36 protein-coding genes are annotated in these 41,234 nt (G+C 70.5%); 20 read left to right on the top strand and 16 right to left on the bottom strand.

Annotated features, from left to right (window positions below):
* Nucleotides 1-630 precede the first annotated feature (630 nt).
* From rpmH to ACQPWW_RS34390, 9 genes are all read left to right on the top strand, one after another.
* Complete coding sequence (rpmH, locus tag ACQPWW_RS34430; RefSeq protein ID WP_007453904.1) at nt 631-768, top strand: 50S ribosomal protein L34; 138 nt, start codon at nt 631-633, stop codon at nt 766-768.
* Nucleotides 769-801: 33 nt separating this feature from the next.
* Nucleotides 802-1,218 carry a ribonuclease P protein component gene (rnpA, locus tag ACQPWW_RS34425; RefSeq protein WP_433127940.1) on the top strand — a complete coding sequence of 139 codons (417 nt, stop codon included), beginning with the start codon at nt 802-804 and terminating at the stop codon, nt 1,216-1,218.
* Nucleotides 1,219-1,265: 47 nt separating this feature from the next.
* On the top strand, nt 1,266-1,511 hold the full coding sequence (gene yidD, locus ACQPWW_RS34420; RefSeq protein WP_433134764.1) for a membrane protein insertion efficiency factor YidD: 246 nt from the start codon (nt 1,266-1,268) through the stop codon (nt 1,509-1,511).
* Nucleotides 1,512-1,513: 2 nt separating this feature from the next.
* Nucleotides 1,514-2,503: a membrane protein insertase YidC gene (yidC, locus tag ACQPWW_RS34415; RefSeq protein WP_433134762.1), complete on the top strand. Its 990-nt coding sequence runs from the start codon at nt 1,514-1,516 to the stop codon at nt 2,501-2,503.
* A gap of 211 nt (nt 2,504-2,714) precedes the next feature.
* Nucleotides 2,715-3,350: a protein jag gene (locus ACQPWW_RS34410; RefSeq protein WP_433127939.1), complete on the top strand. Its 636-nt coding sequence runs from the start codon at nt 2,715-2,717 to the stop codon at nt 3,348-3,350.
* A gap of 142 nt (nt 3,351-3,492) precedes the next feature.
* On the top strand, nt 3,493-4,203 hold the full coding sequence (rsmG, locus tag ACQPWW_RS34405) for a 16S rRNA (guanine(527)-N(7))-methyltransferase RsmG (RefSeq protein WP_433134760.1): 711 nt from the start codon (nt 3,493-3,495) through the stop codon (nt 4,201-4,203).
* A gap of 256 nt (nt 4,204-4,459) precedes the next feature.
* Nucleotides 4,460-5,779 (top strand): AAA family ATPase, encoded by a 1,320-nt coding sequence (locus ACQPWW_RS34400; RefSeq protein ID WP_433127938.1) that lies wholly within the window; start codon nt 4,460-4,462, stop codon nt 5,777-5,779.
* Nucleotides 5,780-5,806: 27 nt separating this feature from the next.
* Nucleotides 5,807-6,820, top strand: coding sequence for a ParB/RepB/Spo0J family partition protein (locus ACQPWW_RS34395; protein WP_433127937.1), 1,014 nt, complete (start codon nt 5,807-5,809; stop codon nt 6,818-6,820).
* Between the two features lie 1,839 nt (nt 6,821-8,659).
* Nucleotides 8,660-9,616 (top strand): hypothetical protein, encoded by a 957-nt coding sequence (locus ACQPWW_RS34390; RefSeq protein WP_433134758.1) that lies wholly within the window; start codon nt 8,660-8,662, stop codon nt 9,614-9,616.
* 199 nt (nt 9,617-9,815) lie between these two features.
* Here ACQPWW_RS34390 and ACQPWW_RS34385 read toward each other — a convergent pair whose 3' ends face one another.
* Both ACQPWW_RS34385 and ACQPWW_RS34380 read right to left on the bottom strand, forming a co-directional pair.
* Nucleotides 9,816-10,820 carry a D-alanine--D-alanine ligase family protein gene (locus tag ACQPWW_RS34385; RefSeq protein WP_433127936.1) on the bottom strand — a complete coding sequence of 335 codons (1,005 nt, stop codon included), beginning with the start codon at nt 10,818-10,820 and terminating at the stop codon, nt 9,816-9,818.
* Nucleotides 10,821-10,827: 7 nt separating this feature from the next.
* Entirely contained in the window at nt 10,828-12,141 is a 1,314-nt protein-coding gene (locus tag ACQPWW_RS34380; protein ID WP_433127935.1) for a PLP-dependent aminotransferase family protein, read from the bottom strand.
* Nucleotides 12,142-12,434: 293 nt separating this feature from the next.
* On the opposite strand from ACQPWW_RS34380, the gene ACQPWW_RS34375 reads away from it, so the two are divergent.
* A complete protein-coding gene (locus ACQPWW_RS34375; RefSeq protein WP_433127934.1) occupies nt 12,435-13,100 on the top strand; it encodes a GNAT family N-acetyltransferase in 666 nt (221 codons plus the stop codon).
* Between the two features lie 16 nt (nt 13,101-13,116).
* Here ACQPWW_RS34375 and ACQPWW_RS34370 read toward each other — a convergent pair whose 3' ends face one another.
* The 7 genes from ACQPWW_RS34370 to murJ all read right to left on the bottom strand — a co-directional run bounded on the left by ACQPWW_RS34370 (nt 13,117) and on the right by murJ (nt 21,500).
* The gene (locus tag ACQPWW_RS34370; protein ID WP_433127933.1) at nt 13,117-14,280 is read right to left on the bottom strand and encodes an N-acetylmuramoyl-L-alanine amidase; all 1,164 of its coding nucleotides are present in this window, start codon (nt 14,278-14,280) and stop codon (nt 13,117-13,119) included.
* Nucleotides 14,281-14,452: 172 nt separating this feature from the next.
* Nucleotides 14,453-14,776 (bottom strand): thioredoxin, encoded by a 324-nt coding sequence (gene trxA / locus ACQPWW_RS34365; RefSeq protein WP_053651673.1) that lies wholly within the window; start codon nt 14,774-14,776, stop codon nt 14,453-14,455.
* Nucleotides 14,777-14,807: 31 nt separating this feature from the next.
* On the bottom strand, nt 14,808-15,758 hold the full coding sequence (trxB, locus tag ACQPWW_RS34360) for a thioredoxin-disulfide reductase (protein ID WP_357411291.1): 951 nt from the start codon (nt 15,756-15,758) through the stop codon (nt 14,808-14,810).
* Between the two features lie 182 nt (nt 15,759-15,940).
* Complete coding sequence (locus ACQPWW_RS34355; RefSeq protein ID WP_433127932.1) at nt 15,941-16,951, bottom strand: hypothetical protein; 1,011 nt, start codon at nt 16,949-16,951, stop codon at nt 15,941-15,943.
* A complete protein-coding gene (sigM, locus tag ACQPWW_RS34350) occupies nt 16,948-17,664 on the bottom strand; it encodes an RNA polymerase sigma factor SigM (protein WP_433134756.1) in 717 nt (238 codons plus the stop codon). Before sigM ends, ACQPWW_RS34355 begins: the two co-directional genes overlap by 4 nt.
* Nucleotides 17,665-17,707: 43 nt before the next feature.
* The gene (locus ACQPWW_RS34345; RefSeq protein ID WP_433127931.1) at nt 17,708-19,315 is read right to left on the bottom strand and encodes a protein kinase family protein; all 1,608 of its coding nucleotides are present in this window, start codon (nt 19,313-19,315) and stop codon (nt 17,708-17,710) included.
* Between the two features lie 445 nt (nt 19,316-19,760).
* Nucleotides 19,761-21,500, bottom strand: coding sequence for a murein biosynthesis integral membrane protein MurJ (gene murJ / locus ACQPWW_RS34340; RefSeq protein WP_433134754.1), 1,740 nt, complete (start codon nt 21,498-21,500; stop codon nt 19,761-19,763).
* 128 nt (nt 21,501-21,628) lie between these two features.
* Here murJ and ACQPWW_RS34335 point away from each other — a divergent pair, with 128 nt between their 5' ends.
* Nucleotides 21,629-23,089 carry a CCA tRNA nucleotidyltransferase gene (locus tag ACQPWW_RS34335; protein ID WP_433127930.1) on the top strand — a complete coding sequence of 487 codons (1,461 nt, stop codon included), beginning with the start codon at nt 21,629-21,631 and terminating at the stop codon, nt 23,087-23,089.
* A 147-nt stretch (nt 23,090-23,236) separates the two neighbouring features.
* Here ACQPWW_RS34335 and ACQPWW_RS34330 read toward each other — a convergent pair whose 3' ends face one another.
* Nucleotides 23,237-24,769, bottom strand: a complete 1,533-nt coding sequence (locus tag ACQPWW_RS34330) for a flotillin family protein (protein WP_433127929.1) — start codon at nt 24,767-24,769, stop codon at nt 23,237-23,239.
* 29 nt (nt 24,770-24,798) lie between these two features.
* Entirely contained in the window at nt 24,799-25,320 is a 522-nt protein-coding gene (locus ACQPWW_RS34325) for a hypothetical protein (protein ID WP_433134752.1), read from the bottom strand.
* Between the two features lie 80 nt (nt 25,321-25,400).
* On the opposite strand from ACQPWW_RS34325, the gene ACQPWW_RS34320 reads away from it, so the two are divergent.
* Together ACQPWW_RS34320 and ACQPWW_RS34315 are read left to right on the top strand one after the other, a co-directional pair.
* Nucleotides 25,401-25,880: a methylated-DNA--[protein]-cysteine S-methyltransferase gene (locus ACQPWW_RS34320; protein ID WP_433127928.1), complete on the top strand. Its 480-nt coding sequence runs from the start codon at nt 25,401-25,403 to the stop codon at nt 25,878-25,880.
* Nucleotides 25,881-25,999: 119 nt separating this feature from the next.
* Nucleotides 26,000-26,941 (top strand): hypothetical protein, encoded by a 942-nt coding sequence (locus tag ACQPWW_RS34315; protein ID WP_433127927.1) that lies wholly within the window; start codon nt 26,000-26,002, stop codon nt 26,939-26,941.
* 93 nt (nt 26,942-27,034) lie between these two features.
* Here ACQPWW_RS34315 and ACQPWW_RS34310 read toward each other — a convergent pair whose 3' ends face one another.
* Together ACQPWW_RS34310 and ACQPWW_RS34305 are read right to left on the bottom strand one after the other, a co-directional pair.
* Nucleotides 27,035-28,114 (bottom strand): inositol-3-phosphate synthase, encoded by a 1,080-nt coding sequence (locus ACQPWW_RS34310; protein WP_433127926.1) that lies wholly within the window; start codon nt 28,112-28,114, stop codon nt 27,035-27,037.
* 23 nt (nt 28,115-28,137) lie between these two features.
* Complete coding sequence (locus tag ACQPWW_RS34305) at nt 28,138-28,776, bottom strand: PadR family transcriptional regulator (protein WP_433127925.1); 639 nt, start codon at nt 28,774-28,776, stop codon at nt 28,138-28,140.
* Between the two features lie 175 nt (nt 28,777-28,951).
* Between ACQPWW_RS34305 and ACQPWW_RS34300 the strand changes: the two genes are divergently transcribed.
* From ACQPWW_RS34300 to ACQPWW_RS34290, 3 genes are all read left to right on the top strand, one after another.
* Entirely contained in the window at nt 28,952-29,401 is a 450-nt protein-coding gene (locus tag ACQPWW_RS34300) for a DUF5318 domain-containing protein (RefSeq protein WP_433127924.1), read from the top strand.
* Between the two features lie 197 nt (nt 29,402-29,598).
* A complete protein-coding gene (locus ACQPWW_RS34295; RefSeq protein WP_433127923.1) occupies nt 29,599-32,469 on the top strand; it encodes a transglycosylase domain-containing protein in 2,871 nt (956 codons plus the stop codon).
* Between the two features lie 127 nt (nt 32,470-32,596).
* Nucleotides 32,597-34,105, top strand: a complete 1,509-nt coding sequence (locus ACQPWW_RS34290; protein ID WP_433127922.1) for a glycosyltransferase family 87 protein — start codon at nt 32,597-32,599, stop codon at nt 34,103-34,105.
* A gap of 15 nt (nt 34,106-34,120) precedes the next feature.
* Here ACQPWW_RS34290 and ACQPWW_RS34285 read toward each other — a convergent pair whose 3' ends face one another.
* Together ACQPWW_RS34285 and ACQPWW_RS34280 are read right to left on the bottom strand one after the other, a co-directional pair.
* Nucleotides 34,121-36,481: a hypothetical protein gene (locus tag ACQPWW_RS34285; protein ID WP_433127921.1), complete on the bottom strand. Its 2,361-nt coding sequence runs from the start codon at nt 36,479-36,481 to the stop codon at nt 34,121-34,123.
* The gene (locus tag ACQPWW_RS34280; RefSeq protein ID WP_433127920.1) at nt 36,478-37,269 is read right to left on the bottom strand and encodes a deoxyribonuclease IV; all 792 of its coding nucleotides are present in this window, start codon (nt 37,267-37,269) and stop codon (nt 36,478-36,480) included. The genes ACQPWW_RS34285 and ACQPWW_RS34280 overlap by 4 nt, the downstream gene beginning before the upstream one ends.
* A 638-nt stretch (nt 37,270-37,907) precedes the next feature.
* Here ACQPWW_RS34280 and rpsF point away from each other — a divergent pair.
* The 4 genes from rpsF (at nt 37,908) to rplI (ending at nt 39,558) form a co-directional block, all read left to right on the top strand.
* On the top strand, nt 37,908-38,198 hold the full coding sequence (rpsF, locus tag ACQPWW_RS34275; protein WP_036411437.1) for a 30S ribosomal protein S6: 291 nt from the start codon (nt 37,908-37,910) through the stop codon (nt 38,196-38,198).
* 81 nt (nt 38,199-38,279) lie between these two features.
* Nucleotides 38,280-38,816 carry a single-stranded DNA-binding protein gene (locus ACQPWW_RS34270; protein ID WP_433127919.1) on the top strand — a complete coding sequence of 179 codons (537 nt, stop codon included), beginning with the start codon at nt 38,280-38,282 and terminating at the stop codon, nt 38,814-38,816.
* Nucleotides 38,816-39,097: a 30S ribosomal protein S18 gene (gene rpsR, locus ACQPWW_RS34265; RefSeq protein ID WP_051723758.1), complete on the top strand. Its 282-nt coding sequence runs from the start codon at nt 38,816-38,818 to the stop codon at nt 39,095-39,097. Before ACQPWW_RS34270 ends, rpsR begins: the two co-directional genes overlap by 1 nt.
* 14 nt (nt 39,098-39,111) lie before the next feature.
* On the top strand, nt 39,112-39,558 hold the full coding sequence (gene rplI / locus ACQPWW_RS34260) for a 50S ribosomal protein L9 (protein WP_357411252.1): 447 nt from the start codon (nt 39,112-39,114) through the stop codon (nt 39,556-39,558).
* A 120-nt stretch (nt 39,559-39,678) separates the two neighbouring features.
* On the opposite strand, the gene ACQPWW_RS34255 is transcribed toward rplI, so the two are convergent.
* A complete protein-coding gene (locus ACQPWW_RS34255) occupies nt 39,679-41,223 on the bottom strand; it encodes a hypothetical protein (RefSeq protein ID WP_433127918.1) in 1,545 nt (514 codons plus the stop codon).
* Nucleotides 41,224-41,234 lie beyond the last annotated feature (11 nt).

The following is a 41,234-nucleotide window of genomic DNA, read 5'->3' as shown; positions in this document are numbered from 1 at the left end:
CGTCGTGCCACCCCCTCGCCTCTGCTCCCGGCCGCCGCTGTCTGCCAGCCGGCCATCCCGGGCCCGCCGCGTTCGCGGGTGGAACAACACCCCACCCGGACGGTCGACCGGTGGTCATCCACAAGTTATCCACAGCCTGTGTACCGACCGATTGTGGCCGCTGCCGGACGCGGGTGGGACCTGCCCCCTGCCTGACCGGGCGCTGAAGCGGGTTCACCGTGCCGAACGATTCACTACCTTGTCCGGTCTTGCCTGCGCGACGACCGGAGCTTCCGACGCTCACCGCAATCGGGCACGGTAACAGCGTTGTCCCTGCGCCATCAACCGGCGACGCGGCGACACCCTTGTCGGCATCAGCGAAAACCGCCCTTCGGCCTCGGGCGCGTCCCGTTGGCCGCTCCTCGGGGTGTTTGACGGTCATTGCCCCCCTGCGTAGGCTGGAACGGCTGCTTTCTCGCCCTCTGCTAGGGTGATGGGTGCTTGCTGTCCGCGGTCGCATCCCCCGCATCGTCGAGGTCCCGCACCGCCGGACAGCACCGATCGGGGGCCACCGTCGAGGTGGCCTGGACACCACCACACGACCCCGGCGATCCCGTCGCGCGGGGCGCGTACGAAAACGGAGAGCCTGACGTGAGCAAGCGCACCTACCAGCCGAACAACCGCCGGCGCGCGAAGACCCACGGCTTCCGGCTGCGCATGCGCACCCGTGCCGGCCGTGCCATCCTCTCGAGCCGTCGCGCCAAGGGTCGCACCACCCTGTCGGCCTGAGCCGACCGGGCCGGTCAGGGGACGTGGGCAGTCGTGCTGGCCGCCGCGCAGCGACTGCGGCGCAGCACTGACTTCGCCGCAGCGGTTCGCGGTGGCCGACGCGTCGGACGAGGCGCCGTCGTGGTCCACCTGACCGTGCCGGTGATCGCCGACCCCAGCATCTCGACAGTGTCGGAGCCGGTGCGGGACAACAGTGCGGAGCAGTCATCCGTGCCGTCCCGCGCCGGCTTCGTCGTGTCGAAAGCTGTCGGCAACGCGGTGACCCGCAACCGGGTCAAGCGTCGACTGCGGGCGCTGGTCCGGGACCGGTTGACCGCCCTGCCCGCCGGCAGCACCCTGGTCGTCCGGGCGCTGCCCGCGGCGGCGGACGCGTCGTATCCGCGCCTCGCCACCGACCTGGATGCCGCCATCGCGGTCGCCCGGTCGCCCCGCGAACGGCGGTCCCGGTGACCGACGCCGAGAAGACCAGTCCACGCACGCCGACAACCGGTGCCAAGGTGCTGATCGCGCCCATCATCGCGTACCGTCGGTGGATAAGTCCGGCGCTGCCGGCCCGCTGTCGGTTCTACCCGTCATGCAGTGCGTACGCCCAGGAGGCGGTCGCTCGGCACGGCGCGCTCCGGGGAGCCGCGCTGGCGGTCCGGCGGCTGTTGCGCTGCCACCCCTTTCACCCTGGTGGATATGACCCGGTGCCGGAGCCGGGCGGCCGCCGCCGTGCTGATGTGACTGGAGCCCCGAATTGAGTCTGAGTCTCGACTGGATCTACTACGCGATTTCGTGGATCCTGCTGACCTGGCACTCTGCCTGGGACGCCATCGGGGTGCCCGTCGGCGCGGTGATCGGCACCAACTTCGCCTGGATCCTGTCCATCATCTTCCTGGTGGTCACCGTCCGGGTGATCCTGTTCCCGGTCTTCGTCAAGCAGATCAAGTCGCAGCGCGCCATGCAGGCGCTGCAGCCCAAGGTCAAGGAGCTTCAGGAGAAGCACAAGGGTGACCGGGAGACGCTCCAGAAAGAAATGATGGAGCTGTACAAGAAGGAGAAGGCCAACCCGCTCATGGGCTGCCTTCCGATGTTCCTTCAGATCCCGGTCTTCCTGGGTCTCTTCCACGTGCTGCGCCGGCTCGACCCGGACAAGCAGAACAAGACCCTGTACGGCTGGACCGTCGACCAGTTCCAGAGCGCCTCGCAGGCGAAGCTCTTCACCGCCCCGATCGCCGGCAAGTTCGGCTCCACCGCCGACGAGCTGGCCAGCCTCGGCGCCAACGGCAGCACCGTGAAGATCATTGCTGGTGTCCTGGTCCTGGTGATGATCGCGACCACCTACCTGACCAGCCGTCAGATGATCCTCAAGACCGGCTGGGCGGAGGACCCGCAGCAGCGGATGATCCAGCGACTGATGCTCTACGGCATCCCGGCGTCGCTGCTGATCTCCGGCGCGATCTTCCCGATCGGCGTCATCATCTACTGGGTCACCAACAACCTCTTCACCCTCGGCCAGCAGCAGTGGGTGCTGCGGAAGTTCCCGCCGCCGGTGACCGCCAAGAAGGCCGTCGCCCCCGCCGCCACCCGCAGCCCGGTGCAGCCCGCCAAGTCCGGTGGCCTGTTCGGTCGTGGCAAGGCGGCCCCGCCGGCACCGGTCAAGGCGACCGCGCCCAAGGTGGCCGGGCCGAAGCCGGGGGCCAAGCCGGTGAACAACCCGAAGAAGAGCCGTCCCGCCAAGCGGCAGGGCTGACCTCTGAGGGCCGTCGCCGGGTGACCGGCGGCGGCCCGTTCCGCACCGTGCAGCCGCCGTCCGGTGGCGCCGAGCGGAACTGACCGCGCACCGAGCGGCCACGGGCGACACTGCCCGTACAGACGTGCCCGCGGGCACCGGCGACCTCCCGCCGGCCCCGGGAAACCAGTCGGACCCGACGGTCCGGCCGAGCGAGTACGGAGATGAGACCGTGACCGAGACCAGCATCCCCCGCGCCGAGCAGTCCCTGGACGAGGAGGAGACCGCAACGCTCGCGGTGGACGGCGACGACACCGAGACCGACGACGACGGCGCGGTCGACGACGACACCGAGGCCGACGACACCGACACCGCCGCTGGCGGTCGGGTGAAGAAGGCGGTGAGCGAGGGCGACCTGTTCCGGCAGAGCGAGATCGCGGCCGACTACGTCGAAGGGCTCCTCGACATCCTCGACTACGACGGCGACATCGACGAGTTGGTCGCCGCCGGGCGCCCGATGGTCGAGGTCGTCGGCGAGCGGTTGCAGAACCTGGTCGGCCAGCGTGGAGCCACCCTGGAGGCGCTTCAGGAGCTGACCCGCCTCGCCGTCTTCCGGCAGACCGGGACGCCGAGCCGCCTGCTGCTCGACGTCGGCGGCTACCGGGCGAACCGCCGCAAGGAACTCGCCGCGGTCGCCAAGAACGCCGTCGAGAAGGTCAAGGAGTACGGCGAGCCGGTCCGCCTGGAGGCGATGTCCGCGTTCGAGCGCAAGTGTGTGCACGACGTGGTCAACGCCATGTCCGGCGTGGCGAGCGAGTCCGAGGGTGTCGAGCCGAACCGGCGCATCGTCGTACGGCCGGCGGACTGACCGGGTGACCCACGACGACAACACGGCGGACGCCGTGACCGGCCCGGGCGGCACGCCGCTCGGGCCGTCCGCTGTCCAGCCCGCTGGGGTTGGTGCCGAATCGAACCAACCCAGCACCGCCCCGTCACCCGCGGACGCGGCACTGCCGCCCGAGTTGGCTCCGGCCGCACTCACCCTGTTCGGTGATCGTCTCGACCTGGCCGCCGCGTACGCCGAGCTGTTGGTCACCGACGGGGTGGTCCGCGGCCTGATCGGTCCCCGAGAGGCGCCTCGCATCTGGGATCGGCACCTCCTCAACTGCGCGGCCGTCGCCGAGCGGATCCCGTCCGACGCGACAGTTCTCGACGTCGGTTCCGGTGCCGGTCTGCCAGGTCTGGTCCTGGCCATCGCGCGGCCCGACCTCACTGTCACCCTGATCGAGCCGCTGGCTCGACGCACGTCGTTCCTGATCGAGGTCGTCGAACGACTCGGTCTGGCCAAGTCGGTGCGGGTGTTCCGTGGCCGGGCGGACGAGGCGGCTACCGGGTCGAGCGGTCGGGAGCCGATCAGCGGCGACGTGGTGACTGCCCGCGCGGTCGCGCCGCTGGATCGTCTGGCCGGTTGGAGTCTCCCGCTGGCGGTCCGTGGCGGCCGGCTGCTGGCGCTGAAGGGTTCGTCCGCGGCGGCGGAGATCGAGGAGCACGCCGAGGTGGTGGCGCGACTCGGTGGCGGGGAGCCGGCGGTGCACCTCTGTGGGACCGGGGTTATCGATCCGCCCACCACCGTCGTGGAGATCGTGCGGGAGCGGATGGTCGGTCCGGCCCGCGCGGCGGCCAGCAAGCGTTCCCGGAACGGCCGATCCCGCCGACGCTGACGCTTCGGGTCATCGGGCTTCCGGCGGGCGGGTTGCCTCGTTGTACCGGTACGGATGGACAAGGGGATGAGAACCCGACGTGGACCGGCCGCGCCCGTCCGCCGTAGGCTGACCGCGCGTCGATAGTGTGGAGCGGGCGACGGACGTCGCGGGTCTCCGACCGCTCCCGAGGGCCGTACGCTCCGGGTTGCGAGCGTGGGTGTGGCCAAGTTGACCGGGGCGCGGACCGACCATCCGAAGCGGGCAGGGATGACAGGTGCATGACGACGGCAGGTACGACGATCCACACGTGACCGGGTCGACAGGCGATCCCGTTTCACGTGAAACCGACTACCCGAGCTGGTCGCCCGGCACGACCGGGCCAGCGACCCGACCCGCCGACGGCGATCCGCCGGTGTTCGGCGGAGATCCAGCGGTTCATCAGACCGGGCCCGAAGTCGTGGACCCGGCGGCGACACGACGGACGTCGGAGGGGTCGACCCGACCGGCCAACGTCGTTGAGGTGCGGCAGACGTTAGGACGACGCAACACCGCGAGAGCGGTTCGCTTCGAGCCGGCGGTTCCGCACCAACCTGGGGCGGCGGCTGTTCGGGACGCCGTGCCGGTGATCGCCGACCCACCGGTCGCTTCGACCGAGTCGTTGGCTGCCGTCGCGACCGACCCCACGTACGTTTCACGTGAAACCCCGACGCGCGAAGAGGATGACCCACCGTTGGCTATGGAGGCGATGCGCGCCGTGCAGATCCTGAATCCCAGTGGCGAGGTGACAATGCCTCGGCCCGACCGGACCCGGGTCATGTGCGTCGCCAACCAGAAGGGCGGCGTGGGAAAGACCACGACCACCGTCAACCTTGCAGTGGCGCTCGCCCTGCACGGCAACCGGGTGCTCGTGGTGGACCTCGATCCGCAGGGCAACGCCTCCACCGGGCTCAACGTCCCGCACCACACCGGGATCCCGGACGTCTACGACTGTCTGATCAACAGCGTGCCCCTGGCGGAGGTCGCGCAGGCGGTCGAGGGCATCCCCAACCTGTGGTGCGTACCGGCGACCATCGACCTGGCCGGCGCCGAGATCGAGCTGGTGTCGGTGGTGGCGCGGGAGTCGCGCCTGGACCGGGCGATCGCCGCCTACCCGGGCGAGTTCGACTACGTCTTCATCGACTGCCCGCCGTCGCTCGGTCTGCTCACTGTCAACGCCCTGGTTGCCGCGCAGGAGGTGCTGATCCCGATCCAGTGTGAGTACTACGCGCTGGAAGGGCTCAACCAGCTGATCAACAACATCAACCTGGTGCGCCAACACCTCAACCCCAAGCTTGATGTCTCCACCATCCTCCTGACGATGTACGACCGGCGTACCCGGTTGGCCGACGCCGTCGAGCAGGACGTCCGGAACCACTTCGGCGACAAGGTTCTCCAGGCGGTCATCCCCCGCAACGTCCGGGTCTCCGAGGCACCCAGCTACGGCCAGTCGGTGATGACCTACGATCCCGGATCGCGGGGCGCCACGAGTTACTTCGAGGCCGCCCAGGAGATTGCCGAGCGAGGCGTCAAGGAGCCGGTGGGCCGGAATGCGTAGTGCGGATGAGTCGCTGGGAGGCGAGGCATGAAGAACCGTCCTCGGGGCGGTCTGGGTAGGGGCCTGGGAGCGCTGATCCCGACCGGGCCGGTGCCCGGTGCCGCCGACGCCGTAACGGCGGATCCGGAGAACGAGTACGCGGACGACACCGGCGCCGCCGCCGTCCCGGCGGTGTCTGTCGAGGCACAGGTTCACGAACCGGAGTCCACGCTCAGCCCGGTACCCGGAGCGCGATTCGCCGAGATCTCGGTCGACGCGATCCTGCCGAACCCGAAGCAGCCCCGCCAGGTCTTCGACGAGGAGGCGCTGGAGGAACTCAAGACCTCCATTCAGGAGGTCGGTTTCCTCCAGCCCATCGTCGTACGGCAGCTCGACGACGAGAAGTACGAGCTGGTGATGGGCGAGCGGCGTTGGCGGGCCGCCCAGGCGGTGGGGCGGGACAGCATCCCGGCGATCATCCGGGACACCCGTGATGACGCCATGCTCCGCGACGCCCTGCTGGAGAACATCCACCGAGCCAACCTGAACCCTCTCGAAGAGGCAGCCGCCTACCAGCAGCTGCTTGAAGAGTTCGGGGCCACCCACGAAGAGTTGGCCCGCAGGATTGGTCGGAGTCGCCCGCAGATCTCCAACACGATCCGGCTGCTGAACCTGCCGGCCCAGGTGCAGCGCCGGGTCGCCGCAGGGATCCTGTCGGCGGGCCACGCCCGCGCTCTGCTGAGCCTCGACGACACCGAGGCGCAGGAGCAGTTGGCGTTGCGGATCGTGGCGGAGGGCCTGTCGGTACGGGCGACCGAGGAGATCGTCGCCCTGACACTGAACGACGGGCCGGCGAAGGGGCAGGCCGCGAAGCGCCGGCCGAAGGCGCACGCGCCCGCCCTCACCGATCTGGCGGATCGACTGTCCGACCGGTTCGACACTCGGGTGAAGGTCGACATCGGCCGGAGCAAGGGGAAGATCACCATCGAGTTCGCGACGGTGGACGACCTTGAGCGCATCGTCGGAATCATCGGAGTGCAGCAGGAGGAGAGCGAGGGCTGAGCCCGATCCTCTTCGTCGACGGCCGCGCACCCCTCCGGGTAGCGCGGTCGTTCCGCATCCGGCTCGCCGCGTTTCACGTGAAACGGCCGCCGTTGCCGCTCCTCCGGCGAGGATCCTCGAACGCACGAGACGTCGTCGGCGGCTCCTGCGGGCCGGCCGTGAATCAGCAGTTCGACAGTCGACGGCCTCGCGCGGGACCGGCCGGCAACGACTCGCTCGGGCGCGTTTCACGTGAAACGGAGATCGCCGACGCTGCGGAACTCCCTGGGGTCTCACCCGAGGATGACCATGAGGCGCCGTTGCGACCGCTGAGTGGCCCGCTGCCGCCTCGCGTGGCGCAAGGCATCCTCCGGTGGGCCCGGACGTCCCTGAGGGCCTCTGGGCGCGAATGCGGCCCGCTGGCTCTGCTGTCCCCTCATCTTTTCCCCGCCGACTCTTGGCTGCTGCCGCAGCCGTTAGTTCCACGGCTCGGCTCGACTTCCGGTCGTTGGTGCCACGGCTCGGGCTTGGCTTCGGGTCGTTGGTGCCCGAGGCATGGAGGGCGCGCTTCGCTCCCGGTCGTTGGTGCTTGGGGTTCGGGGAGCGCTTGGCTTGCGGTCGTTGGTGTGCCCCGCCCGCGACACCGCTATCAGGTCCAGCCTGAGGTGCCCCAGGTTCGGCTCCCGGTCGTTGGTGCCTGAGGTGCGGCAGGCGCTTGGCTTGCGGCCTTGGTGCCTGAGGTTCGGGGGCGCTTGGCTTCCGGTCGTTGGCGCCTGAGGTTCACCGGGGCACCAGAGGTGGGCGCGGTGTCTCTACTCGCTGGCACCTGAAACCTGACGGGTGACGCCTCCCGTCGTTGACCCATGACCGTCGGCTGGGGCCGCCCGCCGGCTGTTGCCCGACGATCGGCCGGGTCCTCCCGTCGTCGTTCGATTGCTGCCTCGCGTGCCCGCCCACCAGAATCACCGACGGCGTCCGATGCCCGCAGTCGGCTCGTCGACTGTTGGTCCACTGCTGCGGTCGAGTCCTGTGCCCGCGACTGCGCGCCCGCTCGGCCGAGCCCGAGGCGTGGACGCAGCCGATCAGCGCTCGGCGCTCGACCCAGCCCCTTCGGCCACACAGCACCCGCCCTCACCTCCGAGGCTCGTCGAGCGGAGGCGTGGCGACCGTCTCAGCGAACCGTCGGCGTGGACGCATCCGGAGGCGACGGCTCGGCACGGGGACCGGCTCCGGGGAACGCTCGAACTGCCGGCGTCCGGCGGCCGGGTCCACGGAGGTGGTCCCACCGGGCAGCTTTCGTGGCGCCGGAGGACCACGGATCGGCTCGGATCAGCCAGCGGTGTCGAGCGGTTGTTGCCACGCGTTTCAGCGATCCGCCGACAACGACCGACCGGCCGAAAAGTTATCCACACCCGTTGTCCACAGGCACCCCCTGTTTCACGTGAAACAGCGCGTGAGAGCGGGTGTGAGCCTGTGGATGACGGCCTGTGTTGGCGATCTCGGCAGCCTGTGGATATCGGCTCACCGTGCGGTGGTGACGTGGCACACCCGGCCGACTGAGGGCACTGATCTGGTCGGTCGAGAGCGGTCGAACAGGTAGGGACAGCGGTGCCAGACTCGGTTAGGGTCAGCGTCGTGCACGACACCCCTCCCTCAGTCCCGGACTTCACGCAGTGGCCGTCGTTCCCCTTCGAGGGGGACCTCCACGTGAAGCAACTCGATGATCCGGTCCCGGTCGAACCGCCCCGGAAAGGCGAGGGTCTCCGGGAATGCACCGCCTGCAACGCACCCGACGAGGCCTACATCTGGGTCGGCGAGCGGTGGCGGGTTCGTGCCATGGACCGGCCCACCGGCCTGCCCATGGTGCTCATCCTGGAATCGCGAACCCACCTCGACCTCGGGGACCTGCCGAACCTGCTCGCCGCCGAGCTGGGCGTGATGACAGTGCGTCTGGAACGGGCCATCCGGTCGCTCGACGGTGTGGCGCGGGTGCACGTCAACCGGTGGGGAGACGGCTCGGCCCACCTGCACATGTGGTTCCTCGCCCGGCCGTACGGCCGCCTCCAGTTGCGGGGCACCTTCCTGTCGCTGTGGGATTCGATCCTGCCGCCGATCTCCGAAGCGCAGTGGCGGGAAAATCTGGCGCTCGTCGCCGCCTGGCTCGCCGAGTTCGGCGGCCGTCCGCTCGCCGAGCCACCCCGGATTCAGTGGCAGGCGCCGTCCAGTCTGCTGGCCCAATCCGCCGCTGCGGATGCCGCTGCCGCCGCGGAGGCAGCATCGGCGGCGGCCGCCTCGGCCGCCTCTGTCATCGAGGCAGCGGAGGAAACCCCGGAACCAGCGCCGGAGCCCACCGCCACTGCCGATCAGAACGACGGTGACGGTGCACCCGAAGCCGATGTCGTCGGCTTGGACTCGGACGCCGGCTCCCGGGCCGACACCGCACCGACAAGCGGACTCGCTCGATCGGCATCCGCCAACGACGAGCGAACGGGCGCGTCCACCGCCGCCGCACCCAGCATCCCCACACCCCGCAGCCCAACGTCCGGCACCAGAGTATTCGGCGTTCCATCGCCCACCGCTCCAACGTCCGGCGCCTCAGCATCCGGCGTCGCTGACACTGACGAGTCGGCTCCCGGCGGATCCGCAGTCCCCGGCGGTGCCGCAGTACCTCGCGACCGAGCGGGCAGAACCGATATCGAGGCCGCCTCCGATTTGGCCATCGAGGCCGCCCCAAAAGCCACCCCGTCGAGCGCCACTCCGGACAGCGGCACCCGGGACAGCGCCGCCCCGGACAGCGCCGCCCCCGGTCAGCGCTGACCCGAACAGCGCTGACCCGGACGGCGGCACCGCCAGTGCTTCACCTGACACACCCGCGCACGCCAACGGCCCGGACGCGTCCGACGTACGGAGGGCTCCCTGAGGCGTGGACCGACCATGAGGGTGGCGCGGTAGTCCAGGCACGCGACAACCACGCAAACCTCGTGGGCGGTGCCGTACCGAAGTGGTGGCGAGTGGGTCAGGCAGTGGTGACGCGGGCCGCCGCCCGGGCGACCAGGGTGCCGAGGAGTCGGCCGAAGTCCAGCCCTGCCGCCTGGACGGCGAGTGGCAGTAGCGACGTCTCCGTCATGCCCGGCGAGACGTTGACCTCCAACACGTGCGGCTGGCCGGCAGCGTCCACGATCACGTCGACTCGCGAGAGGTCCCGCAGACCGAGTGCGGTGTGCGCGGCGAGGGCCACGTCGGCGACGGTGGCGGACACCTCCGGGTCCAACCGGGCCGGAGCGTGCCAGGTGGTCCGCCCGGCCGTGTAGCGCGCGGCGTAGTCGTACACCCCGTTGCGCGGCACGATCTCCACCGGTGGCAGCGCCTGTGGGCCGTTGCCCAGGTCGACCACGGAGACCGCCACGTCCATACCGGGCACGTACCGCTCCACCAGGGCGGTGGAGTCGTACGCGAAGCAGCCGACCATCGCGGCGGGCAGCGCCGCGGCGTCCCGGACCACCGCGCCGCCCAGCCCCGACCCGCCCTGGGCGGGCTTCACCATCAGCGGCAGACCCAGCCGGTCGACGATCCGGTCCAGTACGGCGACCGCGCCAAGCTCGGAGAAGCGATCGTGTGGGAGGGCCACCCAGTCCGGGGTGGGGATGCCGTTCTCGCGGAGTACCGCCTTGGCTGACGGCTTGTCCCAGGCGACCCGGGAGGCGCGGGCGTCACAGCCGACGTAGGGGATGTCGCAGAGGTCCAGCACACCGCGCAGTGATCCGTCCTCACCGGTGGCGCCGTGCAGCGCGATGACGACGGCGTCCGGCGGGTCGGCGGCCAGCGCCGGCAGCAGTGCCACGTCGGCGTCCCGCAACTCGGCCTCCATGCCGACGGCGCGCAGGGCGTCGAGCACCCGGCGACCGGAGCGCAGTGACACGTCCCGTTCGTAGGAGAGCCCACCGGCGAGCACGACGACGCGCAGGTCGGCCGGAACGGCGGATTCGGTCACGAGGAGGCGCTCGACGGCGGTCGTACCCATGCCGGCATCATGCCAAGTCGGGCCCGGGCACGTCGGAGCCGGCCTGGCCGCGACGGCCGGTGGCGCCGCGCACGGCACCGAAGACCCGGCGCATCGCGATTTCCTGCTCCATCACACCGGCCAGCCGGCGGACGCCCTCGCGGATCCGCTCCGGCGGCGGGAAGCTGAAGTTCAGGCGCATCGCGCCGGTGCCGGTGCCGTCGGCGTAGAAGCCGGTGCCCGGCACGTAGGCGACCCGGGCGGCCACCGCGCGGGGCATCATCGCCTTCGAGTCGAGCCCGTCGGGCAGGGTGGCCCACACGAAGAGGCCACCGGCCGGCGTGGTCCAGCTGGTGCCCTCGGGCATCAGGTCGGTCATCGCGTCGAGCAGGGCGTCCCGGCGTTCCCGGTAGACCTCGCGGTAGACCTTGAGCTGCTGCCGCCAGGGCATCGTGCCCAGGTAGGTGGAGACCGCGGCCTGGGCGTAACCGCTGGGGCAGAGGATCTGCGCCTCGCTGGCGATGACCAGCTTGTCGCGGACCGCGTGCGGAGCCAGGATCCAACCGACCCGCAGGCCGGGCGCGAAGGTCTTGGAGAAGGTGCTGAGGTAGAAGACCCCGTCGCGGCGGCGGGCCCGCAGGGGCGCCGGAGCTTCACCCTCGAACCCCAGCTGGCCGTACGGGTCGTCCTCGACGACGAGCAGGCCGGCGCGCTCACAGATGTCGAGCACCCGTTCGCGGCGCTCCTCGCTGAGGGTCACGCCGGTCGGGTTCTGGTAGGTGGGGATCGTGTAGAGGAACTTCACCCGTCGACCGGCACGGGCCAGGTCGGCGATGGCCGCCTCGAGCGCCTCCGGGATCAGCCCGTCCGCGTCCATCGGTACGTGCACGACCTGTGCCTGGGCGGCCTGGAACACCCCGAGCGCGCCGACGTACGTCGGCCCCTCGGCAAGCACCACGTCACCCGGGTCCAGGAAGAGTCGGGCCACCAGGTCGAGTGCCTGTTGCCCGCCGACGGTGACCACGACGTCCTCGGGGGAGGCGCCACACGCGGCGTCGATCCCGGAGAGGGACATCACCTCGCAGATCCGCTCGCGCAGCTCGAGGGTGCCCTGACCGATGCCGTACTGAAGGGTGGTCACGCCGTGCTCGGAGCCGAGCCGGCCGAGCATCTCACCGACCGCGTCCAGCGGGAGGGCGGCGATGTACGGTGCACCACCGGCGAGCGAGACGACCTCGGGACGGCTGGCCACCGCGAACAGTGCTCGGATCTCGGAGGCGGTCATCCCGCGTACCCGCCGGGCATACCGGTCGGTGTAGTCGTCGAGTGTCGTGCCGGTCATGACCTCACCTCGATCGCTGCTCGGGTGGCTACCGCCCCGGGTACCCCATCCACCGATGACCATGGCGACGAGACACCGATTGTCGATCCTAGTCCGCCAGAACCACACTGCCGCTCCACCGATACGAATCGACCACATGGCGGACCACCCGGCCGTCCCCCGGTGGGGTGGGCAACTGCGCGTTCCCCTCCCGGATCGCCGATCGGCGGCGTACGATCGCTCGTCGGAGCAGGATGGCGGCGCTGTCGTTGCAAGCCGGTCCTACCACCGAGCCTATTGTGGGGATGCGCCATATGTCGCGACGTCTGGTCAGCCTGACCCTCGACACGCTGGAAGATCTTCCTCGCCCGTGCCGGCAGTGCGTCTACTGGGAGCTGGATCCGGTCTCCGCGGACCGGGCCTGCGCCGCCGGCGATCCGGGCCTGGAGAAGGAGGCGTGGGTCTCGCAGACGCTGCTGGAGTGGGGTTCCTGCGGCAAACTCGCGTACGTCGACGGCATGCCCGCGGGTTTCGTGACGTACGCGCCGCCCGCCTACGTGCCCCGCTCGATGGCGTTCCCGACCTCGCCGGTGTCCGCTGACGCGGTACTGCTGATGACGGCCAACGTGGTCGCCGCGTTCGCCGGTGGCGGGCTGGGCCGGATGCTGGTGCAGGGCGTCGCGCGGGACCTGACCAAGCGGGGGATCAAGGCCATCGAGGCGTTCGGTGACGCGAAGTTCGGCGACGCGGACGACCCGGCCGGCGGCTGCGTGGCACCTGTCGACTTCTTCCTCTCGGTGGGGTTCAAGACCGTACGTCCGCATCCGCGCTTCCCCCGGCTCCGCCTTGAGCTGCGTACCGCGCTGAGCTGGAAGTCCGACGTCGAGTACGCGTTGGAGAAGCTGCTCGGGTCGATGAGCCCGGAGACCCTGCTTCGCCCGGTGCGTCCCGCTCCGGCCACCCGCTCCACGAACACCTGACCGCCGAACCGGCGGATCAGTCGACCACCGTGCCGGCGGTCACGACGGCCCGCAGTTCGCTGACGTCCAGCGAGCCGGTGGGCACGTCCCGCTCGATCGGGTAGTACATCCGCTGCACCGCCGCCACGATCGCCTCCACGACCCGGTCGCGGAAACGGGGGTCGACCAGCTGGGCGCGGTCCGTCGGCGAGGTGAGGTAGCCGACCTCGACCCGGACGGCCGGCATCCGGGTCAGCCGCAGCAGGTCCCAGGTCTTGGCGTGGGTACGGCAGTCGCGGAGCCCCGTGCGGGCGACGATCTCCCGCTGCACCAGCCCGGCCAGGCGTTCACCGGTCGCCGACGTCACGCCGTTGTCGGTGCCGTAGTGGTAGGTGGCGACGCCCTCCGCGTCGGGGTTGGCGTGGCCGTCCAGGTGCAGCGAGATGAACACGTCGGCGCCCAGCGAGTTGGCCAGCAGGGCCCGGTCGGTGTCCGGTAGGCACCTGTCGGGCGACGGGCCGCGAGTGAGCTGCACCCGTACCCCCGTCGCGGCGAGTCGCCCCTCCAGCCGGCTGGCCAGGTCGTGCACCAGGTCCGCCTCCGTCCAGCGCAGCGAACCGTCGGGCACCACCATTCCGGGGTCGGTGCCGCCGTGCCCGGGGTCGACGACCACCGTCTTGCCGACCAACGCCGGCCCGGACTGCCGGATCGCGTCGGATTCGCGGAGCCACTGCGGTCGGCCACCGACCACCTTGCGGCCGATCCGCCGCAACGCGTTCATCGTGTGCGGGCCACAGGATCCGTCGGGGGTGAGGCCGACCTCGCGCTGGAACTGGGCCACCGCCCGGGACGTCCGGATGCCGTAGATGGCGTCCGCCCGGCCCACGTCGTACCCCATCTCCAGCAGCCGCTCCTGCAGTGACCGCACGTCCTCGCCGCTGAGTGGGTCGGGGACCGCGTGGTAGAGGGTGCGGGCGCCGAGCCGCCAGCGGGCGGCGTCCAGGGCGCGCCAGGTTTCCGCCCCGACCCGGCCGTCCACGCTGAGGCCGCGGGACTGCTGGAACGCGCGGACCGCCCGCTCGGTGTCGAGGTCGAACTCGTCGGTGGCCGGTCCTGCGGCGGTGAGCAGGTCGAGGCCGGTCAGGATGCTGCGGATCTCCGTGACCGCGGGTCCCCGGTCACCGGATCGGATCGGACGCACGGCACGACCCCCTCTGCACGACACTGGCTGGCCGGGCGGCCCAGGGTTGAGGCTATGCGTTCCGGGGCGGCGAGGTGGCACGGCCGGGAAAAACGTCGACCGGCGCGGCCGGAAAGACACCGAACCCCGCACCCGACGAGCGGGTACGGGGTTCGGTGGATGTCTCGGCTGGTCAGAGAGCCGACTCGATGAGCCGGACCAGCTCGCCCTTCGGCTTGGCACCGGCGATCGACTGCACCGGCTGGCCGTTCTTGAACACGGTGAGAGTCGGCACCGACATGACCCGGTAGGCGCGGGCGGTCTCCGGGTTCTCGTCGATGTTCAGTTTGACGATGCTGACCCGGTCGCCCATCTCGCCGGCGATCTCCTCGAGCAGCGGCGACACCTTGCGGCAGGGGCCGCACCACTCGGCCCAGAAGTCCACCAGAACCGGCTTGTCGGCCTGCAGCACGTCAGCGACGAAGCTCTTGTCGGTGACCGCCTTGGTATTTCCCACTGTGCCCCTCCTCCGGGATGTGTTCGTTGTTTCAGCTGAGCGTCGCGATGAACCGTTCGGCGTCGAGCGCGGCGGCACAGCCGGTGCCGGCCGCGGTGATCGCCTGACGGTAGGTGTGGTCGACCACGTCGCCGGCGGCGAAGACGCCGGGCACGTTGGTGTGGGTGCCGGGGGCCTGGACCTTCACGTAGCCCTCGTCGTCCAACTCGACCTGACCACGGAAGAGCTCGCTGCGGGGGTCGTGACCGATGGCCACGAAGACACCTGTCACGTCCAGCACCTTGGTGTCACCGGTGTGCACGTTGCGGACCCGTACGCCGGTGACCTTGCCGTCGTCGCCGAGGATCTCCTCGACGGTGCTGTTCCACTCGACCTTGATCTTCTCGTTGCTCAGCGCCCGGTCGGCCATGATCTTGCTGGCCCGGAACGAGTCGCGCCGGTGGATGATGGTGACCGACTCCGCGAAGCGGGTGAGGAAGGTGGCCTCCTCCATCGCCGAGTCACCGCCACCGACGACCACGATCTGCTGGTTGCGGAAGAAGAAGCCGTCACAGGTGGCGCACGCGGAGACGCCGTGACCGAGGAACTCCTGCTCGCCGGGCACGCCCAGCGGACGCCAGGCCGAACCGGTGGAGAGGATGATGGATCGGGCCCGGTAGGCGGTCTCGCCGACCCAGACGGTGCTCACCGCGCCGGAACCGGCGTCGCCGGTGTCCACCAGCTCAACCCGGGTCACGTCGTCGGTGAGGAACTCGGCGCCGAACCGCTCGGCCTGCTTGCGCATGTTGTCCATCAGCTCGGGGCCGAGGATGCCGTCGGCGAAGCCGGGGAAGTTTTCCACCTCGGTGGTGGTCATCAGCGCACCACCGGACTGCACGCCCTCGATGATCAGTGGCTTCAGGTTGGCGCGTGCGGCGTAGACCGCCGCGGTGTAGCCGGCCGGCCCGGAGCCGATGATGATCAGGTTGCGGACCTCGTCCACTGCCGTCTCCCGAATGTGTGTGTTCAGCGTCGGTGAGCGCACCGGTGCTGATCCGAGTTGCCGACGCCTGGATGGGGCCGACAGCTGACTTCCAGAACGTCATCGTACGAACCGGGGATTCCCGAGACGGGCATCTGGTGGGTCAGGTCACGTGCGTGGTTATCGTGCCGTTGACAGTGGATTCACCCTACCCGCGCCGAATACCGGCTGTCCGCGCCGGACCCCGGCACTCCGCACTCCGGGCCGCTCACCCAGGCCCAGCGGGCCCCCGTCGCGTCGGTGAAACGGATGATCAGGGCCTGCTCGCCCTGGAAACGCGCGTAGTCGATCACCTCGACCGCCAGTGGGGCGGATCCGTGCTCCGCCGCCACGTCGGCCAGGCAGGCGCTCAGCGCGGCCTCGGTGGTCAGCCGGGCCAACTGGTCCCGCCCGTCGGGCGAAGGGAGTCGCTCCTGCTCGGTGCCCACCCCCGGCTGCGAGCCGGGCGCATCACCGCTCGCCCGGCCGGGAGACGACGTGGTCCGCCGGTCGGCGACCGGCGCGTCGCCGAGGGTCTGCGGGGTGTAGTCCGTACCGCTGCGCAGTGTCGGGCCGGTGGTGCGTGCCGCCGCGGGCGCCGCGGCGTCCTTGGGCGCGCTGGCCGGCCGGTCCATGGCGCTGGTGCCGGATTCGTCGCCCGCGCGCATCGACAACTGGGTGAGGCCCAGCGTGACAGCGACGACGGCCATCGCGGCGGCGGCCATCGGCGCGCCACGGCGTATCCAACCGCGCCGGCGACCCGGGCCGGTCGGGGCCCGGCGACCGGAACCGGCCGGTGCGGGGACGGCTGGCCGCCGACCCGCCCCGCCCTGCGCCGGTACGACAAGCGGTGGCGCGGGGTGGTCGACCTCGGCAGCCGCGGCGGTGCCCTCGTCGGCTGGGTTGTCTCCCACCGTCGGCCCGGCGTCACCAAGCGCGCCGAGGAGACGGTCGGTGACCGCCTGCGGCATCTGCGGCGACGGCTCGGCCCAGCGGCCCAGGTCCGCCCGGACCTCCGCGAGCGCGGGGGCCAGCAGCGCGTACGCCTCGGCCCAGGCCGGGTCAGTGGACACCAGCCGGGCGACCTCCTCCTGCTGCGGGGTGCCGTCCAACGCCCCGCCGAGGTAGTCAGCGAGGAGGTCGTTGTCGACCTCCCGGAACCCCTCGGTCGTCACGTGTCCTCCTGGTTGGCGTCCCGCCGGTACCGTCCCGACCCCGATCCGACGCCCTCGGCCGGGCCTGGGTTCCCCGGCGTGACGCCCGGCACCTCCCTGGTCGGGCCGGTCGCCTCCGAACGGGCCGACGGCGGCGGGGTGACGGCGGGCCGAAGGTGCCCGAGCAGCACCGCCAGCCGGGCCCGGCCCCTGGCGCACCGGCTCTTCACCGTCCCCTCGGCGACACCGAGGATCCGGGCGACCTCGGCGACCGGGTAGCCCTGCACGTCCACAAGCACCAGCGCGGCACGTTGCTCGGGGGGCAGCGCGGCCAGCGCCTCGCGGACCACCAGCGCGGTGTCGTGGTCCGGTGCGGGTGCGACCGGCTCGATCCCGCCGGTGCCCGAGCCGTCCCCCGCCCGGTTGCCGTCCGGCAGCGGCACTGTCGGGTGCGCCTGCCGGCGACGGATCCGATCCAGGCAGGCGTTCACCACGATCCGGTGCAACCAGGTGGTGACGGCGGAGTCACCGCGGAACCGGGCGGCGGCCCGGTGCGCGGAGAGCAGCGCGTCCTGGAGCGCGTCGGCGGCCTCTTCACGATCGCCGAGGGTACGCAGGGCGACCGCCCAGAGTCGGTCGCGGTGCCGGTGGAACAACTCGGCGAAGGCGTGCCGGTCGCCATCGACGTGGGCGCGCAGCAGCTCCAGATCCGAAGCGACGGCGCGCCCGTCCATCACCACGTCCTGCGGATGCGGTGCCACGGCGGAGATGCCAGGCTCACGACCCCTGGACCGTGATCTCCTGGACGTCGACCTGGAAGCCCCGCTCGCTGGCCGGCAACTCGGTGATCCAGAACAGCAGGTACTGGTATTTCGCGTCGGCGTCGAAGCCGTCGAACGCCATCGTGGTGCCGTCGTGGTCCTCGAAGGGCTGCCCGATGGTGGTCTTCGGGGTCTTGTAGTTGGCGATCAGCTGCTTGTCGCCGTTGGAGGTCGACGGCGGGTTGACGGTGCCGGTGAGGAGCTGGGCGGAGGCGCCACGGGCCGAGAGGATCGCCTGCACCGACTTGACGGTGTGCGGCGCGCCGAGATCCAGCCAGATCCCCATGCCCTGCTTCTTGTTGCCGAACTTGGCGGCCGTGTAGGTGTCGGTGCCCCAGCCCTTGTCCGGGTCGCCGTCGGTCACCTTGTCGGCGCCGCCCAGCTCGTCGCGCACCTGGCTGTCCGGGTCGATGATCCGAACGGTCTTCACGGGCAGCTTGCGGACCGTGGCGGCGGCCGGAGTGGCATCGCTGGCCGGGGCGCTCGACGATGGCGCGGGACCCTGGCCGGTCTGCGGGTCCTTGTCGCCCAGCGTGCTGATCCCGATCAGCAGACCGACCAGGGCGACAGCCAGCAGGCCGGCGATGCCGACGGCGACCTTGCGACCACCGGCCGCGGCCAGTGGCGACGGCTCTTCGCCGGTGTCGGCGGCGAACCGCAGCGGGCCGCTGTTCTCGAGGTAGTGCTCCTCCTCGGCCGGCACGTCCAGTCGGGCCAGCTCGGCGGCGAGCACATCGGAGGACGGCGGCGCGATCTCGGCGTCGAGCAGATCCATCGTCAGGTCGTCCAGGTACGCGGGCACACCCGCCCGGACCTGACGGGGCGCCGCGATGCCACCTCCGGCGTCCCGGACCGCGTCCGGGATGGCGGCCCGGCCGTGACCGGCGGTGGCGCCGTGCAGCGGTGCCTCGGCGTGCGGCCACGAGCCGGTCAGCGCGAAGTAGAGGATGCCGCCGACCGCCCGGATGTCGTTCTCCTGGCTGTCGGCGCCGTCGGTGCGCGCGTCGGCCAGGACCACCCGACCCTCGTCACTGATCATGACGGTGCCGGGGTGGACGTTGCCGTGCACCATGCCGGTGGCGTGCACGGCGGCGAGTGCGCTCGCGACGGCGTTGCCGATCGCGGTGGCGCGGGCCGGGTCCAGTGGGCCGTCGGCCGCCAGGTCGCGCAGGGACTGCCCATCGACCCATTCGCGCACCACGTACGCCCGCTCGGCCTCGTCGATCGCGTCGTAGACGCCGACCAGGTTGGGGTGGATGACTCGGCTGGCCGCCACGGCGGCCTGGAGCATCTCGGTGGCGGAGTCGCCACCCGGGTAGCGCAGCACCACCGCGACGGGACGGCGCAGGATGACGTCGACCCCGCGCCAGACCAGCCGACCCGCGCTGTCGTTGTTGATGTGCTCAACCAGCTCGTACCGCTCGGCGAGGACTTCACCGGCCGTGGGAGCACCGAAGGTCATGACCGGAGGAGCGCTTTCGTCCGCCTCCTGACCCTCGCCGACCTGGGTCACCCGTCCTCCCTCGGTGATCGTGTCGATCGATGGACCCGCACTGCTGGGCATGTGGCTTCCCGCTCTGCCGTTGAAGGAACCGGCCGACCGGTGTCGACGCGCAGCGTCGGCCCCTGCCGTACCCGTCGAGAGCGACCTTACCCGGGTTGCCCGTCTCCCCGACATGTCATCTTCCCGCCGTACCCGACGGGCTTCCGGCAGTCGAGGAACTCGTCCGGTTACGACCGTTGTCAGCCACGTTGCTGGCACATGTACTAGCTAATCTACGGCTTCACCGCAAGTGACCGACGCCGGGGCCGGGCTGGTGTGGCTCTCCCGCCACCGTGCCTGTTCCCGCCGATCGGATTGCCACGCTCAGCCGTACGGTTGGTTATCCACAGGCCGGTGCGGTTGTTGACCGGCGAATCGCGGAGTTATCCACAGCTGTGTCCCCAGCCTGGTGATCCGCTGTCACGTTCCGTGTGTATGTCAACTTTTTGTAACCAACCGCCGCCGGTCAGCGACCGAGACGGCGGCGGACCATCCCGACCACCTCGGTGATCTCGCCGATCCGCAGCACCGTCGCCAGACCCAGGTAGCTCCCGCCGATCACCGCTCCACCGACGACGAGTTGGATGGCCGCCTCGATCCAGCTCGGCCTGTCGCCGCCCGGCAGAACGGCGATCACCAGCCATCCGATCAGCGCCGCGCCGAGTGCGGCGACCACGACCCGGCCGATGGTGCGCATGATGGCGCCCAGCCCGATCCGGCCGACCCGAGGCCGCAGCAACCAGGCGGAGGCAACCGCCGCCGCCAGGTAGGAGACCGCGTTGCCGATCATCATCCCGGCCGCCGCGAAGTGCGCGGCGAACGCGGCGAAGAGCACGATCTGCACGCCGACCCGCAGCGCCACCACCGGGATGTTGATGAGGGCCGGGGTGCGGGTGTCCGGCAGCGCGTAGAAGGCGAAGGTGAAGAGCTGACTGATCGCGAACGGCACCAGGGCGAGCGCGGCGGCCAGCAGAACGGTGGACGTCGCCGTCGCGTTCTCGGCGCTGAACGCGCCGTACCGGAAGACCACGATCGAGATCGGGGTGGACAGCACGGCGTAGCAGACCGCGATCGGCGCGAGCACCGCTGTCACCATCCGGACACCCCGGGAGAGGTCGGCGGTGACGTCGTGGAACCGCCCGTCCGCGGCTGCCGCGGCCATCCGGGGCATCAGCGCGGTGATGATCGAGACGGCGATGATGCCGTGCGCCATCATCAGCAGCAGGAAGACGTTGTTGTAGATGAGGATGCCGGCCTGGTCCGTGCCAGCGGCCCGGGTGAGGAGGTTGACCACCACGAAGAGACCGAGCTGGTTGACGGCCACGTAGCAGAACATCCAGGCGCCGAGCTGGGCCAGCTCGCGCAGCCCCAGTTCGCGGAAGTCGAACCGCCACCGCCAGCGGAAACCGACCTTGCGCAGCGCCGGCAGCAGCCCGGCGGTCTGCACCGCCACACCGAGCAGGGTGCCGCCACCGACAAGCAGGATCCGGCCGGCGCCCATGTCCGACGGCTGTAGCCCCTTCGCCCCGTAGACCAGGATGTAGAGACCGAAGACGCCGATCACCACGAGGTTGTTGAGGATGGGCGCCCACATCGGCGCGGCGAAGTGGCCCCGGGTGTTCAGCACCGCCGCGATCAACGCGCTGACGCCGGTGAAGAAGAGCATCGGCAGGATCAGCCACGACAGGCGTGTGATCAGGCTGGTGTAGGCCTCGTCCTTGCCGCTGGCGTAGATGGCGGTCAGCCAGGACGCCGACACCACGGCGATCAGGGCCGCCACGGCCAGCGCCAGCACCGCGAGGGTGAGCAGCCGCTGGGCGTACGCCTCGCCCCGGTCCGGGTCGCTCTTGCGTCGACGGACCAGCACCGGGATGAGCACGCTGGTCAGCACCCCGCCGAGCAGGAACTCGTACACCTGGTTGGGGAGGAAGATGGCTGTCGTGTAGGCGTTGCCGATCAGGTTGCCGAGCGCGGCGCCGATCATCAGGTTCCGGATGAAGCCGGTGCCCCGGCTGACCAGACTGCCCACCGCCATGACCGCGCTGTTGGCGGCAGCGCTGGTTTCGCCGACGACCTCGGGCGGTGGCGCCGTGGCCTCCACCCCGGGCTGGTTCAGCGGCTCCGCGGAGATGAAGATCGCCCCGTCAGCCGGCGGCACGTTACCGTCCGGCGTGGCGTTGGCGCTGCGGTAGAGCCCGCCGCTCATCTCCAGCCTCCCAGGGGGTACGTCGAGCCGGACACCGACCCGCACGCCACAGACCATAGTCAACCCCCACCCGTTACCCCGCGCCCGGCGGATCGGATCACACCCCGGCCCGATAAGCTGGCGATCCCATGTCCGAAGCCTCCGCTCCCCACGCCGCCGACCGCCGCGAACTCACCGCCGCGCAGCGCAACGCCGTCGCCGAACTACTGCGGGTCTCCCCGGTCGCCGACGAGTTGGGCCGCCGCTTCGTCCGCGCCGGTCACGAGTTGCACCTGGTGGGCGGTTCGGTGCGGGATGCCCTGCTCGGCCGGCTCGGTGACGACCTCGACTTCTGCACCGACGCGCACCCCGACGAGACGCTGCGGGTCCTCAAGGGCTGGGCCGAGTCGGTCTGGGAGACCGGTCGCGAGTTCGGCACCATCGGCGCGCAGCGCGACGGCCTCCGGCTGGAGATCACCACCTTCCGTGCCGAGTCGTACGACCAGGTCAGCCGCAATCCGGTGGTGGTGTACGGCACCAGCCTCGACGAGGACCTCAAGCGGCGCGACTTCACGATCAACGCGATGGCGGTCAGCCTGCCGGAGCACCGGTTCACCGACCCGCACGGCGGCCTGGACGACATCTCGGCCAAGGTGATCCGGACTCCGAGCACCCCGGGTGAGTCGTTCGGCGACGACCCGTTGCGGATGCTGCGGGCCGCCCGGTTCGCCGCCCAGTTGGGCTTCGCCGTGCACCCGGACGTGCACCGGGCGATGAGTGAGATGGCCGCCGACCTGGACCGGATCACCGCCGAGCGGATCCGGGACGAGTTCACCAAGTTGCTCTGCGGCGCGGACCCGATCACCGGGCTGCGGCTGCTTGTCGACACCGGCCTGGCCGAGCGGTTTCTGCCGGAGCTGACCGGTCTCAAGCTGGAGATCGACGAGCACGCCCAGCACAAGGACGTCTACGAGCACACCCTGACGGTCGTCGAGAACGCGGTCTCCTACGAGGAGGAGGGCTGCGACTTCATCCTGCGGATGGCCGCCCTCCTGCACGATGTGGGCAAGCCGGCGACGAAGGCGGTCGGGTCCGACGGTCGGGTCAGCTTCCACCACCACGAGGTGGTCGGCGCTCGGTTGACCAAGGCCCGGATGAAGGCCATGCGTTACCCGAAGGACGTCATCGCGAAGGTGACCGCGCTTGTCGCGCTGCACCTGCGCTTCTACGGGTACGGGCGGGGTGAGTGGACCGACTCGGCGGTGCGTCGCTACGTCGCCGATGCCGGTGACCTGCTGCCCCGGCTGCACAAGCTGACCCGCTCGGACTGCACGACCCGTAACCGGCGCAAGGCCGCCCAGCTCGCGGCGGACTACGACGCGCTGGAGGAGCGGATCGCCCGGATCGCGGCCGAGGAGGACCTGGCCCGCGTCCGCCCCGACCTGGACGGCAACGCGATCATGGAGTTGCTCGGCGTACCGCCGGGGCCGGTCGTCGGGCGGGCCTGGAAGCACCTCAAGGAGCAGCGCCTCGAACACGGCCCGCTGGACCGCGACGCCGCCGAGGTGGAGCTGCTGCGCTGGGCCCGCGCCGAGGGCCTGATCAGCTAGCACCCCGAGCCTCGCGATGATCGACTCGGTTTCGCTGAAGTCGCGGTGTCCCGGCACTCCGGACGGCCCGACTTTCAGGAAGCCGAGTGGATCACCCCGACGGGCGCCACCCCGGAACCCGGGAGCGGCGCCCGTCGGCGTTCTCCGTCAGCGGGTCTCTACGGCCGTCCCGTCCACGGAAGCGCCAGTGCCGGCCGGGGTGCCGTTGCCGCCCGGAGTCGACGCGGAGCCGAGCCGTCCGAGCAGACCGGCCAGGTCGATCCCGGTCAGGTCGCTGCCGAGCTGAAGCCCCTGGGCCACGTTGCCGGCCACCGACTTCGTCAGCGACGACGCGCCGTCGGTGGAGATGACAGTCATCTTGTCGATCGCCCCGATCGGCGCGCTGGCCGCCTCCACCACCTGCGGCAGCACCTTGACCAGCAGATCCAGCACCGCCGCCTCGCCGTACGCGGCGAACGCCTCGGCCTTGCGCGCCATCGCGTCGGCCTCGGCCTCACCCCTGGCCAGGATCGCCGCGGCCTCGGCCCGACCCTCCCGCTCCACGGCCTCGGCGATCGCGGAACGGCGGCGCTGCTCGGCCTCACCTTCCTTGGCGCCCTCGATCGCGTTCGCCTCGGCGAGCGCGGCACGCCGGGCCCGCTCGCCCTCACCGGTGAGCCGCGCCTGTTCGGCGGAGGCCTGCGCGGCGGCGATGACCGACTGCCGCTGCGCGTCCGCGTGCAGCACCGCCGCGTTGCGGGACGCCTCGGCCTCCTGCTCCACCTTGTACCGCGCCGCGTCGGCGGGCTTGCGCACCTCGGTGTCCAGTTGGCGCTGCTTGAGTTCGGCGTTGCGCTCGGCGACCTTCTGCTGCTCGGAGAGGATCGCCTGGTCCCGCTCCGCCTGGGCGAGCGGCCCGGCGGCGGCGGACTTCGCCTTCGCCGCGTCGATCTCGGCCTGGATACCGGCCTGCTTGAGGGCCAGGTTCCGGTTGGCCTCCGCGATGGCCTCCTCGGCGAGCAGCCGTTCCTGCTCCGCCTGCTGCCGGGCGCGCGCCTCGGCGATGGCCGCGTCCTTGAGCACCCGGGCGGCCTCGGGTCGGCCCAGGTCCTGCAGGTAGGAGCCCTCGGCGAGGATGTCCTGGAGCTGGAAGGTGTCCAGCACCAGACCCTGGTTGGTCATCGAGTGCTCGGCCTCCTCGGCGACCGCGCTGGCGAACGCCGCCCGGTCCCGGATGACCTCCTCGACGGTGAGCCGGCCGACGATCGAACGCAGCGCGCCGGCCAGCACCTCCCGGGTGAAGTTGTCGATCTCGTCCTGTTGGTGCAGGAACCGCTGGGCGGCGGCCCGGATCGCGTCCTCGGTGCCGCCGACCTTGACGATCGCCACCCCGTGCAGATCGGCGCGGATGCCCTGCTTGCTCACCGCGCCTCGGATGCCGACGTCGATCCGTCGACTGGACAGGTCGAGCGACTGGAGCTTCTGCACCACCGGGAGCACGAAGACCGAAGCTCCCAGCACGACCTTCTGCCCGGAGTTGTCGGTCGACCGGCCGCCGTCGGCGGTCTGCGTGGTGCGGCCCTTGCGGCCGGTGACGATGAACGCCTCGTTCGGCCCGGCCACCTTGATCCGGGAGAGCACGAAGAGCACCAGGATGAGCGCGAGGAGCACCGCGCCGCCGATGGCGATGAGCAGGGCCATATAAGGAAGTCCCGTCTACGAGGAGGAGATCAGTAGGTCTCGACGTGCACGCTGGTCTCGCTGAGCGCCTGCACGACGAAGACCTGGGCGCCGAGTGGTATCGGCTGGTCCGCGCGGGCGCTGAGCTTGACCGGTTGGCCGGCGAGGCGTACCCGCACCTCGCCGTACCCGTTGGCCGGCACCGGGGTGACGACCAGGCCGAGCGCGCCGACCAGGTCGTCGCGGGTGGGGGTGGGATCGGTGCGCATGTTCCGGGCCGCGCGGCTCAATCGGGACGCCAGCCACCCGGTGGGCACCGCCGCGAGCACGCCGCCGGCCGCCGCACCGACGATCATGCCGGGGGTACGCGCACCGAGCAGCTCGTTGACGATGGCCCCACCGAACCCGAACGCCCCGGCGAAGCCGGCAACCGTCTCGACGGAGATCGGCCCGTCGACGTCGGCATGCCCGAACTGGAACAGCTCGGTGCCGAGCAGCGCGAGCGCGAGCACCCCGATGCCCGCCCCGCCGATGATCAGAAAGATGAGCGTCCCCGTTGCCACGACCTGCACGGTATCGACGCCCCGCAACGCAGACTGCCTCCGATCAACGGGGTCCGTTCGGTGTCGCCCGGGTCGGGGACAATGGGGCGATGCGTTGGACAGTGCTCGACTCACCGATCGGCGAGTTCTCCGTCGCCACCGATGGCACGAGCATCTGCGGCACCCATTTCGGCCGGGTCGAGTCAGCAACCGAGGAGCCCGACGACGTGCTGTCCCGGCAGGTCGTCGCCGAGCTGCGGGCGTACTTCGCCGGCGAGCTGACCGCGTTCACCGTCGCGGTGTCGATGCCGCGCGGCTCGGACTTCGAGCGGGCCGTGTGGCGGGAGATGACACGCATTCCGTACGGCGAGACGCTGACGTACGGCGAGGTGGCCCGCCTGGTCGGCGATGCCGGGGCGGCTCGGGCGGTCGGCGTGGCCTGCAACCGCAACCCGGTCCCGGTGATCGTGCCGTGTCACCGGATCGTCGGCGCGGGCGGCAAGCTGGTCGGCTTCGGTGGGGGCCTGCCGCGCAAGGTCACGCTGTTGGAGCTGGAGGCCGCTGTCGCTCTGCGGCACGCCTGGTCCTGACCGCTCGTGGTCGGCCCGCATGATCGGAACGAATCGTGACTATCAGCCGACCGGTCGATGTGAAGCCGTCGCCACAGCGGTCATGATCGAGCGTCATTTCCACTTTCGCGGGGGTACCCATGACCGAAAACCAGGACAAGACCGTCGGCCGGCGTCAGCTGCTGCGTCGTGCCGGCACCGTGGCCGCCGGCGTGGCCGGCACCACAGTGGTCGGTGCCGCAGTCGCCGGGCAGGCCCAGGCCGACCCGGGCCAGCCGGTGATCCAGGCCGCCAGCAACTTCGTCACCGGCGGTGGCACCACGGCGCTTGTCAACCCGGCGAACGGGCCGACCCTGCGGTTGGCGAACACGAACGTCACGGTGGCCGACGGCATCGAGTTCGCCGGCCCGCCGCTCATGCTGATTCCCAGCGGTGAGCTGCTGAGCGAACAGGCGCCGGTCGGCTCGATGGGCGTGGACAAGTACGGCAACTTCCAGGTGGTCTCCGTCCAGAGCGGCACCACCTCCCTGACCGACTACGTGCACACCACCGGCAACTCGAACCAGATCGTGCCGATCGTGCCGCAGCGGATCATCGACACCCGGGAGGCGGCCCTGCGCGCCCGGATCGACAACGCCTCGACGACCACCCTGGACTCGTCGGGTCGCCTGCGCGGCGGCCAGACCATTCACGTCCGGCTCGACGACTTCGTCCACTACGGTGACGCGCTCTTCGGCATCGTCACCGCGACGACCGCGATCAACGCGGGCTTCCTGCAGATCTTCCCGTACGGCACCCCGCGTCCGGCGAACTTCGCCTCGCTGAACTACGTGGCCAACCAGGTCAACTCGAACGCGTTCATGTCGGGCATCGGCTGGGAGGAGGACTTCATCTCCATCTACGCGCTCCAGACCACGCACGTCGTCCTCGACGCCACCGCGTTCGTGATCGGCTACGGCGAGGTCGACCCCGCGATCCTGCCGTACTCCGTCAACGCGACGGCGCGCAGCACCGAGTCGCTGGCCGAGCGCAAGGCGAAGCGGGCGGCCAAGGCCAAGCAGAGCACGCCGAGCTGGAGGTAGCGCGAAGCGCCGCACCAGACGGCGAGGCACCTAACGCGGCGAGGGCCGGGTCCCAACGGACCCGGCCCTCGGCCGTACGTGGTGCTCAGCGGGTCAGCGCTCGACCTCGCCGGCGATGAACTCCTCGACGGCCTGGTGGGCGTCGTGGTCGGCGTACTGCACCGGCGGGGACTTCATGAAGTACGACGAGGCCGACAGGATCGGGCCGCCGATCTTCCGGTCCAGCGCGATCTTCGCAGCCCGCACCGCGTCGATGATGACGCCGGCCGAGTTCGGAGAGTCCCACACCTCGAGCTTGAGCTCGGCCATCAGCGGGGTGTCACCGAACGAGCGGCCCTCCAGGCGGATGTACGCCCACTTGCGGTCGTCCAGCCACGGCACGTGGTCCGACGGGCCGATGTGCACGTCGCTCTTGCTCATCTCGTGCGGGATCTGCGAGGTGACCGACTGGGTCTTCGAGATCTTCTTCGAGACGAGCCGCTTGCGCTCCAGCATGTTCATGAAGTCCATGTTGCCGCCGAAGTTGAGCTGGTACGTGCGCAGCAGCTCGACGCCGCGGTCCTCGAAGAGCTTGGCCAGGGCGCGGTGCACGATGGTGGCGCCGACCTGGCTCTTGATGTCGTCGCCGACGATCGGCAGGCCCGCGTCGGTGAACTTCTGGGCCCACTCCGGGTCGGAGGCGATGAAGACCGGCAGGGCGTTGACGAACGCGCAACCGGCGTCGATCGCCGCCTGGGCGTAGAACTTGGCGGCCTGCTCGGAGCCGACCGGGAGGTAGCAGACGACGACGTCGACCTGCGCGTCGCGCAGCGCCTGCGCCACGTCGACGGGGGTGGCGTCGGACTCCTCGACGATCTCGCGGTAGTACTGGCCCAGACCGTCGAAGGTCGGACCGCGCTGCACGCTGACGCCGGTCGGCGGCACGTCACAGAGCTTGATGGTGTTGTTCTCGCTGGCGACGATCGCCTCCGCGAGGTCCATGCCCACCTTCTTGGCGTCCACGTCGAACGCCGCGACGAACTCCACGGAGTTGACGTGGTAGTCGCCGAAGGCGACGTGCATGAGACCCGGGACGCGGTCGTTCGGGTTGGCGTTCCGGTAGTACTCGACGCCCTGAACAAGGGACGAGGCGCAGTTACCCACACCGACGATGGCGACGCGGACGGAGCCCATAGCGTCTGCCTCCTTCTTTTCTGTCACGGCCGCTCATTCCTGGTCTCTCCAGGCGGAGGCGGGCTGTTGTCTTCTCGTCGGCCACCGGCCGTCCCGGTTTGCGGGACCGTCGGGGCTCGGCCGGAGCGCTCGTTGGCGATGAGCTCCTCCAGCCAGCGGACCTCGCGCTCACAGGCGTCAAGGCCGTGGCGCTGTAATTCCAAGGTGTAAGCGTCGAGGCGCTCGGCTGCCCGGCCCAGCACGTCACGAAGCCCTTCGCGACGCTCCTCGATCTTGCGGCGGCGACCCTCCAGAATGCGGAGTCGGGTCGCCTGGTCGGTTCGGGCGAAGAACGCGAAGTGCACCCCGAAGCCCGTGTCGTCGTACGTCTCGGGCCCGGCCTGTGCGATCAGCTGGGCGAAGCGTTCCTTGCCTTCCGCGGTGATTTTGTAGACCACCCGACCTCGTCGGCTGGTCAGCGCGGGAACCTCCTCGGCAGTGGCGGGTGTCTCAGCAGCTTCGGTGATCCAACCCGCCGCCTGCAGCCTGCGTAGGGTCGGGTAGAGCGAGCCGTAGCTGATCGCCGCCCGGATCGCGCCGAGTTTGGCGGTCAACTCCTTGCGCAGCTCGTAGCCATGCATCGGAGACTCCTGCAGGAGGCCGAGGATGGCGAATTCGAGCACTGGCCACCCTCTCTTTTCCCTCCGGCGTGGAGTGGTAACCACCACGATGTATCGGACCGATACATCGCACGTTAGCGGGTTGCGCCGGTCAGGGCAAACCCCCGATCCGAGACGCTGTCGTCACGGATCGTGAGCATGGTCGCCTGCTCGGGCCGGACCGCGTACCCTTCTCCGCATGCGTACGCAGCGCCAGGTCGTCGACTACTCGCTTCAGAAGCGAGCAGTGCTGCGTGAGCTCCTGGCCGGCCGGGTCGGCACGTACGACGTCTGCGACGCGTCGCCGTACCTGAAGAACGCCGCCCGGTTCCACGGAGAGCCGACCGACCGGCGCTGCCCGATCTGCCGCAGTGAAAACCTGACCCTCGTCCACTACATTTACGGCGACGAGCTCAAGCAGTCCGCCGGGCAGGCGCGGACACTGACCGAGCTACCCGTGCTGGCGATGACGCTGCGTGAGTTCCAGGTCTTCGTGGTGGAGGTGTGCCTCGGCTGTGACTGGAACCATCTCGTCGAGCAGTACCTGCTCGGCCGGGACGGTCTGACCGGCGACAGCGACGGCACCGGTGAGCAGGATGTGGTGGCTGCCGAAGGTGCGGGTCGGCGGAGGCGAGAGGCGCAACGGTGATCGCAGCTGGTTGGACCGGCCCCGGGGCCATCGACGAAACCCGGGACGGACGACCGCTCGATGGTCCGATTGGCCCGATTGATACGGCATTGACCCCGGTGAAGCGGCACCCCCGTGCCGCTGTCCCAGGTGAAGCAACTCACGGCAACCCGGTGGCGGCGCAGTCGCGCCCCACCGCGACCGGCAGGGTGTGAGGAATGAACTCGTACGGCGATCCCAGTTCTGCGCGCGGACGGGCCCAGTACTCGGGCCCGGAGGGCGACCCCGGGGCGGGCGCGGACCACGCGTACCGCCAGCCCGGCGGTGACTCCCGCGGAAATGGCTGGTCGGCCTCGGAGGGCGGAGCGGCGACCCCGGGTCGCGCCTCGGTCACGCCGCGGGCCGCCGGTGGTCGGGCCACGGTGGGCGGATCGGCCTCGGTGCCGCCGCGTGGTGGCGCGGCGGCCGGATCCGCCTCGGTGGGCTCGGCGACCCCGGGTCGAACAGGACGCGCCTCCGTGCCGGTGTCGCCGGCACCCGGCGTGGCCGCCGGCCGCGCCGGCGCCGGGCGGGCCTCGGTGCCCGTGTCCCCGGCACCCGGCGCACCGGCAGGCCGGGCCGTGGTCGGCGCCGCCTCTGTCGGCGCCGCCTCGGCGGGTCGAGCCAGCGTCGGCTCCGCGTCGGTGGGTGGCCGGGCCGCTGTCGCCCGGGCGAGCGTCTCGCCGGTCTCCGGTGGGCCGGGCGGCCCGGGTGGTCCGAACGGTCCGGGTGGGCCCAACGGTCCGGGTGGGCCCAACGGTCCGGGTCGGGGCGGTCGTGGCGCGGGCGGTCCGGCTGCGGCGCGGTCGAAGAAGCGCAAGCGGATGAACCTGCTGATCGCCGGCGTCGCGGTCTTCATCATGCTGGCCGGTGTCGGCGTGGTCGGGTTCACCTACTACTCGACGAACGTGGTCATGCCCAACGAGTTGCCGCTGCCGCTGTCCACCACCGTGTACGCCAAGGACGGCAAGACCCCGTTGGCCAAGCTGGGCAGCGAGAACCGCACCTTCGTCACCATCAACCAGATCCCGGAGCACGTGCAGCACGCGGTGGCGGCAGCCGAGGACCGCAACTTCTACCGGCACTCCGGCGTCGACTACAAGGGCATCGTCCGGGCCGGATGGAACAACATCTCCGGTGGCGACAAGCAGGGCGCCTCGACCATCACCCAGCAGTACGCCCGTAACGCGTTCGAGAATCTCCAGGACGACACGTACGGCCGGAAGGTGAAGGAGGCCATCCTCGCCTCCAAGCTGAACGACGCGTACAGCAAGCCGGAGATCATGCAGCACTACCTCAACGTCATCTACTTCGGACGCGGTGCCTACGGCATCGAGGCCGCGGCGCAGACGTACTTCGGCAAGGCGGCGAAGGACCTGAGCGTCGGCGAGGGCGCGGTGCTCGCGGCGGTCATCAAGCAGCCGGTGGCGAGCGACACCCACAAGGGATTCGACCCCGCGGTCAACCTGCCCGACGCCAAGGCGCGGTGGGACTACGTGATCGCCGGCATGAAGAAGGAGGGCTGGGTGGACGCCGCCGGGCAGCCCGCCTCACCGACTGAATACCCCAAGGTGCTGCCGCCGAAGAAGGGGAACGGGTTCGGCGTCGACAGCCCACGGGGCAACGTCATCAACTACGTCCGTCAGGAGATGGACACGATGGGCCTCTGCTCCGACACCGGAGCGGAGGGCAAGACGAGCTGCGTGGACGCGCTGCGCGACGGCGGCTACCGGATCACCACCACCATCGACCCGAAGCTGCAGACCGCCGCCGAGAACACGGCGATGCAGTCGAAGAAGGGTTCCGAGCTCAACGACCAGCCGAAGAACCTGATGGCGGCCGTGGTGTCGATCGACCCGTCGAAGGGTCGGGTGCTCGCCTACTACGGCGGTGACAGCGGGGCGGACTTCGACTACGCCGGCAAGAACACCGACAAGAACGGCGACCTGACCGGTGGGCACCAGCCGGGCTCGTCGATGAAGGTGTACACCCTGGCCGCCGCCATCGAGGCCGGCATCTCGGTCAAGTCGCACTGGGACCCGACGCCGTACAAGCCCGAGGGCTCCGCTGTCGCGATCGGTAACGCCGGTCGTACCAACCTCAAGTGCGGAAAGTACTGCACCCTCGAAGAGTCGACGGTCCAGTCGTACAACGTGCCCTTCTACTGGGTCGCCGACACGATCGGTGCCGACAAGGTCGTCGACATGGCCCGGAAGGCCGGCGTGACCACCATGTGGGGCGTCGACCCGCCGCAGGCCTTCGACCTGTCGAAGAAGGGGCCGAACCCCTTCGACAACTACACCGCCTTCGGCAAGTACCCGATCACCGTGTTCGACCACGCCAACGCCATGGCCACCTTCGCCAACGACGGCAAGTACATCAAGGCCCACTTCGTCCTCAAGGTGGAGCAGCAGGAGAAGGACACCGGCAAGTGGAAGATCGTCGGCAGCGAGCGCATCAAGGTGGAGCAGCGGATCCCCAAGAAGATCACTGACGAGGTCACCGGCGTCCTGAAGCAGATCCCGCGCCCGAACGACATCTCCCTGGAGGACGGCCGCCAGGCCGCCGCCAAGACCGGCACCTGGGAGTACGACAAGGACGACAACTCGCACGCCTGGACGGTCGGCTACACCCCACAGAACGCCACGGCGGTCTGGGTGGGCAGCCGGGACCCGAAGAAGCCGGAGATCCGGCTCGCCAGCGGCAAGGACATCGGTGGTTCGACGCTGCCCGGCCCGATCTGGGAGAAGTTCATGAACACCGCCCTCAAGGGCCTGGAGGAGATCCCCCTGCCCAGCGTCACCGGCGAGGGTGACGTCACGAAGGGCAACGGCAAGGAGCCACCACCCACGATTCCGGGCCTGCCTGGTCAACCGGGCGGTTGCGACCCGCTGACCGACCCGTTCTGCACGGTCCCGGGCGGTACTCCTGGTGGGCCCGGCGGCCCTGGTGGTCCTGGTGGCCCCGGCGGCCCCGGTGGGCCCGGCGGACCCGGTGGCGGTGGTGGCGGCGGTGGACTGCTGCCCGGCGTAACGCCGTACCGGGACTGACCCGCAGCTCCGCACGACGCCGCCGCCGGCCGGACGACCTGTTCGGCCGGCGGCGGCGTTTCCGTACCCAGATCTCTCCGCGTCGGGACGGGACGGGTACCCCCGTCATACGGCAGGATGCCTTCTCATGAGCACCCAGTCGACGCCCGGCATCGACGACGCCGGAACCACCGATCACCCGTCCCGATCCGACGGGTTCGTCCGCGGCCTCTCCGGCGCGATCGGCGGCCCACTGGGCGACCACGCGACCGCGCTGGACCGGCCGGCCGGCCAGGAGCGACGCTTCTGGACCGCCGTCCGGATCGTGCTGGCCCTGGCCTGCCTCACTCTCGCGCTGCACTGGGTGCAGAAGTCGCCCTGCCAGGACGGTGCCTGGCAGAACAACGTCCAGTACAACCGGTTCTGCTACACCGACGTTCTCGCCCTGTACTACGCCGAGGGGCTCAACGAGGGCAAGGTGCCCTACCGCGACCACCCGGTCGAGTACCCGGTGCTGACCGGCTACTTCATGGGCGCGCTGGGCCTGCCGGTGCACGCCGTCGGTGACGGCGACCCGAGCATCAACCAGGGTCAGTGGTTCTACAACCTCAACGCGCTGGTGCTTGGCGCGCTGGCGGTGGCCACGGTGGGGGTGATCCTCGCACTGCGCCGCCGACGACCCTGGGACGCCGCGTTGTTCGCACTTGCCCCGGCGCTGGTGCTCACCGCCACCGTCAACTGGGACCTGCTGGCCATCGGGCTGGCCGCCTTCGGTCTGCTGGCCTGGGCCCGAAAACGACCGGCGGTCGCCGGCGTGCTGCTCGGGCTGGCCGGCGCGGCGAAGCTGTGGCCGTTGTTCCTGCTCGGGCCGATCCTCGTGCTCGGACTGCGGGCCAGCCGGGTCCGCGCGGCGCTCACCGCCGTCGGCACGGCGATCGCCGCCGTGGTGCTTGTGAACCTGCCCGCCGCACGGGCCTACCCGGACAACTGGGACCGGTTCTTCGAGCTGAACACCACCCGGCCGATCGACTGGGGCACGCTCTGGTACATCGGGCGATACCTGGACGGCAAGGTCGGCAACGACCCCGGCCAGCTCGGCCCGTTCGAGTGGTTGAACGCCAACATCCCCACCCTCAACACCCTCTCGTACGCGCTGTTCGGGCTGGCCTGCCTCGGCGTGGCAGTGCTGGCGCTGCGGGCGCCGCGCCGACCGCGGCTGGGTCAGCTCGCCTTCCTGGTGGTCGCGGCGTTCCTCATCTTCAGCAAGGTCTGGTCGCAGCAGTTCGTGCTGTGGCTCCTGCCGCTTGTGGTGCTGGCCCGACCGAAGTGGGGTGCCTTCCTGGCCTGGCAGATCGCCGAGGTCTGCTACTTCGTCGCCTTCTACGGTGAGCTGCTCGGCGCGGCGACCAGCCGTCCGGTCTTCCCGGAGGGGGTGTTCGTGCTGGCCTCCACGTTGCGGCTGACCACCGTTGTGGTGCTCTGCGTGCTTGTCATCCGGGAGATCCTGCACCCGGAGCAGGACGCGGTACGGGCCACCTATCCGGACGACCCGGACGGCGGCGTGCTCGACGGCGCACCGGATGCGCCGTGGCTGGACCGCTTGCGCCGCCGAGCGACGACGAACGAACCCGAACCCGAACCCGCCCCCACCGCGTGATCCCGCGGACCCGCGTCAGAGCCGGTAGACGACGGCGTCCCCGACCTCCTGACGGGTGATGCCGAGCGACTCGACGGGCGCGTCGATGGTGATCTCCCACGGCGTGCCGGGCACCTGGTCGCGGAGCAGCACCACCGTCCGCACGCCGAGCGTGCGCAGGTAGTCGACGCTTGTCTGGTTGGGGAACGACTGGCTCACCCGACGCACGTCGTCAAGCTGACGTGGGGTGAAGCCACTGCCGCCGTTGACCACGTCGGGGAACCCGCTTGTCGACCAGAGCATCACGTGCTGGTCCAGGTTCTGGCTGCTCGGCAGTACCAGCAGAGGTCCCTCGGCGGCACGCAGCGCGGCCGGTTGGGTCGGCACCACCGGGTGCGGGGTGCTGTTCAGGCCCTCGACGGTCACCAGCAGCAGCGGCAGCAGCGTGGCCATCCGCAGCCACGGACCCGGCCACGACGGGATCCGCTGCGCGGTCAGCTCGCGGACCCGGTCGGTGAGCGCGGTGACCGCTCCCGCCGCGAGCAGGCCCAGCAACAACGTGGTCCACAGCATCAACCGACCAGGGGTACGCAGCGCACTCCAGCCCGGCACGTGCTCGAAGAGCGGCACGTAGGTGAAGGTGCCGTCGAAGAAACGGGTGCCCATCGCGAAGGCCATCGTCACCAGCACCCCGGCGAGCAGCAGCAGTCGGTGCCGCAGCCGCCAGACCGAGAAGAACAGCCCACCCAGGGCGAGCGCGTAGAGCACGAAGCCCGGCAACAGGGTCATCTCCGGGTGCCACGGCAGCGCCGCACGGGCACCCTCGTGCAGCCCACCCCAGATCCACGACTCCGCGGGCGCCGTCACGAAACCCGACGGCGGCGGCGAGAAGATGCTGACGTCGTCGATGGTGCGCTCGGCGTACGGGTGCAGCTCGGTGACCCGGAAGAACGGGAACGCCATCAGCAGACCCACACCGGCGAACAACACCCCACCGAGCACGTCGGCGACGAACAACCGGCGACCGAAGGGCACGGCCTGGCGGGTGCGCAGCCGCCGCACGTAGAAGAGGACGACGGCGACCAGCACCGCGGCGCCCAGGAAGTACGCGAACGGCAGCCCGATGCCGAAGCCGAGACTGAGCTGCCAGGCCGCGACCAGCCAGCCGCCGTAGACCCAACCGTCGTGCCGCCGCTCGGGTCGGTAACCGTGCCGCAGTGACCAACCGTGCCCCCGCGCCAGCATCGCCAGCGCCAGCGGGATCCCGCCGTTGGAGAGCACGTGCAGGTGCCCGGCCTGGGACAGCAACCACGGCGCGTAGGTGTAGGCGACACCGGCGACGGCGGCACCGATCCGGCCGGCGCCGAGCTGTCGAGCCAGGACGTACGCCCCGAACGTGGCGAGCGCGTGCGCCAGCACGAACATGATGTTGTAGCGCAGGATCGCGTCCTCGGGGCCGCTGCCGAGCATCCCCGCCGGGGCGTACCCGAGCAGCGTGTCGGAGAACGCGAAGCTCCACAGCTCGGGGAAGAACGTGTTGGACTGCCACAGGTGCGCGGGGTCGGTCAGCAGGATGTGCCCCGACCAGGCCATCTGCCAGGCCTGCAGGCTCGGATCCCAGTAGTCCTGCGGCAGTGTGTAGCGCGGGTAGCGCAGCGTCGGCCAGGTCATCAGCACGGCCAGTGCCAGCGAGCCCAGGGCGGCCAGGGTCCACTCGTGGATCAGGAATCGGCCGACGGCCCGGCCGGCCCGACTGAAGATGGACGGCTTCGGCTCCGGGGCGGAAGCGAACGCCTCCCAACGATCCGGGTCAGCCGGCTTCGTCTCGCCATCGGTCTGCGCCTGACCGTCGGCCTGGCTCGGCTTCTCGCTCGTGGCCGTGCCACCGCTCTTTGCCGCGCCGTCCTTCGTGTCGCCGCCCTTGACCGGGTCCTCGACCTTGGCGGACCCGGCCTTGGTGTTGTCGGCCTTGGTCGAGCCGGCCTCGGTGTTGTCCGCCTTGGTCGTGTTGGCCTTGGTCGAGCCGGTCTTGGTGTTGTCGGCCTTGGTCGGGTCGCCGCTCTTTGTCGCGTCCGTCCGGGTGTTGTCACCAGTGGCGGCGTCGCTGTCCTTGGCCGCGCCGGCGGTGCTGGCCGCGCCGGCGGTACTGGCGGTGCTGGCCGCGCCGGCGGCACTGGTCGCGGTGCCGGCGCGCTTGGCCGCGCTGCCGCGCTTGGTCACGCCGTTGATCCAGGTCCAGCCGCGCTTCGGGCCGCCGGTGCCGGTGGCGTCGCCGGCCTTGGCCACCTCGTCCGTCGCGGGGCCGGGCTTGTTGTCACCGGTGGTGGGTCGGTTCTCGGCATTCGGGCCGGCGGGGTTGGGCCGGGCCTTACCGGTCCCGGGTTGTCCGGTCGTCATGCTGGCCGGCTCTCCGTCCCGAGCTGTTCACGGAGGAAGTCGATGTCGGCGGCCTGACCGGCCACACCTCCCGGTGTCTCGACGACCACCGGCGCCCCGGCCGCCCGGATCACCGCCACCACCAGTTCCGGGTCGATCGTTCCGCCGCCCAGGTTGTCGTGCCGGTCCTGCCCGGAGTTGAACGCGCCCTTGGAGTTGTTGGCGTGGATCAGGTCGATCCGTCCGGTGATCGCCTTGACCCGGTCGACGAGCCCGAGCAGCTCCTCGCCACCCGCGTACGCGTGGCAGGTGTCCAGGCAGAAGCCGACCTCATGGTCGCCGATGGCGTCCCAGAGTCGGGCGAGCGCGTCCAGTCGACGGGCGCACGCGTTGTCGCCCCCGGCGGTGTTCTCGATCAGGACCGGCACGCCGAAGCCGCCGGAGTCGGCGGCGTACGCGAAGGTCTTGCGCCAGTTGTCGAAGCCGACTGCCAGGTCGTCCCCGGCGTTGACGTGCCCGCCGTGGACGATCAGGCCCCTGGCGCCGATGGCGGCGGCGGCGTTGGCGTGCCCGAGCAGCAGTTTCCGGCTCGGGATCCGGATGCGGTTGTTGAGGGTCGCCACGTTGATGACGTACGGCGCGTGCACGTAGAGGTCGACCTCGGCCGCGCGCAGCCGCTCGGCGTCTTCCCGAGGCTTGGGCGCCTTCCATCCCTGGGGGTCGGAGAGGAAGAACTGCACGGTGTCGGCGGACCGGGCGGCCGCCTCCGCCAGCGGGTCGGTCGAATCGACGTGGGCTCCGATACGCATGCGAGCGAGCCTACGTCGCGACCCTGACCGCCGCCGCGACGGTCGGGGCGATGTCGCGTGCCGTTCACGTCACCGCTCGGACCGACGGTCGTTGATGGGATTGAACCGGCGACCACTGCCCGGTCAGCCGGCGGTGCGAGCGCCGCGTACGGCGATCGGGGTCGACGGCCGAGAGCGAGGTTGCCTCCGCCACGCGGCCCGGCGCGGCGGGGGCGACCCCTTCCGTCAGCGGATTCCGACAGACGAAGAATCTCGGAAATTTGTGCTTTTTCCTCCGACAAGGTACGAGTGCTGTTGTATCGTCAGATAACAACACGATAAAGCTCCGCGGGGCGTCTCCAGTCCAACCTCATCGGTGTGGTCGTTCCTCCCCAGGTCCCACCCAAGGAATGCGGACGGGACGCCCCGCGGCCTCGTTGGACGGGGGTCCACCACCGATCGGTGCACGGTCGGGCGGTGGACCCCCGTCAGCGTGTCCGGGTGTCGACCCGACCGCCCCGGGCATGATCGTTCGGACCGGGTATCCTGGTCAGGTTGTCCGCGTCCGGTCGGGTTCCCCCGGCACGTGCGGGCAGCGACGCACGACCTCCTGCCACGGAAGGACCGTGGCCGCTTAGCCCACAGGAGGTGAGCACGTCTTGCGTCATTACGAGATCATGGTGATCCTCGACCCCAGCCTCGAGGAACGCACCGTCGCCCCGTCGCTCGACACGTACCTGAACGTGATTCGGACCGCGGGTGGCTCGGTTGAGAAGACCGACGTGTGGGGCCGCCGGCGCCTCGCGTACGAGATCAACAAAAAGGCAGAGGGCATCTACGCCGTCGTCGACCTGCAGGCCACGCCTGCGGCGGTGGCCGAGCTGGACCGTCAACTGCGACTCAACGAGTCCGTGCTGCGCACCAAGGTCCTTCGACCGGAAATGCGCTAAGCCTTCAAACCCCCGGTTCGTCCGGATCAGCCTCCGCGACTCTGTCAGAGGGCTCTGGGAGCCTGTACGACGAGACGCTGAGTGCGCGAGGAGATGGTCATGGCAGGAGACACCACCATCACGGTCATCGGCAATCTGACCGATGACCCCGAGTTGCGGTTCACCCCCTCCGGGGCTGCGGTCGCCAAGTTCCGAGTCGCTTCGACGCCCCGATTCATGGACAAGGCGTCGAACGAATGGAAGGACGGCGAGCCGCTGTTCCTCGCATGCACCGTCTGGCGTCAGGCCGCCGAGCACGTCGCCGAGTCGCTGCAGCGTGGCGCTCGGGTGATCGTGTCGGGCCGACTGCGTCAGCGGTCGTACGAGACCCGCGAGGGTGAGAAGCGCACTGTCATCGAGCTCGAGGTCGACGAGATCGGCCCGTCGCTGCGCTACGCCACGGCGAAGGTGCAGAAGATGTCCCGCTCCGGCGGCGGTGGCGGCGGCTTCGGTGGCGGCGGTGGCGGTGGCAGCCAGGGCGGCGGCGGAGGCAACTTCGACGACCCCTGGGCTTCGGCCGCTCCCTCTCCCGCGCGTGCCGGTTCGGGCGCCAATTTTGACGAGGAGCCACCGTTCTAATGGCGCCTAGCGCTCGCGATCGCAAACCAGGAGCACGTGCAACGGCCAAGGCTGCGGCACTGCGCAAGCCGAAGAAGAAGGTGAACCCGCTCGACAAGGACGGGATCGCCTACATCGATTACAAGGACACCGCGCTGCTGCGCAAGTTCATCTCCGATCGCGGCAAGATCCGCGCTCGTCGGGTGACCGGCGTGACCTCGCAGCAGCAGCGCCAGATCGCCCGTGCGGTCAAGAACGCCCGTGAGATGGCGCTCCTGCCGTACACGGCCACCACCCGCTGAGAGGAGGCACCGATATGAAGATCATCCTGACTCAGGAAGTGTCCGGCCTCGGTGCCCCGGGCGACGTCGTCGAGGTCAAGGACGGCTACGGCCGTAACTACCTGCTGCCGCAGGGCTTCGCGATCGCCTGGACCAAGGGCGCGGAAAAGCAGGTCACGGTCATCAAGCGGGCGCGTTCGGCCCGTGAGATCCGCGACCTCGACCACGCCAACGAGGTCAAGGCTCAGCTCGAGGGTCTCAAGGTCAACCTGAAGGTCCGCGCCGGCGACGGCGGACGGCTCTTCGGCTCGGTCACTCCGGCCGAGATCGTCGACGCCGTCAAGGCGGCCAGCGGCCCGGTCCTCGACCGTCGCCGACTGGAGGTGCCCGGTCACATCAAGTCGACTGGCAGCTACCCGGTGAAGATCAAGCTTCACCCCGAGGTGACCGCGTCGTTCAACCTGAACGTCCTTCAGGGCTGACGTCCGCAACACCACCACGAGGGCCCGCACCGAGCGATCGGTGCGGGCCCTCGTGCGTACGCCGTCCGGCCCGCGCGGACGCGCCGCCCTCGCCCGGCACGACCCCGGCCCGCCGGCCGGTCACCCGATCGGTTGACCGGTCACCGCGCTGATCAGCACCGTGGAAAGGCCGCCGCCCACCACCGCGGCGGCGAGCGCGATGGTCGCCGAACGCCACGTCGTGCCCACCCGACGCAGCAGCGCCGCCACCACCAGACTGCTCACCAGCGCCAACCCGAAGCGCGGCGAGCCGGCGAGCAGCGACTCCAACGCCCGGGACCGGGGTGAGTCGCACCCACCCCCGCTGATGTCGGTCACGCAACCAGCCGGCGCCTGACTGTCCAATGTCAACAGCCACACGAAGATCAGCACCGCCGGCGTCAGGTAACAGGCAGCCGTGTAGAGCAACGGCCGGAAGGGCCCACCCGGATCCGGATCGAGCAGGTCGTCCTCCAGGCGGCGAGCCCAGGCGCTAGTGGCCGCCGACTCGACCCGCTGACGCACCGACGCCGCCCCGACCGCAGGCCGGTCCGCCCGACGCCGTGGCGCACCCACCGGCGGCACAGCGGCGCTACGCGGTCTCGGGGCCGTGTAGCCCACCACCGGCGAGCGGGGCGCGGACGGCAGCGGATCCGTCCATCGGGGATCATCGCCGGCCAGCCGGGTGCCGGACCAGAACCCGTCGTCCCGGGCCGGCCAACCCTCCGCCGCGGCAGCCCGGTCGGAGCGCGGCGGCAGCGTACGGTCCCACTGATCGTCCTCGATCGCGGCCCGCTCCCACTGACCGGTGCGGTCGGACCGCTCCCAGCCACCGACGCTCTCCACCGCCGACCACTGCTCGCTCAGATCCGTGCCGTCAGCACCGGCCCCGGGCGGCCACGCGTGCACCCCCGAGGCGTCCCACGGGTCCACCGCGGGCGGATACGACGGCTCGGGCTCGGCCACCCGATCCGACCCCCGTGCCCACGGGTCGGCCGCCGGCCGGGACCACGACTCCTCCGCCGCACGGCGGCTGCGCCGGGTGGGACGGCTCACCTCCGGGCCCGGCGCCGGCTCGCTCGGAGCGGACTCCAGATCCCCGCCCGACCAGATCACCTGCGGGCGGCCAGCGGGCGCGCGACGGGGACGGCGGTCCGGGACAGCGCCGGAAACCGGCTCGTCCTCCCCGGCGTCCGCGCGTCGACGCCCGGCGTACCCCTGCTCCTGCGGACGGTCGAGCGTCCACTCCCGGGTGTGGTCCGACTCGGGGGCCGCGCCGATCGCCGCCTGCTCCCGCCAACCCGTCTCGCTGCCCCGCCGCCGGCTGTCGAACGACTCGACGGACCGCCGGCCGGCGCCGGAGATCGGCCGCTCGCGTTCGGGGTCGTCCTCGTCCTCGTCCGGTGCGGCGTGGCGACCGCCGCCGTCAGCGTGCCGAACGCCCGACTCCAGCGCCCACCGGGGCAGGTAGGCGTCGACAGGCTCGTCCTGGCCGCGGTCCAACGCACGCCGCCGACTGGACGTGCGGTAGCGGCCGTCCTCGTCGTACGGATCAACCGGAAGAGACGCCGCGGGCTCACCCCACGAGGCGGTCGGCTGGCGCTCGCGCGGGCTGCCATCCCCGCGTCCCCAGTCCCGGTAACTCACGGCCGGAGTGT

It is taken from the genome of Micromonospora sp. CA-240977 (genome assembly GCF_050942285.1).
Taxonomy (GTDB): domain Bacteria; phylum Actinomycetota; class Actinomycetes; order Mycobacteriales; family Micromonosporaceae; genus Micromonospora.
This window is presented reverse-complemented; position numbering and strand designations above follow the sequence as displayed.

What these genes read in the sequence shown, in the direction of transcription:
- ACQPWW_RS34395 (WP_433127937.1), top strand. Translation starts at nt 5,807, where the DNA reads ATGAAGAACCGTCCTCGGGGCGGTCTGGGTAGGGGCCTGGGAGCGCTG.
- ACQPWW_RS34390 (WP_433134758.1), top strand. Translation starts at nt 8,660, where the DNA reads ATGGTGCTCATCCTGGAATCGCGAACCCACCTCGACCTCGGGGACCTG.
- ACQPWW_RS34385 (WP_433127936.1), bottom strand. Translation starts at nt 10,820, where the DNA reads ATGGGTACGACCGCCGTCGAGCGCCTCCTCGTGACCGAATCCGCCGTT.
- ACQPWW_RS34380 (WP_433127935.1), bottom strand. Translation starts at nt 12,141, where the DNA reads ATGACCGGCACGACACTCGACGACTACACCGACCGGTATGCCCGGCGG.
- ACQPWW_RS34375 (WP_433127934.1), top strand. Translation starts at nt 12,435, where the DNA reads ATGTCGCGACGTCTGGTCAGCCTGACCCTCGACACGCTGGAAGATCTT.
- sigM (WP_433134756.1), bottom strand. Translation starts at nt 17,664, where the DNA reads ATGGACGGGCGCGCCGTCGCTTCGGATCTGGAGCTGCTGCGCGCCCAC.
- ACQPWW_RS34345 (WP_433127931.1), bottom strand. Translation starts at nt 19,315, where the DNA reads ATGCCCAGCAGTGCGGGTCCATCGATCGACACGATCACCGAGGGAGGA.
- murJ (WP_433134754.1), bottom strand. Translation starts at nt 21,500, where the DNA reads ATGAGCGGCGGGCTCTACCGCAGCGCCAACGCCACGCCGGACGGTAAC.
- ACQPWW_RS34335 (WP_433127930.1), top strand. Translation starts at nt 21,629, where the DNA reads ATGTCCGAAGCCTCCGCTCCCCACGCCGCCGACCGCCGCGAACTCACC.
- ACQPWW_RS34330 (WP_433127929.1), bottom strand. Translation starts at nt 24,769, where the DNA reads ATGGCCCTGCTCATCGCCATCGGCGGCGCGGTGCTCCTCGCGCTCATC.
- ACQPWW_RS34320 (WP_433127928.1), top strand. Translation starts at nt 25,401, where the DNA reads ATGCGTTGGACAGTGCTCGACTCACCGATCGGCGAGTTCTCCGTCGCC.
- ACQPWW_RS34315 (WP_433127927.1), top strand. Translation starts at nt 26,000, where the DNA reads ATGACCGAAAACCAGGACAAGACCGTCGGCCGGCGTCAGCTGCTGCGT.
- ACQPWW_RS34310 (WP_433127926.1), bottom strand. Translation starts at nt 28,114, where the DNA reads ATGGGCTCCGTCCGCGTCGCCATCGTCGGTGTGGGTAACTGCGCCTCG.
- ACQPWW_RS34300 (WP_433127924.1), top strand. Translation starts at nt 28,952, where the DNA reads ATGCGTACGCAGCGCCAGGTCGTCGACTACTCGCTTCAGAAGCGAGCA.
- ACQPWW_RS34295 (WP_433127923.1), top strand. Translation starts at nt 29,599, where the DNA reads ATGAACTCGTACGGCGATCCCAGTTCTGCGCGCGGACGGGCCCAGTAC.
- ACQPWW_RS34290 (WP_433127922.1), top strand. Translation starts at nt 32,597, where the DNA reads ATGAGCACCCAGTCGACGCCCGGCATCGACGACGCCGGAACCACCGAT.
- ACQPWW_RS34285 (WP_433127921.1), bottom strand. Translation starts at nt 36,481, where the DNA reads ATGACGACCGGACAACCCGGGACCGGTAAGGCCCGGCCCAACCCCGCC.
- ACQPWW_RS34280 (WP_433127920.1), bottom strand. Translation starts at nt 37,269, where the DNA reads ATGCGTATCGGAGCCCACGTCGATTCGACCGACCCGCTGGCGGAGGCG.
- rpsR (WP_051723758.1), top strand. Translation starts at nt 38,816, where the DNA reads ATGGCGCCTAGCGCTCGCGATCGCAAACCAGGAGCACGTGCAACGGCC.
- rplI (WP_357411252.1), top strand. Translation starts at nt 39,112, where the DNA reads ATGAAGATCATCCTGACTCAGGAAGTGTCCGGCCTCGGTGCCCCGGGC.